General features: G+C 63.8%; 47 protein-coding genes and 1 riboswitch (1 of these 48 running past the window's edge). Of the genes, 21 read left to right on the top strand and 26 right to left on the bottom strand.

Annotation, left to right across the window (positions count from 1 at the left end; genetic code table 11):
• Positions 1-179: 179 nt before the first annotated feature.
• Both E5X88_RS11415 and E5X88_RS11410 read right to left on the bottom strand, forming a co-directional pair.
• A complete protein-coding gene (locus tag E5X88_RS11415) occupies positions 180-797 on the bottom strand; it encodes a cupin domain-containing protein (RefSeq protein WP_292161336.1) in 618 nt (205 codons plus the stop codon).
• A gap of 136 nt (positions 798-933) precedes the next feature.
• Positions 934-1,290 carry a hypothetical protein gene (locus tag E5X88_RS11410; protein WP_292161335.1) on the bottom strand — a complete coding sequence of 119 codons (357 nt, stop codon included), beginning with the start codon at positions 1,288-1,290 and terminating at the stop codon, positions 934-936.
• A gap of 173 nt (positions 1,291-1,463) precedes the next feature.
• Between E5X88_RS11410 and E5X88_RS11405 the strand changes: the two genes are divergently transcribed.
• Positions 1,464-3,155 (top strand): winged helix-turn-helix domain-containing protein, encoded by a 1,692-nt coding sequence (locus tag E5X88_RS11405; protein WP_292161334.1) that lies wholly within the window; start codon positions 1,464-1,466, stop codon positions 3,153-3,155.
• A gap of 275 nt (positions 3,156-3,430) precedes the next feature.
• On the opposite strand, the gene E5X88_RS11400 is transcribed toward E5X88_RS11405, so the two are convergent.
• The gene (locus E5X88_RS11400) at positions 3,431-4,453 is read right to left on the bottom strand and encodes a substrate-binding domain-containing protein (RefSeq protein ID WP_292161333.1); all 1,023 of its coding nucleotides are present in this window, start codon (positions 4,451-4,453) and stop codon (positions 3,431-3,433) included.
• 362 nt (positions 4,454-4,815) lie between these two features.
• Here E5X88_RS11400 and E5X88_RS11395 point away from each other — a divergent pair, with 362 nt between their 5' ends.
• The 5 genes from E5X88_RS11395 to ugpC all read left to right on the top strand — a co-directional run bounded on the left by E5X88_RS11395 (position 4,816) and on the right by ugpC (position 11,381).
• Positions 4,816-6,171 (top strand): ABC transporter substrate-binding protein, encoded by a 1,356-nt coding sequence (locus tag E5X88_RS11395; RefSeq protein WP_292161332.1) that lies wholly within the window; start codon positions 4,816-4,818, stop codon positions 6,169-6,171.
• Between the two features lie 236 nt (positions 6,172-6,407).
• Positions 6,408-7,421, top strand: a complete 1,014-nt coding sequence (locus E5X88_RS11390; RefSeq protein WP_292161331.1) for a carbohydrate ABC transporter permease — start codon at positions 6,408-6,410, stop codon at positions 7,419-7,421.
• Between the two features lies 1 nt (position 7,422).
• A complete protein-coding gene (locus tag E5X88_RS11385) occupies positions 7,423-8,577 on the top strand; it encodes a carbohydrate ABC transporter permease (protein WP_292161330.1) in 1,155 nt (384 codons plus the stop codon).
• A gap of 2 nt (positions 8,578-8,579) precedes the next feature.
• Entirely contained in the window at positions 8,580-10,244 is a 1,665-nt protein-coding gene (locus E5X88_RS11380) for an alpha-glucosidase (RefSeq protein WP_292161345.1), read from the top strand.
• Between the two features lie 24 nt (positions 10,245-10,268).
• Positions 10,269-11,381 (top strand): sn-glycerol-3-phosphate ABC transporter ATP-binding protein UgpC, encoded by a 1,113-nt coding sequence (ugpC, locus tag E5X88_RS11375; protein ID WP_292161329.1) that lies wholly within the window; start codon positions 10,269-10,271, stop codon positions 11,379-11,381.
• Between the two features lie 76 nt (positions 11,382-11,457).
• Here the strand turns inward: ugpC and E5X88_RS11370 are convergent, their stop codons facing one another.
• From E5X88_RS11370 to E5X88_RS11360, 3 genes are all read right to left on the bottom strand, one after another.
• Positions 11,458-11,694, bottom strand: coding sequence for a DUF680 domain-containing protein (locus tag E5X88_RS11370; protein ID WP_292161328.1), 237 nt, complete (start codon positions 11,692-11,694; stop codon positions 11,458-11,460).
• A gap of 148 nt (positions 11,695-11,842) precedes the next feature.
• Positions 11,843-12,064 (bottom strand): DUF680 domain-containing protein, encoded by a 222-nt coding sequence (locus tag E5X88_RS11365; protein WP_292161327.1) that lies wholly within the window; start codon positions 12,062-12,064, stop codon positions 11,843-11,845.
• Positions 12,065-12,210: 146 nt separating this feature from the next.
• Entirely contained in the window at positions 12,211-12,414 is a 204-nt protein-coding gene (locus E5X88_RS11360) for a DUF680 domain-containing protein (protein ID WP_292161326.1), read from the bottom strand.
• A gap of 521 nt (positions 12,415-12,935) precedes the next feature.
• Positions 12,936-13,139, top strand: a riboswitch (cobalamin riboswitch).
• Positions 13,140-13,355: 216 nt separating this feature from the next.
• On the opposite strand from E5X88_RS11360, the gene E5X88_RS11355 reads away from it, so the two are divergent.
• Positions 13,356-14,603 carry an aromatic ring-hydroxylating dioxygenase subunit alpha gene (locus tag E5X88_RS11355; RefSeq protein ID WP_292161324.1) on the top strand — a complete coding sequence of 416 codons (1,248 nt, stop codon included), beginning with the start codon at positions 13,356-13,358 and terminating at the stop codon, positions 14,601-14,603.
• Between the two features lie 19 nt (positions 14,604-14,622).
• Positions 14,623-15,723 carry a hybrid-cluster NAD(P)-dependent oxidoreductase gene (locus tag E5X88_RS11350; protein ID WP_292161323.1) on the top strand — a complete coding sequence of 367 codons (1,101 nt, stop codon included), beginning with the start codon at positions 14,623-14,625 and terminating at the stop codon, positions 15,721-15,723.
• A 23-nt stretch (positions 15,724-15,746) separates the two neighbouring features.
• On the opposite strand, the gene E5X88_RS11345 is transcribed toward E5X88_RS11350, so the two are convergent.
• The 6 genes from E5X88_RS11345 to E5X88_RS11320 all read right to left on the bottom strand — a co-directional run bounded on the left by E5X88_RS11345 (position 15,747) and on the right by E5X88_RS11320 (position 21,995).
• Positions 15,747-16,493, bottom strand: a complete 747-nt coding sequence (locus E5X88_RS11345; RefSeq protein ID WP_292161322.1) for an FAD-binding oxidoreductase — start codon at positions 16,491-16,493, stop codon at positions 15,747-15,749.
• The gene (locus E5X88_RS11340; RefSeq protein WP_292161321.1) at positions 16,490-17,101 is read right to left on the bottom strand and encodes a molybdopterin-dependent oxidoreductase; all 612 of its coding nucleotides are present in this window, start codon (positions 17,099-17,101) and stop codon (positions 16,490-16,492) included. Before E5X88_RS11340 ends, E5X88_RS11345 begins: the two co-directional genes overlap by 4 nt.
• A gap of 110 nt (positions 17,102-17,211) precedes the next feature.
• The gene (locus tag E5X88_RS11335; protein WP_292161320.1) at positions 17,212-18,750 is read right to left on the bottom strand and encodes a DegQ family serine endoprotease; all 1,539 of its coding nucleotides are present in this window, start codon (positions 18,748-18,750) and stop codon (positions 17,212-17,214) included.
• Between the two features lie 452 nt (positions 18,751-19,202).
• Positions 19,203-19,928 carry an MBL fold metallo-hydrolase gene (locus E5X88_RS11330; RefSeq protein WP_292161319.1) on the bottom strand — a complete coding sequence of 242 codons (726 nt, stop codon included), beginning with the start codon at positions 19,926-19,928 and terminating at the stop codon, positions 19,203-19,205.
• A 33-nt stretch (positions 19,929-19,961) separates the two neighbouring features.
• Entirely contained in the window at positions 19,962-21,128 is a 1,167-nt protein-coding gene (locus E5X88_RS11325) for a diphosphate--fructose-6-phosphate 1-phosphotransferase (RefSeq protein WP_292161318.1), read from the bottom strand.
• A 93-nt stretch (positions 21,129-21,221) separates the two neighbouring features.
• Positions 21,222-21,995: a L,D-transpeptidase gene (locus tag E5X88_RS11320; RefSeq protein ID WP_292161317.1), complete on the bottom strand. Its 774-nt coding sequence runs from the start codon at positions 21,993-21,995 to the stop codon at positions 21,222-21,224.
• Positions 21,996-22,202: 207 nt separating this feature from the next.
• On the opposite strand from E5X88_RS11320, the gene E5X88_RS11315 reads away from it, so the two are divergent.
• From E5X88_RS11315 to xylB, 3 genes are all read left to right on the top strand, one after another.
• Entirely contained in the window at positions 22,203-22,826 is a 624-nt protein-coding gene (locus tag E5X88_RS11315) for a LysE family translocator (protein ID WP_292161316.1), read from the top strand.
• 9 nt (positions 22,827-22,835) lie between these two features.
• On the top strand, positions 22,836-24,158 hold the full coding sequence (locus E5X88_RS11310; protein ID WP_292161315.1) for a tetratricopeptide repeat protein: 1,323 nt from the start codon (positions 22,836-22,838) through the stop codon (positions 24,156-24,158).
• An 82-nt stretch (positions 24,159-24,240) separates the two neighbouring features.
• Positions 24,241-25,695, top strand: coding sequence for a xylulokinase (gene xylB, locus E5X88_RS11305; protein ID WP_292161314.1), 1,455 nt, complete (start codon positions 24,241-24,243; stop codon positions 25,693-25,695).
• Positions 25,696-25,733: 38 nt separating this feature from the next.
• On the opposite strand, the gene E5X88_RS11300 is transcribed toward xylB, so the two are convergent.
• Positions 25,734-26,096, bottom strand: a complete 363-nt coding sequence (locus tag E5X88_RS11300; RefSeq protein ID WP_292161313.1) for a nuclear transport factor 2 family protein — start codon at positions 26,094-26,096, stop codon at positions 25,734-25,736.
• A gap of 113 nt (positions 26,097-26,209) precedes the next feature.
• On the opposite strand from E5X88_RS11300, the gene xylA reads away from it, so the two are divergent.
• Positions 26,210-27,535 (top strand): xylose isomerase, encoded by a 1,326-nt coding sequence (xylA, locus tag E5X88_RS11295; protein WP_292161312.1) that lies wholly within the window; start codon positions 26,210-26,212, stop codon positions 27,533-27,535.
• Between the two features lie 185 nt (positions 27,536-27,720).
• The gene (locus tag E5X88_RS11290; RefSeq protein ID WP_292161311.1) at positions 27,721-27,930 is read left to right on the top strand and encodes a hypothetical protein; all 210 of its coding nucleotides are present in this window, start codon (positions 27,721-27,723) and stop codon (positions 27,928-27,930) included.
• A gap of 6 nt (positions 27,931-27,936) precedes the next feature.
• Here E5X88_RS11290 and E5X88_RS11285 read toward each other — a convergent pair whose 3' ends face one another.
• Positions 27,937-28,917 (bottom strand): GlxA family transcriptional regulator, encoded by a 981-nt coding sequence (locus E5X88_RS11285; RefSeq protein ID WP_292161310.1) that lies wholly within the window; start codon positions 28,915-28,917, stop codon positions 27,937-27,939.
• A gap of 109 nt (positions 28,918-29,026) precedes the next feature.
• Here E5X88_RS11285 and E5X88_RS11280 point away from each other — a divergent pair, with 109 nt between their 5' ends.
• From E5X88_RS11280 to E5X88_RS11255, 6 genes are all read left to right on the top strand, one after another.
• Positions 29,027-29,938: a 3-keto-5-aminohexanoate cleavage protein gene (locus E5X88_RS11280; protein ID WP_292161308.1), complete on the top strand. Its 912-nt coding sequence runs from the start codon at positions 29,027-29,029 to the stop codon at positions 29,936-29,938.
• Positions 29,939-30,073: 135 nt separating this feature from the next.
• Complete coding sequence (locus tag E5X88_RS11275; protein ID WP_292161307.1) at positions 30,074-31,147, top strand: 3-hydroxyacyl-CoA dehydrogenase NAD-binding domain-containing protein; 1,074 nt, start codon at positions 30,074-30,076, stop codon at positions 31,145-31,147.
• Positions 31,148-31,151: 4 nt separating this feature from the next.
• Entirely contained in the window at positions 31,152-32,315 is a 1,164-nt protein-coding gene (locus tag E5X88_RS11270) for an acyl-CoA dehydrogenase (protein ID WP_292161306.1), read from the top strand.
• Positions 32,316-32,318: 3 nt separating this feature from the next.
• Positions 32,319-34,397, top strand: coding sequence for an acetate--CoA ligase family protein (locus E5X88_RS11265; RefSeq protein WP_292161305.1), 2,079 nt, complete (start codon positions 32,319-32,321; stop codon positions 34,395-34,397).
• Positions 34,390-35,172 carry a carnitinyl-CoA dehydratase gene (locus tag E5X88_RS11260; protein WP_292161304.1) on the top strand — a complete coding sequence of 261 codons (783 nt, stop codon included), beginning with the start codon at positions 34,390-34,392 and terminating at the stop codon, positions 35,170-35,172. The genes E5X88_RS11265 and E5X88_RS11260 overlap by 8 nt, the downstream gene beginning before the upstream one ends.
• Before the next feature lie 219 nt (positions 35,173-35,391).
• Positions 35,392-36,333 carry an alpha/beta hydrolase gene (locus E5X88_RS11255; RefSeq protein WP_292161303.1) on the top strand — a complete coding sequence of 314 codons (942 nt, stop codon included), beginning with the start codon at positions 35,392-35,394 and terminating at the stop codon, positions 36,331-36,333.
• Between the two features lie 4 nt (positions 36,334-36,337).
• Here the strand turns inward: E5X88_RS11255 and E5X88_RS11250 are convergent, their stop codons facing one another.
• From E5X88_RS11250 to E5X88_RS11230, 5 genes are all read right to left on the bottom strand, one after another.
• Positions 36,338-37,996 (bottom strand): FAD-binding dehydrogenase, encoded by a 1,659-nt coding sequence (locus E5X88_RS11250; RefSeq protein WP_292161301.1) that lies wholly within the window; start codon positions 37,994-37,996, stop codon positions 36,338-36,340.
• 36 nt (positions 37,997-38,032) lie between these two features.
• Positions 38,033-39,019 (bottom strand): Gfo/Idh/MocA family oxidoreductase, encoded by a 987-nt coding sequence (locus tag E5X88_RS11245; protein WP_292161300.1) that lies wholly within the window; start codon positions 39,017-39,019, stop codon positions 38,033-38,035.
• Between the two features lie 128 nt (positions 39,020-39,147).
• Positions 39,148-39,723 carry a YceI family protein gene (locus E5X88_RS11240; protein ID WP_292161299.1) on the bottom strand — a complete coding sequence of 192 codons (576 nt, stop codon included), beginning with the start codon at positions 39,721-39,723 and terminating at the stop codon, positions 39,148-39,150.
• 70 nt (positions 39,724-39,793) lie between these two features.
• Positions 39,794-40,372 (bottom strand): cytochrome b, encoded by a 579-nt coding sequence (locus E5X88_RS11235; protein ID WP_292161298.1) that lies wholly within the window; start codon positions 40,370-40,372, stop codon positions 39,794-39,796.
• Between the two features lie 28 nt (positions 40,373-40,400).
• Positions 40,401-41,291, bottom strand: a complete 891-nt coding sequence (locus E5X88_RS11230; RefSeq protein WP_292161297.1) for a LysR family transcriptional regulator — start codon at positions 41,289-41,291, stop codon at positions 40,401-40,403.
• Positions 41,292-41,387: 96 nt separating this feature from the next.
• On the opposite strand from E5X88_RS11230, the gene E5X88_RS11225 reads away from it, so the two are divergent.
• Complete coding sequence (locus tag E5X88_RS11225) at positions 41,388-42,383, top strand: aldo/keto reductase (RefSeq protein ID WP_292161296.1); 996 nt, start codon at positions 41,388-41,390, stop codon at positions 42,381-42,383.
• Positions 42,384-42,496: 113 nt separating this feature from the next.
• Here the strand turns inward: E5X88_RS11225 and pheT are convergent, their stop codons facing one another.
• The 7 genes from pheT to infC form a co-directional block, all read right to left on the bottom strand.
• Positions 42,497-44,905: a phenylalanine--tRNA ligase subunit beta gene (gene pheT, locus E5X88_RS11220; protein WP_292161295.1), complete on the bottom strand. Its 2,409-nt coding sequence runs from the start codon at positions 44,903-44,905 to the stop codon at positions 42,497-42,499.
• The gene (locus E5X88_RS11215) at positions 44,902-45,339 is read right to left on the bottom strand and encodes a GFA family protein (protein WP_292161294.1); all 438 of its coding nucleotides are present in this window, start codon (positions 45,337-45,339) and stop codon (positions 44,902-44,904) included. Before E5X88_RS11215 ends, pheT begins: the two co-directional genes overlap by 4 nt.
• Positions 45,336-46,421 carry a phenylalanine--tRNA ligase subunit alpha gene (pheS, locus tag E5X88_RS11210; RefSeq protein WP_292161293.1) on the bottom strand — a complete coding sequence of 362 codons (1,086 nt, stop codon included), beginning with the start codon at positions 46,419-46,421 and terminating at the stop codon, positions 45,336-45,338. The genes E5X88_RS11215 and pheS overlap by 4 nt, the downstream gene beginning before the upstream one ends.
• A 96-nt stretch (positions 46,422-46,517) precedes the next feature.
• The gene (gene rplT / locus E5X88_RS11205) at positions 46,518-46,919 is read right to left on the bottom strand and encodes a 50S ribosomal protein L20 (protein WP_006201247.1); all 402 of its coding nucleotides are present in this window, start codon (positions 46,917-46,919) and stop codon (positions 46,518-46,520) included.
• 36 nt (positions 46,920-46,955) lie between these two features.
• A complete protein-coding gene (rpmI, locus tag E5X88_RS11200; protein ID WP_006201248.1) occupies positions 46,956-47,159 on the bottom strand; it encodes a 50S ribosomal protein L35 in 204 nt (67 codons plus the stop codon).
• 200 nt (positions 47,160-47,359) lie between these two features.
• Complete coding sequence (locus E5X88_RS11195; RefSeq protein ID WP_292161292.1) at positions 47,360-48,016, bottom strand: isoprenylcysteine carboxylmethyltransferase family protein; 657 nt, start codon at positions 48,014-48,016, stop codon at positions 47,360-47,362.
• 180 nt (positions 48,017-48,196) lie between these two features.
• Positions 48,197-48,733: a translation initiation factor IF-3 gene (infC, locus tag E5X88_RS11190; RefSeq protein ID WP_126036976.1), complete on the bottom strand. Its 537-nt coding sequence runs from the start codon at positions 48,731-48,733 to the stop codon at positions 48,197-48,199.
• A 211-nt stretch (positions 48,734-48,944) separates the two neighbouring features.
• Between infC and E5X88_RS11185 the strand changes: the two genes are divergently transcribed.
• On the top strand, positions 48,945-49,702 hold the 5' portion of the coding sequence (locus E5X88_RS11185; protein WP_292161291.1) for an alpha/beta hydrolase. The gene runs 19 nt beyond the window's last position; the window shows 758 of its 777 coding nt (coding positions 1-758); the start codon lies at positions 48,945-48,947; the stop codon falls past the right edge of the window.

Genomic DNA, 49,702 nt, shown 5'->3' with positions numbered 1-49,702 from the left:
GAAACGCCGGCCGATAGGCTACAGAAGGTGTTGCAATGACCTATTGAACCCACCGGACCAAAACTGACATTCGATGATGCGTGTAAGCGAAAATCCAAAATTCTGGAATCTTGCGGATCTTCGCTGGGGTGCCGCCTCAGCTCGTTCCGAACATTCGCGCCACCCCGGGAAATGTCGCCTCAGTCGAGGCTGGCCGGTGACGAGAACGGCCGATCGGCGTCCGCCACGAAGATGGCCAGCTCATCGAGATCGGCTGTGCCGGCGCTGAACACTTCCATCGGCGTGTCAGCCCCGTGTCCGGTCATGGCCGTGCCGGCTTCAGCGTAGGTTACGCCGTGGGGCGTTCTCTGGCCGAGCTTGCCAGCCAGCACATAGAAGGCCTCCGGTCCCGGATGCGTATGGATCGGCGTCTTGGCGCCGGGCGCTCCACCGGCGCGGTTGACGCGCAGCAAATACTGGCTGGCGCTGATCGGCGAAAGGGGTCCGATCTCGACGACCTTGGTTCCGCCAGGCGTGGAGCCATCCTTCGGTCCAAGCGTGAACAGCCAGACCTTGCCCGCGACCTCCGCCGCAAGCGAGGTCGGACCCGCAGCGCTCTGGGCCTGCGCCAACGTTGGGAAATTTTCCAGCCGCCAAAACAATGGTCCGGGCGGCAGTTCCTTCACCTTTTTCTCAACCACAGGCTCGACGAAGAATTTGCCTTCTGCTGGCATAGAGGCTGACATCATCAGCCCGAAAGCACACAGTGAGAACATAAGCGCACCGACACGACGCGCTCTGAGGGATCGCAGGTTCATGGTGGGTCCTCCTATCGATTTCAACAAGTCCCGGAATACGGTTGGGTCGCGACTGCGAGGCATTGGCAATTCGGCTGCACCGTAAATGCCGGCCACAGCCGACCTGACACCGACGTGGTCATGATCCCCGCAGCAGTCACGCTGATCCGGGCGGCGCAAAGAAGCAGAAGACGGTGGCCTGCGTCGGGTAAAGGCAGATGTGATAGTTGCCGTCGCCCGACCTGATCTCACTGCCGTACGGGATACGGAAGTTCTGTTTTCGCGTCACCAGATGATGGTCGCCGGGGAACAGCACTACGGCAAAACCATCTGGCGCTTCCCTCACTGAGTTGGCTGGGATCATTTGGCAGTCGCCGATGGCGCCATCGCCGTTGCAGCAGCTGGGCGGGTAGTACCATCCCGTTCCGGCATCGTGCGCGTAGACGCCCGGCGAACAAAGAGCCCCGCCCACGAAAATGACGGCAACGGTCGGCAAGGGACGGCGTCTCAGCATTGAACCGATTCCAAATCTTCGGAACGACTGAAACACTGGATCGCCGCCGCACCAATGTAACGAACAACTGGTGATAGTTCGGTGAAAATTTGCCGAAAACAAAGATGTTCCATCAGCATTCAAGCTTTTGCAGGCATCTGCTATAATGACTCCCCCGCGGTGGGAGGCGGAGGATGGATTCCCGGGCTGCCCGGACATTCGCCATCAACGGCGTCATCGTCGATGTTGCCGGAGGGTTTGTGCGTGACCCGGAAGGGCGCGAGATCGCCCTCAGACCGCAGGCCTTCGACCTCCTGAAATATCTCCTGGAAAACGCCGGCCGCCTGGTCACCAAAGATGAGCTGATGCAGGCGGTGTGGCCAGGCGTATTCGTCACCGATGACAGCCTGGTTCAATGCGTGCGCGACATCCGCCGCGCGCTTCACGACGAGAGCCAGTCAGTACTTAAGGCGGTGCCGAAACGCGGATACAGGCTGGTGATCGCGGCCGCGGACCCGCCTTCGGCGCCGGCAAGGTGGAAATGGACCGCGGCGGCTGTGGCGCTGGGCCTCTTGTTGGCGGGAGGCGCAGTCTGGCTCTTCATGGGTTCCGCCATCGAGAAGCGTTCTGACACGGTCCTGCCATCCGTCGCGGTGCTGCCGTTTCAAGCGATCGGCGGCGAAGCAAGTGTGCAGCGTCTGGCCGGCGGCCTCACCGAGGATATCATTACCGATCTCGCACGGTTTCCTGAATTCCGGGTGATTGCCCATAACTCGACGGAAGTCTACGAAGGCAAGCCGGCCAACCCGACTGAGGTCGCTGCAGCGCTCGGCGCGGACTTTGTGGTCGAAGGCTCGATTCAACGCCAAGCCGATCGGGTGCGGGTTACGGCTCAGTTCATTGACGCGAAGACCGGTAAGCATCTATGGTCGAACCGGTGGGACCGGCCGGACCGGGACTTGTTTGCGATTCAGACGGAGATTGCTGAGCAGGTCTCCAACCGGCTTGGTGGCGGCGCTGGCCTGATCCAAGAGGCAGGTCGGATAACGGCGCACCGCAAACCTCCCGGCAACCTCAACGCCTACGAACTCTACCTCCTCGGTACCGAGAAGCTGGAACAAATCAATCGCGCCGACGTCGAGGAAGCCATCAGACTTCTCAGCCGCGCTATCGAACTGGACCCTACGCTGGCCCGCGCCTGGGTGGAACTGCACCATTCGCATTCTGTGCTGGCCAGTTTCGATGTCGAACCCGAAAAGAATCGACGTATCGCCGCCGAAGCCGCTAAACGTTCAGTCGCGCTCGATCCGGCCGATGCCGAAGCGCATGCCGTTCTCGCCCGGAGCCTGATCGTAAAGGGTGATCTCGCGCGCGCCAAGGCGGAATTCGACGCGGCCCTGCAAATGGCTCCAAATCAGTTCGAGATCGTGACCTTTTATGTGCCTTGGGCTTCGACTTTTGGCGAGGCCGAGCGGGGCGCCGAAATGGCTGATCGGGCGATCCATCTCAACCCGAACTACCCGTTGTGGAGCACCAGGCTTTTTGCCCACGCCTATTTCATGGTCGGCCGCTACGACGACGCGCTGCTAATGATGGACCGGTTGGCGCCGGAGAATTATGGGATCTGGGGATGGACATATCGCCCCGCCGCGCTGGCGGCAGTTGGGCGTACCGAGGAAGCGAAAACCCTGATCAGCGAGGCCCTCAAACGGTTCCCCGACCTGACCATCGAGGGAAGGGTGAACGAACCTCTTGTCCACACGGATGCGGACCGCAAGCGTCTCATAGAAACCATGCGCATTGTCGGTTTCCCGCCCTGCGCCAGGCCCGAGCTACTGGCGAAGATCGACAAACCGGTGCGTCTTCCCGAGTGCCTTGCAAAATGATGGTCGTGGTTCGGGCGTTGGCGTGTTGGCAACGGCGCTCGTTATGCGCCACGCGGCAACGGCGAATGAACATGACCCCAGCCGCCATGCCAATTCGGCTTCGGTTCGATCCGATAAAACATGCGGGATCCGCGCAAGTGGATAATTTCACTTCATGCGGCCCTTCCCTGTCTCCAGCCTGCCTTCGCTCGTTAAGCCCATCGCAGCTCGGGCGTTATCGCTTGAGCCAGGTTGCCATTTCCGCGCCGTTCTAGGTGCCTTGAATGGGTTTGACCCTACGCCGGCGCGCCGGCGACCGATCCCCTGATCACCAGATCGACCGGCCAGACCTCGCCGCGGGCGCCCTCTTCCAGGCCGGAGATCCGCGCCGCCAGCCGCTCGGCGACGCGCGCGCCGGCCAAACGAATCGACGAACGCGTCGTCGACAACGGCACCGAAAAATTCTCCGGCTTCAGCCAGGGGAAGACATCGTCATGGGCGATCAGCGACAGGTCGCCCGGAATGGTCAGGCCGAGGTCGCGTACCGCGCGCACGACGCCGAGCGCCATGATCAGGCTGGAGCAGGCGATCGCGGTCGGCGCATCGCTGCGCTCGAGCAACCGTCTGGCGGCGCGGTAGCCGTTCTCCTCGGTCATGGCCATGGAACAGACATGGCCTTCGCCAAGCACCAGACCGCTCACCGCCAGTGCCCGGCGCACGCCACGCTCGCGGTGGATAGCGAAGGTCTCGCGGTCGTCGCCGTTGATCAGCGCCAGCCGCCGGTGACCGAGCTGGACGAGCAGCCGTGCCGCCTCGTGGAAGGCGCCCTCATTGTCGATGTCGGTGAAGGGGTAATCGAAATCGAGGCCTTCGCTGCGGCCATGGACGATGAAGGGGATGCCGAGCGTGCTGACCAGCGCCACCCGCCGGTCGGCTGGCCTCGGCGAGGAGATGTAGACGGCGTCGACCTGCCGGTTGGCGACGATACGCCGGTAGGTCGTCTCCTGGTCGTCGGCATCGGCCGGGGACAGCACCAGGTCGAGCTCGTGCGAACGGGCGTAGTCGCCGAGGCCGGACAGGAATTCGACGAAATGCGGGTCGATGTCGACGGCCGTCCCGGTCGGCAAGACATAGCCGATCATCCCGGTCTTACCGGTCGCCAGCCGGCGCGCGCTCGGGTTGGGGCGGTAGCCGTGGCGCTTGGCGGCGTCGATCACCCGCCGACGCGTTTCCTCGTTGACTTCCGGGTAGCCGTTCAGCGCGCGGCTTACCGTTGTCTGCGAAAGCGCCAGCATGTGGGAGAGCTGTTTGAGGTTCACAGGAGGCCTCCAAGCCTCAAAGCGCTTTTAATCATGGAATGCCGGCGGCCTGGGAAAGCGCTGCCGAACATGGAGACCATAAACACCGTTTCTGGCCGGTTTGAAGTAAAATTTACTGCTGCATCGCCAAAAAAGCATGCTGCAGCGCACTTGCATGCTCAACCATCAGAGGACTTAAATCGATTAGTTTCTTCTCCCTCTTGACTCCTGATCGATTCAGTGGCGTGATCGGAAAAGCCAAAGCGCTTTGGAAGACTCTTCGAAAGGTTGTGGTTCCTTTCCGATTGAGTCACAGTCCTGCAGCGTCGGCGGACGGAATGGAGGTTTCGTCCGGGTGTTTGTGACCACTGGGAGGAATTCCGATGAAGAAAATGCTTCTGCTGGGCGCCGCGTTTGTCACGCTCGCCCTGGGCGCGCCGGCGCAAGCCGAACTGAAGTTCAAGCCGGGTGAGGACCCCCGCTTCAACTGGGCGAACTACGAAGAGCTCAAGAAGGTCGATCTCAAAGGTGAGACCCTATCGATCTTCGGGCCATGGCGCGGCGAGGACGAGGGCCTTGTGCGCACCGTTCTCGACTATTTCTCGGAAGCCACCGGCGCCCAGATCAAATACTCCTCGTCGGAAAATTACGAACAGCAGATCGTCATCGACACGCAGGCCGGCAGCCCGCCCAACATCGCCGTGCTGCCGCAGCCGGGCCTGATCCAGGACCTGGCGTCCAAGGGCCTGCTGACGCCGCTCGGCGACGACACCGCCAACTGGGTCAAGGACAATTACGGCGCCGGCCAGTCATGGGTCGATCTCGGCACCTTCAACGACAAGGACGGCAAGCCGGGCTTCTTCGCCTTCCCCTACAAAGCCGACGTGAAATCGCTGGTCTGGTATTCGCCCGACAATTTCGAGGAAGCCGACTACGAGGTGCCGAAGACGCAGGAAGAGCTCGCCGAGCTCGAAAAGAAGATCATCGCCGACGGCGGCACGCCATGGTGCATCGGGCTCGGTTCGGGCGGCGCCACCGGCTGGCCGGCGACCGATTGGGTCGAGGACATCATGCTGCGCACCCAGACGCCCGAGACCTACGACAAGTGGGTGAAGAACGAGATTCCGTTCAACGATCCCGCGGTGGTCAACGCCATCGACATTTTCGGCAAGATCGCAACCGACGACAAGATGGTCGATGGCGGCGCCCAGGCGGTTGCGGCGACCGACTTCCGCGATAGCCCCAAGGGCCTCTTCTCGGTGCCGCCGAAATGCTATCTGCATCACCAGGCGTCGTTCATCCCGACCTTCTTCCCGGAAGGCACTGAGATCGGCCAGGACGCCGACTTCTTCTACTACCCGCCCTACGCCTCCAAGGCCGACCTCGGCACCCCGGTGCTCGGCGCCGGCACACTGGCCATGATCACCAAGGACTCCAAGGCCGCACGCGCCTTCATCGAATTCCTGAAGATGCCGCTGGCCCATGAGATCTGGATGGCCCAGGGCGGCTTCGTGACGCCGCTGAAGTCGGTCAACAACGACGCCTATGCCAGCGAGGCGCTGAAGAAGCAGGGCGCAATCCTCGCCGAGGCCTCGACCTTCCGCTTCGACGGGTCCGACCTGATGCCGGGCAAGATCGGCGCCGGCGCCTTCTGGACCGGCATGATCGATCTGGTCGGCGGCAAGTCCGCCCAGGACGTCGCCACCGACATCCAGAAGAGCTGGGACGCGATCAAGTAGGCGGCCCCGGCTGAACATTCGGACTACCGATCCCAAATGGATTCGGGCTATTGGCCCGGATTCGACCGGCGGCCCGCGCCGCAACGATTTTTATGAGCATATTCCGGCATGACGCGCGACCAGCAAGAGTGGAGCCCTGCCTTGCCTCCGGTCGCGCTCCAAACAACTGAATCGGCGCATGATCCCGTCGCCAAAGCCATTCTCGACTGGCGGATCATGCGCAGAGGGAGGGACCCGTGGCGGCTCAGATTTTCTCGGCCATATTCGTCATCATCGCCGGCGTCGGCGGCTGCGTCGCCTATTTCTGGGGCGCCAACAGACTGGTGGACATCATCTTCCCATCGCGCGGTGTCGCCGGTGCCGCGGCCATCGACAATCTGCGCCGGCAGGGGCTGATCCGGCCGTGGCTGTTCGTCGGCCCGGCGATGATCATCCTCACCATCTACCTGATCTACCCGGTCGTGGAGACGCTCAGGCTGTCGTTCCTCGATCGCGGCGGCGCCAATTTCGTCGGCTTCGCCAATTATGAATGGGCGTTCGGCGACCGCGAGTTCCGCAGTTCCATCCTCAACAACATCATCTGGCTGGCGGTCGTGCCCGCCGCCTGCACCTTCCTCGGTCTGATCATCGCTGTCCTCACCGACAAGATCTGGTGGGGCACCATCGCCAAGAGCCTCATCTTCCTGCCGCTGGCGATCTCGTTCGTCGGCGCCAGCGTCATCTGGAAATTCATCTACGAGTATCGCGGCGCGGGCCAGACGCAGATCGGCCTGCTCAATGCCATCATCCAGTATTTCGGCGGCCAGCCGCAGGTCTGGATATCGCTGCCGTTCTGGAACAATTTCTTCCTGATGATCATTCTGATCTGGATCCAGACCGGCTTTGCCATGGTCATCCTGTCCTCCGCCTTGCGGGGTATTCCCGAAGAGACACTGGAAGCGGCCGTCATCGACGGCGCCAATCCGTTCCAGATATTCTGGAAGATCATGGTGCCGCAGATCTGGGGCACGATCGCCGTCGTGTGGACCACCATCACCATCCTGGTGCTGAAGGTTTTCGACATCGTGCTGACCATGACCAACGGCCAATGGAACAGCCAGGTCCTGGCCAATCTGATGTTCGACTGGATGTTCCGCGGCGGCGGCGATTTTGGCCGCGGCGCCACCATCGCCATCATCATCATGCTCGCGGTCATTCCGATCATGGTCTGGAACATCCGCCAGGCCAACAAAGAGACGGGAGGACATTGAGATGGCCGTGTCGACCGGAAAGTCCTTTGCCAGCCGTTTCGGCGTCCATATCGCGGTCTTCATCTTCGTCGCGATCTGGACCGTGCCGACGCTCGGCATTCTCGTCTCGTCGCTGCGCGACAAGGACCAGATCATCGCCTCGGGCTGGTGGAACTCGTTCGCCAGTTCCACCCAGACGGAAGCGGGCCGGCTGCCACCCGCCTCGGCGCAAGTCGAGAAGGACGGCAAGTTCGTCCTCGAGGGCAACATCTTCGGCGACGATCCGGCCCGCGACATCAGCGCCTTCGGTGTCAAATCGGCGGCGCCGACGCAATATCCCGCCGGCACGACGGCCGATCTCGGCGACGGCGAGACCTTGCAGATCAATGCCGACGGCAGTTTCGTCATGACCTCAACAAAGCCCTTTGAGGGCGAGCGCGGCCAGCGCGTCTACTACGCCTCGTCGGCACCGCCGAAATTCACCACCGACAATTACGATACGGTGCTGTTTTCGGAAGGCATCGGCCGCTCCTTCATGAATTCGCTGACCGTCACCATTCCGGCGACCGTCATCCCGATCCTGATCGCGGCGTTCGCGGCCTATGCACTGGCCTGGATGCGCTTTCCCGGCCGGGCGCTGCTCATCGCGGTCATCATCGGCCTGTTGGTCGTGCCGCTGCAGATGTCGCTGATCCCGCTGCTGAAACTCTACAACGGCGTCGGCAGCTTCTTCGGCGTGCCGTCGAAAACCTATCTCGGCATCTGGCTGGCGCATACCGGCTTCGGCCTGCCTTTCGCCATCTATCTCTTGAGAAGCTACATTGCCGGCCTGCCGCGCGAAATCATGGAATCGGCGCGCATCGACGGCGCCAGCGATTTCGAGATCTTCGTCAAGATCGTGCTGCCGCTGTCGTTCCCGGTGCTGGCCTCCTTCGCCATCTTCCAGTTCCTCTGGGTGTGGAACGATCTGCTGGTCGCGATGGTTTTCCTTGGTACCGAGGGGGACCAGATCGTGCTGACCGCCAAGCTCAACGCGTTGCTCGGCTCGCGCGGCGGCGATTGGGAGATCCTGACGACGTCGGCCTTCATCACCATTGTCGTGCCGCTGATCGTGTTCTTCTCGCTGCAACGCTATTTCGTCCGCGGGCTGCTCGCCGGTTCGGTGAAGGGAGGTTGATGATGCAATCCGCCGTGAAAGCGACCGTGAAACCCGACCTCGCCGTCGACAGCGACTGGTGGCGAGGCGCCGTGATCTACCAGATCTATCCGCGCAGCTATCAGGACTCGAACGGCGACGGCGTCGGCGATCTCAAGGGCATCATCGGCAGGCTGCCCTATGTCGCGGCGCTCGGCGTCGACGCCATCTGGATCTCGCCATTCTTCAAGTCGCCGATGAAGGATTTCGGCTATGACGTATCCGACTTTTGCGACGTCGATCCGATGTTCGGCACACTGGCCGATTTCGATGCCCTGACCGCCGAGGCGCACAGGCTCGGGCTCAAGGTGATGATCGACGAGGTGCTGTCGCATACCGCCGACAGCCATCCGTGGTTCAAGGAAAGCCGCTCGAACCGCAGCAATCCCAAGGCGGACTGGTATGTCTGGGCGGATGCCAAGCCCGACGGCACGCCGCCCAACAACTGGCTGTCGATCTTCGGCGGCTCGGCCTGGCAGTGGGACACCAGCCGCCAGCAATATTACCTGCATAATTTCCTGGCCGAGCAGCCCGATCTCAACTTCCACAGCCGCGCGGTCCAGGACGCGCTGCTCGACGTCACCCGCTTCTGGCTGGAGCGCGGCGTCGACGGCTTTCGCCTCGACACCATCAACTTCTACTTCCACAGCCAGGGCCTGGAGGACAATCCGCCGCTGCCCCCCGAAGAGCGCAACGACCAGACGGCGCCTTCCGTCAATCCTTACAACTACCAGGACCACCTCTACGACAAGAGCCGCCCCGAAAACCTCGGTTTCCTCGAACGCTTCCGCGCCCTGCTCGACGAGTATCCGGCGACGGCCGCGGTCGGCGAAGTCGGCGATTCACAGCGTGGGCTGGAGGTGGTGGCGGCCTATACCGCCGGCAGCAAGCGCGTGCATATGTGCTACTCGTTCGACTTCCTGGCGCCTGAGAAGATCAGCGCGGCAAAGGTGCGTTCGGTGCTGGAGGCCTTCGGCAAGGTCGCCAGCGACGGCTGGTCGTGCTGGGCCTTCTCCAACCATGACGTGATGCGCCCTGCCTCGCGCTGGGCGGCCGGCGAGGCCGACCCGACCGCTTATCTCAAGGTGATCTCGGCGCTGCTGATGTCCCTGCGCGGCTCGGTCTGCATCTATCAGGGCGAGGAACTCGGGCTCGGCGAGGCCTCGCTGCAGTTCGAGGACCTGCAGGACCCCTACGGCATCCGCTTCTGGCCGGAATTCAAGGGCCGCGACGGCTGCCGCACGCCGATGGTCTGGGATGGCGCCGCCATGAATGGCGGCTTCTCCAAGGCAAAGCCATGGCTGCCCGTGCCCGCCAAGCACCTTTCGCAAGCGGTCAATGTGCAGCAGGGCGACGACGGTTCGCTGCTCGAGCACTACCGGCGCTTTCTCGCCTTCCGGCGTTTGCATCCGGCGCTGGCCAAGGGCGATATCGACTTCATCGAAAGCGAGGGCGATACGGTTGCCTTCACGCGCCGCGAGGGCAACGAGCAGATCGTCTGCGTCTTCAACCTCGGCAGCCGACCGGCCGAAATCGATCTCGGCGGACGCTCGCTGCAGCCCTTGCCGGGGCACGGGTTTTCGGGACAGACTGGCGCCGGCTCCATCCGCCTCGGCGGCTACGGCGCCTGGTTCGGGCGTATCGACTGAATCTGCAATTCACTGGAGGGAATCATGGCCGATGTCACGCTAAGGCAAGTGAAGAAATCATACGGCAATCTCAATATTCTCCACGGCATCGACCTCGACATAAAGTCGGGCGAGTTCATCGTCTTCGTCGGCCCTTCGGGCTGCGGCAAGTCGACCTTGCTTCGCTCCATCGCCGGGCTTGAGGAAATCACGTCCGGGGAGCTCAAGATCGCCGGCGAGGTGGTGAACGACGTGCCGCCGTCGAAGCGAGGCATCGCCATGGTGTTTCAGTCCTATGCGCTCTATCCGCATATGACCGTCTACGACAACATGGCGTTCTCGATGAAGATCGGCAAGGAGAGTAAGGCCGAGATCGACAAGCGGGTGCGCCAAGCGGCGGAAATCCTGCAGCTGACCAACTATCTCGACCGCCTGCCCAAGGCGATGTCGGGCGGCCAGCGTCAGCGCGTCGCCATCGGCCGCGCCATCGTGCGCAACCCGAAGGTCTTCCTGTTCGACGAGCCACTGTCGAACCTCGACGCGGCACTGCGCGTCGCCACCCGCATCGAGATCGCCAAGCTCAAGGAGTCGATGCCTGCCACGACGATGATCTACGTCACCCACGACCAGGTCGAGGCGATGACGCTGGCCGACCGTATCGTGGTGCTCAAGGAGGGCCATATCGAGCAGGTTGGCACGCCGATGGAGCTCTACAAGAAACCCGGCAATCTGTTCGTCGCCCAGTTCATCGGCTCGCCAGCCATGAACATCCTGCCGGCGACGATCGACAAATCAGGCAATCCGACCATCGTCAGCCATGTCGGCGGCCGCAAGGCGACGGTGCCGATCGCCACGCCGGCGTCAGCGAAGGGCGCTTCGGTGAGTTTCGGCGTGCGGCCGGAGGATCTGGTGATTGCCACCGGAGCGGATTATCTGTTCGAGGGGACGGTGGACTATGTCGAGCAGCTCGGCGAGGTTCAGCTCGTTTATGTCGACATCGGCCGCGCCGACCTGCCGCTGGTGACCAAGCTGCCCGGCAATGTCGAGGTCAAGCGGGGTGCTGCGCTGCGGTTGAGTGCCGATGCCGGCGACCTGCACATCTTCGATGCCGACGGACATTCCTTCACACTCCACAAGGCGGAAGCAAAGGCGGCCTGAGGGCGGGGTAGTTTGGCGAAGGCAAAAAACAAGAGCGGCGGGCCAAGCCCGCCGCTCTTGTGCGTTCAGGTCGCTGTTAGCGGCCGAACAGGTTCCGGTCGCTGCCCTGCGGGGCGGACTTCTGTACGTCGCCCGACGAATTGAGCAGCTTGTAGACCGGCGAGCCGGTGTTGCGTACCGAAGACGTCTGCGTGTTGTCGACGTTGACGGTCGCCTGCTTGTTGATATCGGTTCCGCCAACGTTGTCGTTGCGGGCATAGGCGCTGCCGGCAGCAATCAAAAGCGCGGCGGCGGTAAGAGCGATCGTCTTCATTTTCAATACTCCTGGATTTTCGCATTCCACCAGCGCGGTGGGCAAATGCCACCGCCGCTGTTTGTTTGACCATGATCTCCAGCGAAAACCGGTTTCCACTTCTTGCTTCGCTGACCTTCGGTTCGGGATCGTGGTCTGGAACCGGCTGTTAGTTGTTGCCGAAGAGGTTACGGTCGCTGCCGTGGACGGGCTTCTCGTCAGCCGGAACCGGATTCTGGGCCGGAGCCGAATTCCGAACCGAAGCCGTGTACGAGCTGTCGACTGCGGCGGCCGGCTGGTTGGCGCCGTTCGATCCATAATTGTCGCTACCGGCAAAAGCGCTGCCGGAGATGGCCAGAATGGCGGCGGTGGCAAGAACGATCTTTTTCATTTTTAGTACTCCTGAATTCCTAGGATCCCGAGCGGCGGACCTTGCCGCCGCTTTGTCTTTCGTTTGACCATGATCTCCAGCGAAAACCGGTTTCCACTTTTTGCTTCGCTGACCTTCGGTTCGGGATCATGATCTGGGATCAGCTGTTAATTGTTGCCGAAAAGGTTGCGGTCAGCGCCCTGGACAACGGGCTTTTCAGCGTGAGCCGGCGTCTGAATGGAAGCCGTGTACGAGCTGTCGACTGCGGCGGCTGGCTGGTTGGCGCCGTTGGACCCATAATGGTCGCTGCCGGCAAAGGCGCTGCCGGTGATGGCCAGAACGGCGACGGCAGTAAGAGCGATCTTTTTCATTTTTAATACTCCAGTATCTTTAGTTTTCCGTCCGTCTAGCGGCGTGTCTTGGGAGGAATTCGCGTCGTTCGGACAGCCCCGATGTGGGAAGGCCATCCTGCGGATTCCAATCACGAAGTTGTTCCGCGTGGACCAAGAATCTGCATCTTGAAATTGCGCCAGAGGTTCCTACAACCACAATTTTCCGCTTTATTATCAGTCTGTTAGCTCAAACGTGCCATCCGGCCATTTGACAGATTGGCGAGCCAGCGTTCACACCGTCCTGCACGCAGTGTCAACAGAAACGAACCGTTCGGTTCGATTTTAGAAATCCCTTAAAAAGCATTTCGAAGCCTGCTAACGAATCGTTAACCAGTTCGGCCCCCGATAATGGGCCAAATCCGGCCATGCTTTCGGGCCGGCAATGCTCGGCGATGGGCGATTTCACCCCGCGTTCTTTCCGGTCCAACAGGATTCGTGGCCGTGTCGCGCCACATGGATACGATGTCGCTTTCATGCCGACAGTCGGCCGGCGGTCATGGTTAGATCACGCCAACTCAGGTGCCGCCTGGTGACGACCAAGCGGAGAATTGGGAAGCCGGTCAGAACCCGGCGCTGCCCCCGCAACGGTGGTGGAGTTCAAGTCGCAACGGGAGACCACTGGGCCACAAGCCTGGGAAGGTGTCGCGATGAGTCCGCAAGGACACTCCAGAGCCCGGAAACCAGCCCGAGATTCTAGACTCGACTGATCGCGGTGGGCGGTCAAGAGGCGGATAGTGCATGCCCGGCCGTATCGCCGGCGTGCAGCCGATCCTTCCTCCATCACCACCAGTTCAGTCCTTGGAGCGACGTGCGTCCACTTGGACGCACAGAGTACGCTCCAAGACTTTGAATCTGCGCATCGTGCTTTCCGAAAATCGATTCCGATTTTCGGGCCGATGCGACGAGTATGAGGACAGGACATGGATGCGCGCAACGACATGCTGAGGCTCCTGCACGGCCGCAGGCAAGGCTATTCGCTGGAACAGCCCTTCTACACCGATGCCGATTTCTTCAAGCTCGACATGGAGCTGATCTGGTATCGCGACTGGCTGTTCATCGGCCACGATTGCGAGTTGCCGAAGCCGGGCAGCTACATCACCGTCCAGATCGGCGACTATCCGGTCGTGCTGGTCCGCGACCACCACGGCAAGATCAACGCTTTCCACAATTCCTGCCGCCATCGCGGCAGCCGGGTCTGCAACGCCGACAAGGGCACGGCGGCGAAGCTCGTGTGCCCTTATCACCAGTGGACCTACGAGTTGGACGGCCGGCTTTTGTTCGCAAGGCAGATGGCGGATGGTTTCGACAAGAGCCAGTTCAACCTGAAGCCGGTCGCCTGCGAAAGCGTCGGCGGTTACATCTTCATCTGCCTGGCCAAGGAGCCCGCGGATTTCGCGCCGATGCGCGCGATGGTCGAGCCTTACCTCCTGCCGCACCGGCTGCGCGAGGCAAAGGTCGCCTTCGAATCGACCATCGTCGAGAAGGGCAACTGGAAGCTCGTCTGGGAGAACAACCGCGAGTGCTACCATTGCGCCGGCAACCATCCGGAACTGTGCAAGACATTCCCGGAAGCACCGACCGTGACCGGCGTGCAAGGCGCCGACAGCGACCCGGAGATGCTCGCGCACTGGGCGAAATGTGAGGCGGCGGGCTTGCCGAGCAAGTTCCGCATCGATCCGGCCGGGCAGTATCGCGCCACCCGCGCGCCGCTGCTGCGCGACGCCGTCAGCTATACGATGACGGGACGGCGCGCGGTGAAGAAGAACCTTTCCGACAGCGTTTCGACAGACCGCATCGGCTCGTTGCTGCTCTACCACTATCCGACGACCTGGAACCATATCCTCGGCGATCATGCCGTCACCTTTCGCGTGCTGCCGATCAGCGCCACCGAAACTGCCGTCACCACCAAATGGCTCGTTCACAAGGATGCGGTGGAAGGCGTCGACTACGACCTCGCCGAACTCACCCATGTCTGGACCGAGACCAACGACCAGGACCGCCGCATCGTCGAGGAAAACGCCTTCGGCATCCTGTCGCCGGCCTATGAGCCCGGCCCCTATTCGGAGCTGCACGAGGGCGGCGTCATCCAGTTCGTCGAATGGTACGCGTCCTTCATCGGGCCGCGCCTGGCCGAGGACGGCCGGCCGGCGTTGCGCAGCGTCGCCTGAGATCCGAGGGATGAATGCGATGACGGACCTCGGGCTCTACCGCCATCTCGACGAGATGGCGCCCTGGAACGACAGGCTCCAGGTGCTGGAAGTGATCGGCGTCAGCGACGAGGCGCCGGAGGTGAAGACCTTCACCTTCCGCTCCGACAACCAGACCTGGTTCCGCTACAAGCCAGGGCAGTTCGTGACGCTGGAACTGCCGACCACCGAGGGCCTGCTGATGCGGACCTATACGCTGTCGTCCTCGCCGTCGCGGCCGTTCTCGATCGCGGTGACGGTGAAGGCGCAGGCCGGCAGCGTCGGCACGCGCTGGATGTTCGACAATCTGAAGCCCGGCGTTCACGTGAAGGCCTATGGGCCGGCAGGCGACTTTTCGCTGCACAGCCACCCCGCGGCCAAGTATCTGTTCATTTCGGCCGGCTCCGGCGTGACGCCGATGATGTCGATGCTGCGCTGGCTGAACGACTGCGCGCCATGGACCGATGTCGGTTTCGTCAATTGCGCACGAAAGCCCGAGGAGATCATCTTCCGCAAGGAGCTCGAACTGCTCGGCAGCCGCATGCCGGGTCTGACGCTCGGCTTCATGATCGAGGAGCGCTCCAGCCGCGAGGGCTGGTTCGGCCATATGGGCCGGATCGACGCGATCCGGCTGCCGCTGCTGGCGCCCGATTTTCGCGAGCGCGAAATCTTCTGCTGCGGTCCCGACCCGTTCATGCGCGCGGTGCGGCAGATGCTGGAGGCCGCCGGCTTCGACATGGCCAACTACCATCAGGAAAGCTTTGCGGCACCGGCGGTGGAGGAAATACCGGCCCCGTTCGCGTCGCCGGCGGAAGGCGGGGTCGAGGTCCCTGCCGAAGCCGCCACGCCGATCCGATTCTCGCTTTCGGATGTCGATGCCGACTGCGTTGCCGGCCAGACCGTGCTGCAGACGGCACGCGCTTCTGGCGTGCGCATCCCAGCGGCATGCGAGTTCGGCCTGTGTGGAACCTGCAAGGTGAAAAAGGTCTCGGGCAAGGTCGAGATGAGCCACAATGGCGGTATCCTCGATCACGAGATCGACGACGGCTTCATCCTCGCCTGCTGTTCGAAGCCGCTGACGGCGATCGAGGTCGAAGCCTGAGGCGACAAGCTGGGCAGCAGCGCTCAGACCCCGTAGCGTTCGGTGCGGATGAAGCCAGCCGGAACGCCGGCATCGATCAGCGCCTGGGCGGCGACCGACACGAAGGCATTCGAGCCACAGACAAAGGCGTGCCTTGGCGGCGCGGGCAGCCGCGCCATCGATTGCACCATCATCGCGGCATCGACCCGCCGCGAGTAGTCCGCCGGGCGCCGGGCGGCCTCGCGCGTCAGCGTCAGCACCAGATCGAAGCCGTCCCGGCGATCGTGGAGGCCGATCAGCTCGTCGCGAAAGATCACCTCGTCCCAGATCCGTGCGGAAAACACCAACGCCGCGGGCACCGCCGATTTGCGCGCGGCACGATGGCGGATCATCGCCATCAGCGGCACCACGCCCGACCCGCCGCCGACCAGCAGAAGCGGGCCGCCGTCGCTGTCGGACCAGACGAAATGGCCGCCGAGCGGGCCGCGCAGTTCGACCTCGTCGCCGACCGCTGCCACCTCGTGAAAGAACGGCGAAACCTCGCCGTCGTCGAGCCTTTCGATCGCCAGTTCGATCGTCTCGCCCGATTCCGGCGCCGAGGCGATGGAGTAGGAGCGGCGCGCCTGATAACCGTCCGGCGCCGTCAGCCTGACATCGACATGCTGCCCGGCACGATAGGCGAAGGGCCGCGACGGCTGGAGGAAAAAGCTGGTGACGCGCGGCGTGCGCTTTTCGATGCCGGTGATGGTGACTGTCTGCCAGGGCGACTGCGCCGCCGGCCCGTCGCTCATGGATCGCCCGTATAGCGCTGCTCGCGCCACGGGTCGCCATAGATATGATAGCCGCGCAGTTCCCAGAAGCCCGGCTCGTCGCGCTCGGTGAACTGCAGCCCGTTCAGCCATTTGGCCGACTTCCAGAAATAGAGATGCGGAACCAGCAGCCGTGCCGGGCCGCCATGGTCGGATGTGATCGGCTTGCCCTCGTAAAGCAGCGCCACCATCGCCTTCCCGGCGGTGATATCCTTCGTCGGCACATTGGTGGTGTAGCCGTCGAAAGACAGCGCCAGCGTGAAGGCGGTCGGCGGCTCGATGCCGGCATCGGCAAGAATGTCGTCGACCAGCACGCCCTGCCACGCCGTGTCGAACTTGGTCCATGCGGTCACGCAATGGATGTCGCGGGTCATCTTGGTCAGAGGCAGCGCGTTGAACTCTGTCCAGTTCCACTTCTTGATCGGCCGCGGTCCGTGCTTGAGCGTGAACGACCAGTCCTCGGTGCGCACCCGCGGCGTCGGCCCAGCCGACAGCACCGGGAACCCTTGCTCGAGATACTGCCCCGGCGGGATGCGCGCATCCGCATCCGTCGGGGGCCTTCGTCCTGAAAAAAAGCCGCGGGTGACCATCGAGACAATCCATTTTGCGCAAGGTCCAATCGACCGTTGCCAGTCTTCTCGAAGACGCCTTCACGGGCAACCAGAATCTTGGCAGAGACCGGCACGGCAAAGCGCCCGCCTCAGCCCTTGGCGAAGGGCACGGCGACGAACATCTGCGCGTCGCCGCGTTCGACGAGCAGGAGCACGGACCTCTTGCCGGACTTCCCGGCCTGCGCGATCGCCTGGTCCGCCTGCCTGGCGTTCCTGACCGGCGCCTGATTGACGGCGACGATGATGTCGCCGGGCTGGATCCCGGAAGCCGAAGCCGCCTTGTCAGGATCGACGCTCTCGACCAGCGCGCCGCGCTGGTTGACCGCCAGGTTCATCGCCTGTCGGGCATCCGGGGTGACGTCCATCAGCCCGAGGCCGATCGCGGGAGCACGAAGGCCCTGCTGTGCGGACGGTGCCTCTCGGTCGCCGCTCCCCGATGCCGTCTGCACATCGTCGCCATTGCGGCCGACAGCGACGGAGACTTCGACATTTTTCCCTTTGCGCCAGACATCGAGCGTTTTCGTGGCGCCGGGCGACACGTCGGCGACGGCACGCGACAGGTCCTTGGGGTCCTTTATCTGCTGACCGGCGAAGCTGGTGACGACGTCGCCGGTCTCGATCCCGGCTTCTGCCGCGGGCGAGCCGTCGGTGACTTCGGAAACCAGCGCACCGCTGGGTTGGTCGAGGCCGACGGCGCTTGCCACATCCGGCGTCACCGGCTGGATCTGGACACCGAGATAGCCGTATTGGATCGAGCCGCCCTTCATCAGCTTGGCGACCACCTTTTGCGCCTGGTCCGACGGGATGGCGAAGCCAACGCCGACACTGCCGCCATTCGGCGAAAAGATCGCCGTGTTGATGCCGACGACATTGCCGCTCACATCCATCAGCGGGCCGCCGGAATTACCGTGGTTGATCGGCGCGTCGATCTGAATGAAATCGTCGAACGGCCCGCTGTGCAGATCGCGGCCGCGCGCCGAGACGATGCCCGATGTAACCGTGGTGCCGAGGCCGAACGGGTTGCCGAAAGCGAGCACCTGGTCGCCCGGCATGAGCTTGTCGGAATCGCCCCATTTGACGGTCGGCAAAGTCTTGTCGGATTTGACCTTGAGGACGGCAAGGTCGTTCTTGGCGTCGCGGCTGACCAGCTTGGCGGGAAGTTCGGCGCCGTCGTCGAGCGTCACCTTGATCGACGTTGCGCCGTCGATGACGTGATTGTTGGTGACGATGGTGCCGTCGGTGGCGACGATGAAGCCGGAACCGAGCGCCTCGGCGCGAGGTGCCTGCTGCTGCGGCGGCGTCCTGGAGCCGGGCAGTCCCTGGTCGCCGAAGAACTGGCGGAAGTAGTCGTCGAAGGGCGAGTTGCCGCTGAACGGAGCAGCGTCGCTCATGGTCTCCGACTGTGCGTTCATGACGGTGGTGATCGTCACCACTGCCGGTTTGTCGGCCGCCACGATCGGGGCGAGCGATCCATTGGGCACCGTCATGCCGGTGACGGGAGGAGTCACCGTTGCCGCCAAAGCGTCATTCAGCCTGGGAGCGAGGGGCACGACGAAAGGGCTGACGATCAGTGCGGCGCCCAGCAAGGCGGCGACGCGATGTCTGCGAAGGATGTGGATGGGTGACATGGTCGTTGTCCCGGCGAGAAATTGGTCCGTCGCCGGGGCGTTCCGTCACCGGAATCACCCATTCGGCGTGTCGAGGGTCGTCTTGCCTGTCTCGCCTGGCACGGCAGCCGACCGGATCGACAGCCCCCGCATCTAGGGCGCCGATTGGGGTTTCCAGTTAATGTTACGAAGATTTAATTTCCGGCCCGGCAACCGCCTGCCGGGATGGCGCCGAAACCCGGAAACAAAAAAACCGCCTCGGCGGCGGGTCGCTGGCGCAGATCAGCACTGTGAATAAATTCCTATCATAACTGCCGTCACAAAGCAAGAACATTATGCTATGCCTTAGGCAATCGCTTCAGGTTGGCGCCGCTCGGCTTCGCCGAGCCACCTCTCCCCCACGTTTCGTGGGTGAGAGAAACCCAAGCTGGAATGAGGCCGCGATCCTTCCCCCTCAGTCCTGCCGAAGCCTCCTATGCGCCGATCCCGTCAGTCCGCCTGAGATAGCCGGTGGCGATTTCGCGCATCCGCCTGGCGTCGAAGCTCGGTCCGTGGCCGCCATGACCGATGCGGATCGGCAGGTCGAGCAGCCGCTGCATCGTCCGCCGATAGGCGGCGCGGTCGGAATCCGGCAGGTCGTCGATCAGCATGGCGTCGTAGATGGCGTCGCCGGCGAAGAACAGGCCGTCGGCCTCATCGAACAGCGCAATCGAATCGGGCGAATGGCCAGGCAGATGCAGCACGCGGAATTGCCGGTCGCCGAGATCGACCAGATCGCCCTCGTCAAGCGTCCGCGTCAGCGGCGCCGGCGGAATTCTGTAATCGGCCGCTTTCCAGCCCGGCGCCGGCAGCTTCGAGACGGCGCCGTCGAGATCGTGGAACATGTAGGCGTAGGTGACCGCTTCATCCATGCTGTCGAATTGCGCGGCGCTGTGCCTCGGCCCCGCCCGCAGCGGGAATTCGTGCAGCGAGCCGACATGGTCGAGATGGATGTGGGTGGCGACGACGAGCAGAGGCTTGCCGGCCGGCGTGTCGATCTCGGACGCCAGCGGGCGGATGCCCATGCCGGTGTCGACAAGCAGATCGACGTCGCGGCCGCGCAGATGCCAGATGTTGGCCCGCACGAAATCATGCACGAACGGCTCGGTCAGCATCGTCGTATCAGCGTCGATGACGGTCTTGCTGAACCAGTCAAGCATCAGAAGAGCGCCGGCATCAGGAGAGAGCCGGCATCAGACGAACGGCTTCCCGACCTTGTATTTTTCGGGGACCAGCCGCTTCAGATAGGCCATTCCCGCATCCGAGAGCTGGTTGACGTCCGGCAGCATGAAATCGTCGGGCATGTGACGGGTCTTGCCGGCGACGTTTTGCAGCGGCACCTTCTTCAGCACGGTTTTCTTGCCGTCATATTGCAGCGCCACCGAGCCGCCGCCTTGTTCGGCGACAGCGACCGCAAAGACGCCGGCATCGAAGGCTTCCTGCGCATCGACGGCGTTGATGGCGCCGACATAGCCGCGCGGCATGTAGCCGAGGGCGTCGACGCGTGCCCGCTTGCCCGGCAACCCTTCGGCCAGCGCGCGCTCGAGGGCGGCCGGCAGGTCGCTGCCCGACAGCTTGACGTTGCCATGTGCATCGCGCTCCAGTTTCTCCGGCGGGACAAGACTTTCGACCAGCGCCTTGCCGTCGGCGGTGCTGACGCCTTCGGACACGGCGACGATGCAGCGCTTGTGACGGTCGAGCGTGTCGCGCACGTCGTCGATGAAGGCCGCGGCCGAGAACGGACGTTCCGGCACATAGACGAGATGCGGCCCGCTGTCGGGGTCAAGCTGCCATGCAGCGGCGGCGGCGGTGAGGAACCCGGCATGCCGCCCCATGACGATGCCGACATAGATGCCGGGCAGAGCGCGGAAATCGAGGTCGACCGAGAGAAAGGCGCCGGCGACGAACTCGGCCGCCGAAATGAAGCCGGGCGTGTGGTCGTTCTCCTCGAGGTCGTTGTCGATGGTTTTCGGCGCATGGACGAAAGCCATCTTGCCGCCTGCGGCGTCGGTCAGGATCTGCTGCGTGCCCGAGGTGTCGTTGCCGCCAATGTAGATGAAGGCGTCGGCGCCGGCCTTCTTCAGCCCGTTGAGGATGACCTCGCAATAGGCGGCATCCGGCTTGTCGCGCGTCGAGCCAAGGGCAGCACTCGGCGTTGCCCCGATCAGCCGCAGCCGATCCTCGGCTATGGCGGAAAGATCGACATAGTTGCCGTCACGAATGCCGCGCACGCCGTGGATGGAGCCCAGGACCTTGGCGCCGGGATACCGCTTGCGGATCTCGAGTGCGGCGCCCACCATCGTCTGGTTGATGACGGCGGTCGGGCCGCCGCCTTGCGCGATCACAAAAGTTCCGGACATGCTTCACGTCTCCCGAGCTGTGGAATTGCAGGCACATTCGCCTGTCTTGCGCCATCGCGCAACGGGAGAGTCGATCGTTGAACGCCCGTAGCGTCAGACGACGACGATCGGGTTTCTCTTCGAGACGCGGCTGTAGAGGTCGATGATGTCCTGGTTGATCAGGCGCACGCAGCCCGACGACATCGCCTGGCCGATGCTCCACCATTCGGGCGAGCCGTGGATGCGGTAGCCGGTGTCCTGACCGTTCTGGTAGATGTAAAGCGCGCGCGCGCCGAGCGGATTTTCGAGGCCGCCGGGTTGCCCGCCTTGCCACTTCACCAGTTCCGGCTTGCGGGCGATCATCTCGGCCGGCGGCGTCCAGGTCGGCCATTCCTTGCCGTACTGGATGTTGGCGCGGCCGGACCAGCGGAAGCCTTCCTTGCCGATGCCGACGCCGTAGCGGATCGCGTCACCGCCGGGTTGTACCAGATAGAGCAGACGCTCCTGCGAATGGACGACGATGGTGCCGGGCTGCTCGCCTGTCGGATCGACGACGATCTGGCGGCGGAACTCCGGCTTGATCTTGAGATAGGGCACTTCCGGCAGGGTGAAGCCGCCGTCGGTGACGGAGGCGTACATGACGCCTGGGCTGGTTATGTTCCTGTCGACGCTGATGCTCGGGCGGACGGGCCTTATCGAGCCGGTGGTGTCGCCGTCGAGCTGCAGCGCCGAAAGGTCGAGCGTCTGGCTGCAGCCGGCGACGCCAAGCAGCGCCAGCGCACCGGCGCCGGACAACACCGCGCGGCGGGAAAGCTGGTTTTCGGAAATTTCGACGTCGATGGCGTCGCCATTGGATGGCGACGTAAGACTTTTCGGCAACTCACGCATCTACCCAAACCCTACGCTGTCGGCGGGAAACACGGTCCGGCCGGATGGATGGCATTTTCACCAATCATGGTTGAAAAAGCGTGAAGAGCTGTCGCGGCGCATGACTCGCGGCGCCGTAGTGTTAACCGCGCGCATTTTCGATATTGCCTCTTTACATCTCCGCGAAGCGAAGGATTTATCCTCTTCTTTGAGCTCAAGGAGACGACCATGTCCTTCGAAAACTGGGCCGCCTTTGCCGCCGCCTCGACGATCCTTCTTGTCATTCCCGGCCCGACCATCCTTCTGGTCGTGTCCTATGCGCTCGGCCAGGGCTGGCGCACCGCGCTGCCGATGGCGGTCGGCGTGGCGCTTGGCGACTTCACGGCGATGACGCTGTCGATGCTGGGCGTCGGCGCGCTGCTGGCGGCGTCGGCCACCGTGTTCACGGTGCTGAAGGTGATCGGCGCCTTCTATCTGATCTATCTCGGCATCAAGCTGTTTCGCGCCGGCGGCGCGCTCAAGGCCGAGCCGCGCCTGGACGCGGTGTCGTCGGCCAAGATGATGGCGCACGCCTGGCTGGTCACCGCGCTCAACCCGAAAAGCATCACCTTCTTCGTCGCCTTCCTGCCGCAGTTCCTCGACCGGCACGCGGATTTCTGGACGCAGATGCTGATCTTCGAAACGACCTTCCTGGCGCTCGCTTTCGCCAATGCCTTCGGCTATGCGCTGATCGCCGCAAGGGCGCGCAACGTCGTGCGCAACCCGAAGGCGATCCGGATCTTCAACCGCACCGGCGGCACGCTGCTGGTCGGCGCCGGCATCGCCACGGTGGCGATGCGTTCGGGCAATTGATGGTATGACATGGCAGTCAGGGACACATTCGGCCTGACGTTTTCGGGTGCGACGGAAGCCGGGTTTTCGCTCTACAGCCAGGCTGTCCGCGAATTGCAGTGCTTCATCGGCGATCCGGTCGGCTCCATCGACCGCGCCATCGCCGAGGATCCAGGCTTCGTCATGGCGCATGTGTTCAAGGGCTATCTGTTCGGCCTCGCCACCGAGCGTGAAGCAACAGTGGTGGCCAGGACATGCCACGAGGCGGCGCTGCCGCTTGCCGCCACGACGCGCGAGCAGGCCCATGTCGCAGCGCTCGGCCATCTCGCCGGAGGGCGCTGGCACGAAGCCGCCCGCCTGCTCGAGGATATCGCCATCGAGTTTCCGCTCGACGCGCTGGCACTGCAGACCGGGCACCAGATCGATTTCTTCACCGGCAATGCCCGCATGCTGCGCGACCGCATCGGCCGCGCGCTGCCGTCCTGGCAAAGCGGCATGCCGGGCTATCACGCCATACTCGGCATGCAGGCGTTCGGGCTGGAGGAAATGGGCGATTATGCGCGCGCCGAGAAGCTTGGCCGCACGGCGGTCGACATCGAGCCGCGCGACGGCTGGGCGCAGCACGCCGTCGCTCACGTCATGGAGATGCAGAGCCGGCAAAAGGACGGCATCGCCTGGATGCGCGCCAATCCCGAAGCGTGGACGCAGGAGAGCTTCCTCAAGGTGCACAATTGGTGGCATCTGGCGCTGTTCCACTACGATCTCGGCGAGATCGACGAGGTGCTGGCGCTCTATGACGGGCCTGTCTACGGCGAACAGTCGACATTGGCGCTGAACATGGTCGATGCCTCGGCGATCCTGTGGCGGCTCTATCTCAGCGGGATCGATGTCCGCGATCGCTGGATGGCACTCGCCGCCAACTGGGCCAAGGCCAGCGCCGGCAACTATGCCTTCAACGATGCCCACGCCATGATGGCCTTCGTCGGCGCCGGCTTCGAGGCGCCGGTCAGCGCCTTGCTCGAAGCACAGCGCGAGGCCATGCGCGGCAAGGAAGACAACGCCGCTTTCACACGGGATGTCGGCCACCCCCTGACGCTCGCCATCAAGGCGTTCGGCGACGGCAACTACGCTGAGGCCGTACGCCTGATCCGGCCCATCCGAACGATCGCCCATCGCTTCGGCGGCAGCCACGCGCAGCGCGACGCTATCGACCTGACGCTGATCGAGGCCGCACTGCGTTCCGGCGACCACGCGCTGGCAAAGGCGCTTGCAGCGGAACGCGCGCTGGCGCGGCCGGATAGCCCATTGTCGGCGCTGTTTTCGCGACGCGCTGCCGATTTGTCGGAGAATTGACCGGAGGCGGATCTTGTTTTAAAAACTGGCCCGGCCAGATTTTTTCGAGATCCGAAAAAATTAATGGCATTGGGAGGAACATATGTATCTCGGCCTCGATCTGGGCACGTCGGGCGTCAAGGCGCTTTTGATCGATGCCGGGCAGACTGTCATCGGTTCCGGCCATGCTTCGCTCGACGTGTCGCGGCCGCATCCCGGCTGGTCCGAGCAGAACCCGGCCGACTGGACCCGCGCCTGCGAAACGGCGATCGCCGAACTGAAGGCCACCCATTCGAAAGAACTTGCCGTGGTCAAAGGCATCGGCTTGTCCGGCCAGATGCATGGCGCCACTTTGCTTGACGCCGCCGACAAGGTGCTGCGCCCCTGTATTCTGTGGAACGACACGCGCAGCCATGCCGAGGCGGCTGCGCTCGACGCCGATCCGCGTTTCCGCAAGCTGACAGGCAACATCGTCTTTCCCGGCTTCACCGCGCCAAAGCTCGTCTGGGTGAAAAACAACGAACCGGATATTTTCGCCAAGGTGGCAAAGGTCTTGCTGCCGAAGGATTTCCTGCGGCTCTGGCTCTCCGGCGAGCATATTTCGGAAATGTCGGACTCGGCCGGTACGTCCTGGCTCGATGTCGGCAAGCGGGGCTGGTCATCCGATCTGCTCACTGCCACGTCGCTCGACGAAAGGCAGATGCCGTCGCTGGTCGAAGGCACCGCAAAGGCCGGCGCCTTGCGCAGCGAACTGGCCTCGAAATGGGGCATTCCCGCCGGCATCCCGATCGCCGGTGGAGCCGGCGACAATGCGGCGTCGGCCTGCGGCATGGGCACGGTGGCAGCGGGCCAGGCCTTCGTCTCGCTCGGCACGTCCGGCGTGCTGTTTGCCGCCAATGCATCCTATCTGCCAAACCCCGAAAGCGCGGTGCATACGTTCTGCCACGCGCTGCCCGACACCTGGCACCAGATGGGCGTCATCCTGTCGGCAACCGATTCGCTCAACTGGCTGTCGGAGATATCAGGGAAAGGCGCCGGCGAGCTGACCGCCGAACTCGGCGAGACACTGAAGGCGCCGACCGGCGTGTCCTTCCTGCCCTATCTCTCCGGCGAGCGCACGCCCTACAATGATTCCGTCATTCGCGGCTCATTCACCGGGCTCGCGCATGAATCCAGCCGCGCTGCGTTGACCCAGGCTGTGCTGGAGGGTGTGGCTTTCGCCTTCCGCGACAGTCTCGAAGCGCTGGCCAAGGCCGGCACGACGCTGACGCGGGTGACGGCGATCGGCGGCGGCTCGCGCTCGCGCTACTGGCTGAAGGCCGTCGCCACCGCGCTCGGCCTGCCCGTCGACATTCCCGCCGACGGCGATTTCGGCGCTGCCTTCGGCGCGGCGAGGCTCGGCCTGATCGCCGCGACGGGTGCCGATCCGCTCAGCGTGTGCACGGCGCCGGCCACCGACGCCACGATCGAACCGGTAGCCGCACTAAGCGATGCCTATGCGGAGGCCTACCAGCGCTACCGGGCGCTCTACCCGGCCATAAGAGGCGCCACGGCGTGAGTGGTTTCCCACCCCCGCCGCGGCCTGCCGAGATGGCCTCACTGTGCCGGAACCTTGTCGAGGAAGCCGGTGACGCTTTTCAGGCGGCCGTTCTCGATGACGCCGATGTCGGTGCCTTCGATGACGGACTCGGTGCCTTCAGGCCCGAGATTCCACGAGAAGCGGATCGTGTCGGCAAACCCGTCCGGCTTGCCCTTCAGCGAAAACCGGAAGCCGGCAAAACGCTGCTGCACGCCATCGATGAGTGCGGCGATGCCGTCATGGCCGTCGCCCTGCATGATCGGATCGCGATAGCTGACGTTCTCGGTGAAGGCCGCCTTGAGCGAGGCCTGCCGGCGCGCGGCATCGCTCTCGTTCCAGGCGGTGATGTAGTTTTCGGCGATCGTGTTGAGGTCGGTCATGATCTGTCTCCTTCGTTGGGTGGCTTTGACACGACCCTTTTCATGCAATGCCAGCGCGAAACCAATTACGCCTGAGGTAATCAGGAAAGAACCATGCGAGAGGACAGACAATCATGACCCGCGGCTTTTTCGGCGACATCCAAAAGATCAAATATGAGGGGCCGGATTCGACCAATCCGCTGGCCTACCGGTTCTACAATCCCGATGAAATTGTCGCCGGCAAGCGGCTGGAGGACCATCTGCGCTTTGCCGTCGCCTACTGGCATTCCTTTGCCTGGCCGGGCGGCGATCCGTTCGGCGGCCAGACCTTTGACCGGCCCTGGTTCGCCAAGGCCGGCGGCGTTGACACGATGGAACTGGCCAAGCTGAAGGCCGATGTCGCCTTCGATATGTTCTCCTTGCTGGGTGCGCCTTACTTCTGCTTCCACGACGCCGATGTGCGGCCGGAAGGAAAAGACTTCTCCGAAAGTGCGGCCCGGCTCGACGAGATCGCTGATTACTTTGCAACGAAGATGAAGCAGACCGGCGTCAAGCTTCTGTGGGGCACGGCCAACCTGTTCTCGCACCGCCGCTTCATGGCGGGTGCTGCCACCAATCCCGATCCGGATGTGTTTGCCTATGCGGCAGCGACGGTCAAACACTGCATCGACGTGACCAAGAGGCTGAAGGGCGAGAACTATGTGCTGTGGGGCGGCCGCGAAGGCTATGAGACGCTGCTCAACACCGACCTTGCCCGCGAGCAGGAACAGGCCGGCCGCTTCCTCAACCTGGTCATCGACTACAAGCACCGCATCGGCTTCAAGGGCACCATCCTGATCGAGCCGAAGCCGCAGGAGCCGACCAAGCATCAGTACGACTATGACGTCGCCACGGTCTACGGTTTCCTGAAACGCTTCGGGCTGGAGAAGGAGGTCAAGGTCAACATCGAGCAGGGCCATGCGATCCTGGCCGGCCATTCTTTCGAGCATGAGTTGGCGCTGGCCAATGCGCTCGGCATCTTCGGTTCGATCGACATGAACCGCAACGACTACCAGTCGGGCTGGGACACCGACCAGTTCCCCAACAATGTGCCGGAGATGGCGCTGGCCTACTACCAGGTCCTGCAGGCCGGCGGCTTCAAGACGGGCGGCACCAATTTCGACGCCAAGCTCAGGCGTCAATCGCTGGATCCGCAGGATCTCTTGATTGCCCATATCGGCGGCATGGATTGCTGCGCACGCGGCCTCAAGGCCGCCGCCCGGATGATCGAGGACAAGGCGCTGTCGGGACCGCTGGCAGAACGCTATGCCGGCTGGACGACGACCGAGGCCAAGGCGATGCTTGCCGGCAAGCGCACGCTGGAGGAGATCGCAGAGCGCGTCGTCAAGAAGAAGATCGAGCCGCAGCCCAGATCCGGCCGTCAGGAACTGCTCGAAAACATCGTCAATCGGTATGTCTGAGGTGTCGCACCGGCGGGCCTCTTGACCAACCCGCCGGCCCGGAACAGCTTTGCGCGAGGGCGGAACCGACGACAAGGTTTTGCCTCGTGCCGCCCCTCAATCGCCTCGCTCTTGCCTTCAAACAGCCGTCACGAATCTCGTATATGTGGTTCGTGGCGGAAACAGAAAGAAGGAGGCGAAACGATATGCAGCATGAACGCGAAATCGACGCCCTGCTCTCATCTGGCGAGGCCGGATCGATCATCGACCGGTTGATGGCGCTGCCGCATCCGAAGCATGGTGCGCGGAGTGCAAACGAATGGGATCGCGCGGTCGCCAGCCGCTTCGAGACCCATCTTGCGAGACAGATGCGCTCGCAGATCGACGGCGCCGGCGATCGCCAGAACGCCGCGTAACTGGAACTACCCTCGTCGCAACCTGACCGGCGCTTCGCCGAAAGCTCTTGAAAACGCTCTGGAAAATGCCGCGGCGGACGAGAACCCCGTTCGCCCGGCAATATCGGCCATGGCCACGCGCGTGTCGACCACCAGCCGGCGCGCGGCACCCAGCCGCAGCCTGAGATAGTAGGCGCCCGGCGTCTCGCCGATCGACTTGCGAAAGATGCTTTCCAGCGTCCGCGCCGTCACCCCGGCCCGCTTGGCCACCGCGGCGATGGTCAAGGGTTGGTCGACATGCGATTCCATCAGCCGGATGGCTTGCGCCAGCCGCGGATCGTAGCCGTCGAGGCGGCCGAGCGAGACCAGCGGCTGCGCGTCGGTCGCCGCTCGCGCCTGGTCGTAGATGAAGACACTTGCCACATCGAGCGCCACCGCCATGCCGAGCCGCGTGCGGATCAGATGCAGCATCAGGTCGAAGGTCGGCGAGGCGCCGCCGGAGGTGAAGACCGGCCCGTCGATGACGTAGCGGTCGGGGCGCACATCGACGCCGGGAAAGGCCGACGAGAAATCCTCCATATCCTCCCAGTGGGTGGTCGCGCTGCGCCCTTCCAGCACGCCGGCGCGGGCGACCAGCCAGGTACCGGCTTCGACGCCGCCGCAGGCGCGCGCCGCGCGCGCCGCGCGGCGCAGGCCGGAAAGCAGGGCCGATGTGGCATAATTCTGCGTGCCGAAACCGGCGACGACGACAAGCATATCGGTGGTTTCAGCCGCATCGAAGCGGCCGCTGACCGCAACCGGCAAACCGCATGTGGTGATTGGCGCTTCGCCGGTCACCGAAACCAGCCTGAAATCGAACAGCGTCTCGCCGGCAATGCGGTTGGCGGCGCGCAGCGGATCGAGCGCCGAGGCCACGCACATGATCGACGATCCGGAAAACACCAGCAGCGTCACCTTGAGCGGCGAGCGCTCGGTGCGAAAGATCGAAGGTTTTTCGCTTTTTATCATGCGATCTTCGTAAAACGCAAAACAGTTTCCGGCAAGTCAGGCATTCTTGCCGTCTGTTCGATTGGGCCCAATGTTTGGTTGGGCGTCTGTTTGATTGGGAGAAAAGTCCATGCCGCTTGCGATGAACCGTGAGGTTTTCATTACCTGTGCCGTGACCGGGTCCGGCAGTTCGCAGGACCGCAGCCCGCATGTGCCGCGTTCGCCCAAGCAGATCGCCGATTCGGCCATCGATGCGGCCAAGGCGGGTGCTGCGATCGTCCACTGCCATGTTCGCGACCCCGAAACCGGCAAGCCTCGCCGTGACGTGGACCTCTACCGCGAAGTAACCGAGCGCATCCGCGCGGCGGATGTCGACGTGGTGCTGAACCTGACCGCCGGCATGGGTGGCGACATGGTGTTCGGTTCGCCCGAGGCGCCGCTCCCCTTAAATGAAAAAGGCACCGACATGGGCGGCGCCACCAACCGTATGGAACATGTGCGCCAGTGCCTGCCGGAGATCTGCACGCTCGACTGCGGCACCATGAACTTCGCCGAGGCCGACTATGTCATGACCAACACGCCCGGCATGCTGCGCGCGATGGGCGGCATGATGACGGCGCTCGGCGTCAAGCCGGAGATCGAGGCCTTCGATACCGGGCATCTTTGGTTCGCCAAGCAATTGGTCGAGGAACAGGTGCTGAAGCCCGATGCGCTCGTGCAATTGTGCATGGGCGTGCCATGGGGTGCCCCGGACGATCTCAACACCTTCATGGCCATGGTCAACAACGTGCCGTCGAGCTGGACCTGGTCGGCCTTCTCCATCGGCCGCAACCAGATGGCCTATGCCGCCGCCGCGGTGCTGGCCGGCGGCAATGTCCGCGTCGGGCTCGAGGACAATCTCTGGCTCGACAGGGGCGTGCTGGCGACCAATGCCCAGCTGGTCGAGCGGGCGGTCAGCATCGTGTCGAACATGGGCGCAAGGGTCATCGGCCCGGACGAGGTGCGCAAGAAGCTCAACCTTACGAAGCGCGCGCCGCTTTGAACAAGGAATCGGCAGGGAGGAGCCGCCGATGATGACCGTAAAATTCATCGCCACGAAGGGCAGCGACCGCGCGGATTGCGCCTTCGTGCTTCTCATCGACCCAGCAACAGCCAGGACAAGAACCGGAGCCTCCGCATGAGCATCATCAACAAGGCAGCCGCCATCGGCGGCGGCGTCATCGGCGCGGGCTGGGTGGCGCGCCTGCTCTTGAACGGCATCGACGTGTCGATCTTCGATCCCGACCCGGAAGCCGCGCGCAAGGTCGGCGAGGTGATGAAGGGCGCGCGCCGCGCCTACAAGCAGATGCTGCCCGGCGGCCTGCCCAAAGAAGGCAAATTGACCTTTGCCAAGACCATCGCCGATGCCGTCGCCGATGCCGATTTCATCCAGGAAAGCGTGCCGGAACGGCTCGACCTCAAACATCGCGTGCTGGCCGAGATTGACCTTTATGCGCCGGCCAATGCCATTGTCGGTTCCTCGACCTCGGGCATCAAGCCGACCGACATGCAGGTGGCGATGAAGAAGCATCCGGAGCGGCTGGTCGTTGGCCATCCGTTCAACCCGGTCTACCTCTTGCCGCTGGTCGAGATCGTCGGCGGCGAACAGACCTTTCCCGAGGCGATCGAGGTCGCCAAGGAGATGTACGCCTCGATCGGCATGAAGCCGGTGGTGATCCGCAAGGAGATCGAGGCCTTTGTCGGCGACCGTCTACTGGAGGCGGCATGGCGCGAGGCGCTGTGGCTGATCAAGGACGGCATCTGCACGGTCGAGGAACTCGACGACATCATGCGCTATGGCTTCGGCCTGCGCTGGGCGCAGATGGGCATGTTCCAGGTCTATCGCGTCGCCGGCGGCGAGGCCGGCATGCGCCATTTCATGGCGCAGTTCGGCCCGTGCCTGAAATGGCCATGGACCAAGCTGATGGACGTGCCGGAGTTCAACGACGATCTGGTCGACCTGATCGCCACCCAGTCGGACGACCAGGCGCATGGCCTGTCGATCCGCGAACTCGAAAAGATACGCGACGACAATCTGGTCGCCATCATGGAGGCGCTGTCGAAGCAGAACAAGGGCAAGGGTTGGGGCGCCGGCGCCTTGCATAAGGACTATACCAGGCAGCTCGCCAAGCTTGCGGCGAAAAAGCCCGCCACTTCCAAGGCGGCCGAGAAGGCCAAGGCTGAAAAGCCGAAGAAAAAGAAGAAAGGCTGAGACCATGGATTTTGGCCTCTCCGAGGAACAGAAACTCATCGTCGAGACGACGCGCGCCTTCGTCGAGAACGAGCTTTACCCGCATGAGCGCGAGGTCGAGCGCACCGGCGTGCTGCGCCGCGAACTGATCGACGAGATCCAGGCCAAGGCGATCGAAGCCGGGCTTTATGCCGCCAACATGCCAACGGAAGTCGGTGGCGCCGGCCTCGATACGGTGACCTGGCTGCTTTACGAAAAGGAACTCGGCCGCGCCAATTACGCGCTGCACTGGACCTGCGTGGCGCGGCCTTCCAACATCCTTTTGGCTGGCACGCCCGAGCAGCGCGAAAAATATCTTTATCCCTGCATTCGTGGCGAGAAATGGGATTGCCTGGCGATGACCGAGCCGGGCGCCGGCTCCGATCTGCGCGGCATGCGGGCGACCGCCGTGCAGGACGGCGACGACTGGGTGCTGAACGGCACCAAGCATTTCATCAGCCATGCCGATCTTGCCGATTTCGCTATTTGTTTCATGGCCTCGGGCGAAGAGGATACGCCGCGCGGCAAGCGCAAGAAGATCACCGCCTTTTTCGTCGACAAGGGCACCAAGGGTTTTACGGTGCGTGACGGCTACCGCAACGTCTCGCACCGCGGCTATACCAACGCCATCCTCGAATTCGACGATTGCCGCCTGCCGGCGAGCCAGATTCTGGGCGAGGTCCACAAGGGCTTCGACGTCGCCAATTCATGGCTTGGCGCGACCCGCCTGCAGGTCGGCGCGACCTGCCTCGGCCGGGCCGAGCGGGCGCTTGGCCACGCCATCGAGTACGCCGCGCAGCGCCAGCAATTCGGCCAGCAGATCGGCAAGTTCCAGGGCGTGTCTTTCAAGCTCGCCGACATGGCGACGGAACTGAAAGCCGCCGACCTGATGGTGTTCGAAGCCGGCTGGAAGTACGATCAGGGTACCGTCACCGACCAGGACATGGCCATGGCCAAGCTGAAGGCCACCGAAATGCTTGCCTTCGTCGCCGACGAGGCGATCCAGATCCATGGCGGCATGGGGCTGATGGACGATTTGCCGCTGGAGCGCATCTGGCGCGACGCCCGCGTCGAGCGCATCTGGGAAGGCACGTCCGAGATTCAGCGTCACATCATCTCGCGGGCATTGCTGCGGGCGGTTGGGGGCTGATCGATGCATAGACTTGAACGTCTTTTGCGGCCCAAATCAATCGCCGTGTTCGGCGGCGCGCAGGCCGCCGCCGTCGTTGCGCAATCGATCAAGATGGGCTTTGCCGGCGATATCTGGCCGGTGCACCCGACCAAGGAGGACGTCGCCGGCCGCAAGGCCTACCGCTCCGTGGCGGAATTGCCGGGCGCGCCGGACGCCGCCTTTGTCGGCGTCAACCGGCATTTGACCATCGAGGTGGTCAAGGCGCTGGCCGAGCGCGGCGCCGGCGGCGCCGTCTGTTTTGCCGCTGGCTTCCTCGAAACCGAGGCCTATGACGAGCATGGCGAGCGGCTGCAGGCCGAGCTGGTCGCAGCGGCAGGCCGGATGCCGATCATCGGGCCGAACTGCTACGGCCTGATAAACTATGCCGACGGCGCGCTTTTATGGCCCGACCAGCATGGCGGCATCAGGCTGGCCGAGAGCGGACGCGGCGTCGCCATCATCACCCAGTCGTCCAACATCGCCATCAACATGACGATGCAGAAGCGCGGCCTGCCGATCGCCTTTCTGATGACCGCCGGCAACCAGGCGCAGACCGGCCTTTCCGAAATAGCGCTCGGCCTGATCGAGGACGACCGCGTCACGTCGCTCGGCCTGCATATCGAGGCTTTCGATTCGGTAGCCGGCTTCGAAAGACTGGCCGCGCGGGCGCGGGAACTGAAGAAACCGATCATCGCCATGAAAGTCGGCCGTTCCGAACAGGCGCGGCAGGCGACCGTGTCGCACACGGCATCGCTGGCCGGCTCCGACGCCGCCTCCGGCGCCTTCCTGAAGCGGCTCGGCATCGCCCGCGTCGATTCGATTCCCGCCTTCATCGAAGCGCTCAAGCTGCTGCACGTCACCGGGCCGTTGCCCGGCTACCGGCTGTCATCGATGAGCTGTTCGGGCGGCGAAGCGTCTGTCATGGCCGACAGCGCCGAAGGCCGCTGGGTGAACTTCCCTGATCTGACCGACACGCACCGTGCCCACGTCAAATCGACTCTCGGGCCGCTGGTTGCGGTGGCCAACCCGCTCGACTACCACACCTTCATCTGGAACAACGAGCCGGCGATGACCGCCACCTTCACCGCCATGGTGTCGGGCGGCTTCGACCTCAACATGCTGGTGCTCGACTTCCCGCGCCCGGACCGCTGCTCCGACACCGACTGGTGGACGACGCTGCGCGCCTTCGAATCGGCGCTGAAGACCAACAGGGCGCAGGGCGCGATCGTGTCGTCGCTGCCGGAGAACCTGCCCGAGGAATACACCGCCGGGCTGATGGCGCGCGGCATGGTGCCGTTGTTCGGCATTTCCGAGGCCATGGACGCCGCCCAGGCAGCGGCCTTCATCGGCTGGGCCTGGCGCGAGCCGCAGGCGCAGCCTATCGACACCTCCGCTTCCGGCGCACCGGCCGGCGACCATGTCACGCCTGATGAGGCCGAGGCGAAAGCGCGGCTGATCGAGGCCGGGCTTCCCGTGCCCAAGGGCGAACGCGCCGGCAATGCGGTCGAGGCGGTGATCTCCTCGATGGCGCTCGGTTTTCCGGTGGCACTGAAGGCTTTGGGCGTGACCCACAAATCCGAGCTCGGCGCGGTGCGGCTCAACCTCAGGGATGCCGAATCCGTCAGCACCGCCGCCCATGATCTCGATCCGCTCGGCACCGGCCTCTATGTCGAGCGCATGGTGGGCGACGGCGTCGCCGAGCTCATCGTCGGCTTCACCCGCGACCCGATGTTCGGCGCGGTGATGACGCTCGGCACCGGTGGCGTGCTGGTCGAGCTGCTGCGCGACAGCGTCACGCTGATGCTGCCGGCAACCCGCGACGACATCGAGGCGGCGCTGCACGGGCTCAAACTGTTTCCGCTGCTCGAAGGCTATCGCGGCCGGCCGAAGGCCGATGTCGCGGCGGCCATCGATGCCATCGCCAGGATTGCCGCCTTCGTGCAGGACAATGCCGGCGAGATCGAGGAGCTCGACATCAATCCGCTGATCGTCTGCACCGAGGGCAAGGGCGCCTGGATCGCCGACGCGCTGCTGGTGCTGGGAGAGAACAAGAATGTCTGACGTCATTTCGACCCGCCGCGAGGGCACGATCCTCGAGGTCACGCTCGATCGGCCCAAGGCCAATGCCATCGACCTGAAAACGTCGCGGCTGATGGGCGAGACGTTCAAGGCGTTCCGCGACGATCCGGGCTTGCGCGTCGCCATCGTCAAGACCGCCGGCGACAAGTTCTTCTGCGCCGGCTGGGATCTGAAGGCCGCGGCCGGCGGCGACGCGGTCGACGGCGACTATGGCGTCGGCGGCTTCGGCGGACTGCAGGAACTGCGTGATCTCAACAAACCGGTCATCGCCTGCGTCAACGGCATGGCGGTCGGCGGCGGCTTCGAGCTGGCGCTGTCCTGCGACCTCATCTACGCATCGGACCACTCCTCCTTCGCGTTGCCCGAAATCCGCGCCGGCACGCTGGCCGACGCGGCGACGATCAAGCTGCCGAAGCGCATCCCCTATCACGTCGCCATGGACCTTTTGCTCACCGGCCGCTGGATGGATGTCGCCGAGGCGCATCGCTGGGGCCTGGTCAACGAGGTGCTGCCCAAGGACAAGCTCGAGGACCGCGTCTGGGAGATCGCCCGGCTGCTGGCCGGCGGCCCGCCGCTGGTCTTCGCCGCGATCAAGGAAACGGCGCGGGTCGCCGAAGCGCTCACCTTCCAGGACGCCATGAACCGGGTGACGCGCCGCCAGCTGCCGACGGTTGACGCACTGTACGGCTCGGAGGACAATCTCGAAGGCTTTCGCGCCTTTGCCGAAAAGCGCGACCCTGTGTGGAAGGGGAAGTGATACTGCGGAGATGACGGCGTTCCGTCCCACCCCCCTCTGTCCTGCCGGCCATCTCCCCCGCAAGGGGGGAGATCGACCGTCGCCATTGCTTTCGCAAATTGTCAACGCTGGAGGAAGGGCGGCTTCGCCGAAGCTGCCAAGCTCCCCCCTTGCGGGGGAGATGGCCGGCAGGCCAGAGGGGGGTGTCCAGGCTCGACCTTGGAAGCCAGCCCAGCTCCCATGACCGACTACAAAACCCTCCTCGACGCCGAAACATGGGCCTTCATCGAGCGGACCAATTCCTACTATCCGCCGGACACGATCGACTACACGATCGATCAGCAGCGCGACATCTACGACCGGCTGTGCCGCGAGTTCTTTGCCGGCTATCCGGACAACGTCACGGCGGAAACCACCGCCATTGCCACGCCGTCTCATCCCATTCCGATCCGCATCTATCGCACGCCGGCGCCGGAAGCAGCGGCGATGGTGCTTTATTTCCATGGCGGCGGTTTTATCCTCGGTGGGCTCGATAGCCATGACGACGTCTGTGCCGAGTTTTGCAGCCGCACCGGCTATGAGGTGGTTTCGGTCGACTACCGGCTGGCGCCGGAACATCTTCATCCGGCTGCATTCGACGATGCCATCAGCGCCTTCGAATGGGCGGCGACGACTTACAAGCGCCCGATCCTGCTCTGCGGCGACAGTGCCGGCGGCAATCTTGCCGCTGCCGTCAGCCATGCGACACGCGGCCATGCGCGAAGGCCGTTCGGCCAGGTTCTGATCTATCCCGGCCTTGGCGGCGACCGCTCGCAAGGGTCTTACGTGACCCATGCCGAGGCGCCGATGCTGACGGTGCGCGACCTCGATTTCTACGGCAGTATCAGGACAGGCGGCGAGGACCGCACCGGCGATCTTACCCTATCGCCGCTGGCCGACGCCGATTTTGCCAATCTGCCACCGACCGTGCTGATCACCGCCCAATGCGACCCGCTGTCGTCTGACGGCGAGGCCTATCGCGACCGCGTCGTCGCGGCGGGTGGCCACGCCTTCTGGTTCGAAGAGCCGGGGCTGGTGCATGGCTATCTCAGGGCCAGGCACACAGTCGGCCGCGCTCGATCGAGCTTCACCCGGATCGTCGACGCGGTGTCGGTTCTGGGACGAGGCGAATGGATCTGGTGAAGCCCTACCCCACCCCACGTGCGGCCGCGCGGCCGGCGCTGCGGCCGGAGAAGATGCAGCCGCCGAGGAACGTGCCTTCCAGTGCCGCGTAACCGTGCATGCCGCCGCCGCCGAAACCGGCGGCTTCGCCGACGGCGTACAGCCCTTCGATCGGCTGGCCCTCGGCGTCCAGCACACGGCTTTCGAGATCAGTCTGCAAGCCGCCCAGCGTCTTGCGGGTCAGGATGTTTAGCCTGACCGCGATCAGCGGGCCATTGGCGGGGTCGAGCATCTTGTGCGGCTTAGCCGTGCGGATCAGCCGGTCGCCGAGATAAGCCCGCGCCCCGCGCAAGGCAGTGATCTGCATGTCCTTGGAGAACGGATTGTCGAGCTGCCGGTCGCGGGCACGGATTTCGCGCTCGACCTGCGCCAGCTCAAGCAGCGGCTCGCCGCCGACCAGCGCGTTCATGCGGGCGACCAGCGCCGGCAGCTCAGCCTCGACGATGAAATCCTCGCCCTTCTCCATGAACGCCTTCACCGGACCGGGAACGCCTGATGTGGCGCGGCCGAGCACCTGGCGCCAGCTTTTTCCGGTGAGGTCGGGGTTCTGTTCGGAGCCCGACAGCGCGAACTCCTTCTGGATGATTTTTTGGGTCAGGATGAACCAGGAATAGTCGAAGCCGGTGCGCATGATGTGGCTGAGCGTGCCCAGCGTGTCGAAGCCGGGATAGAGCGGCACCGGCAGGCGCTTGCCGCGCGCGTCGAGCCACAGCGACGACGGGCCGGGCAGGATGCGGATGGCATGGTCGGTCCAGATCGGCGCCCAGTTCCTGATGCCCTCGACATAGTGCCACATGCGGTCGCGATTGATGATGCTGCCGCCGGCCTGTTCGGTGATCGCCAGCATGCGGCCGTCGACATGATCGGGAACGCCGGTGATCATGCGCCTGGGCGGCGCTCCCAGCCGCTGCGGCCAGTTCTTGCGGACAAGCTCGGGATTGGCGCCGATGCCGCCGGAGGCGACGACGACCGCCTGCGCTTTGAGCTCGAAATCGCCGGCCACGTCGCGCGAACTCTTGCGGCCGCGCTCGACATCGCTCGGCTGGAGCATGTCGCCGCGCACGCCGTTTACGACAGTGCCCGTCCGGGTCAGTTCGTTGACGCGGTGGCGGAACTTGAAGCGGATCAATCCGCGCTTCTCGGCCTCGCGCACGCGCTGGACGAACGGGTCGAGGACGCCGGGGCCGGTGCCCCAGGTGACGTGGAAGCGCGGCACCGAATTGCCGTGACCGATGGCGTTGCCGCCGCCGCGCTCGGCCCAGCCGACCACCGGAAAGAACTTCATGCCACGCTGCATGAGCCAAGAGCGCTTCTCGCCGGCGGCGAAGCCGACATAGGCTTCGGCCCAGCGGCGCGGCCAGAGATCCTCCGGTCGGTCGAAGGCGGCGGTGCCCAGCCAGTCCTCGAGCGCCAGATCATGCGAATCGCGGATGCGCATGCGCCGCTGTTCGGGCGAATCGACGAGGAAGATGCCGCCGAGCGACCAGAACGCCTGGCCGCCGAGCGACTGTTCCGGCTCCTGATCGACGATGATGGTCTTCTTGCCGGCCTCTGCCAGTTCCGCCGCGGCGACGAGGCCGGCAAGGCCGGCGCCGACAATGATCACATCCGCATCGTCAGCCATTTCTCCCCCGGCTCTCCTCCCCGGCTTGACGAACTGTCAGACTATCTCCCAGCCTTCCTTCTCGCCGGCGCGGAAGATGGCGTCGATGACCTTCTGGTTGAGCACCGATTCCTCCAGCGTGAAGACGCGGTCCTTGCCGCCCTGTGCCGCCCGCGCGAAGGCCTCGACCTCCAGCCGGTATTGCTGCAGGCCGGGGAAGCGGAACACTTGCGCCTCGCTGTGGTTCTGGTTGTGCAGCTCGATGCGATGATGATCGTAGATCCCGGCATTGAACGGCGAAAGCACCTCGATGAAGCCCTTCTCGCCGTGGAACACCATCACCTGCCGCGCCGCCATCTGCGTCGACAGGTAGAACGACAGTTCGAAGTCGCCGAAATCGGCGCGGATCGAGGAGTAGATGTCGGTGCCGAATGTCTTGTCGCGCTCGATCGTCGCCTGGACGCGCAGCGGCTCCTTGCCCGTCGAAAAGCGCGTCGACACGGTCGGGTAGACGCCGATGTCGGGCAGCGCGCCGCCACCGAGGTCGAGCTGGTTGCGCATGTTGGTGGGATCGACATTGTAGTAGGAAAACGCGCCCTGCACATGGCGCAGCCGGCCGATGGCGCCATTGGCGATCAGCTCGCGCACCTTGATCCATTGCGGGTGGTAGACGACCATGAAGGCTTCGCAGACCAGCACTTTCTTGGCGTCGCGCAGCTCGATCAGCGGCGGAATGTCCTTGGCATCGAGCGCCAAGGGCTTTTCGACCAGAACATGCTTGCCGGCTTGAATCGCCTTCGCGGTCCATTCGACATGCTGCGCGGTCGGCAGCGGGATGTAGACGCCGTCGACGTCCTTGGAGGCGAGCAGCTCGTCATAGGAGCCGAAGGCATGGGGGGCGCCGAAACGGTCGGCCAAAGCACGGGCTTTCGACATGTCGCGGCTGGCGATCGCCGACAGAACGCCGTTCTCCGCCTCGACCATTGCGGGCAAAAGATGCTCGCGGCCGATCTTGGCCGTCGACAAAACACCCCATCGGAACATCAGGCTTCTCCCTTTCGGTTTGCAGGCGATGAGGTTTGCCTGAAATCGGCGGAAAAGCCAATGCGGAAGCATGGCGGTGAATAGTACGGCTCTCCCCTCCGCAGCTTGGTTTCCCCGCCTGCAACCACTCAGCGGCGCTTGCCTGTCAGCGTCATGTCGAAGTTGACGACGTTCGAATAGATCGGCGTGCCGACGTCCATGCCGTAGCGCGACCGCAGCACCTTGCCGGTGACATGGAATCTTATCGTGCCAGACTTGAGGCCGCCGAGCTCGGCCGTGAATTTCTCCGGGAAGGTCTTGCCACGCGCCGTCAGCCGGCCGGTGACGAGGGCTGTGGTGTCGCCGGTGCGTTTGACGCTGGTCGAGCGGAACTGGATTTCCGGGCTATTGGCGGCGTCGAATACCGCGTCGGAGCGAAGGAAGGCGTCGACGCGGCCCTGGCCGGTGCCAACGCTTTCGGGAAAGATGGTGAAATTGACCTGTGAGCGCCCGACATCGCTGTTGTCGATGCGGATGCTGCCCTTGAAGCGGGCGAAGGCGCCATTGAGCCCGCCGCCGCCGGCCTTGCCGATGGAGAAGCGGATGCTCGAACTGGCCGGGCTGATCGTGTAGCTGCCGGCGGCATCACCGAGGGCGACTGCCGCGAAAACAGGCACGGCAAGGCAAGCGGCCACCGCCGCAATTCCGAAGATGCGCGCGTACATGGGAGTATTCCTTTTTTGGAGGCAACGCATTTTTTGCGTCCTCGCCCCATCAACGAATGAACCGTCCGCTCTATTCCGCGTCTTGATCTGACAAAGGCGTGATCATGCGCGTCAGCACCGCGTCCTTCAGCCAGAAATGATGGCGCAGCGCCGCGGCGAAATGCAAGGCGACAAGCCCGATGCCGGCATAGGCAAGATACCAGTGCGCTGCTGCCCAGAAGCTCTCCGCCGCGTCCGATTCAGCCAGCGGCAGGTCCGGCATGACGAACAGGTTGAAGGGCACGCTCGGGATCTCCAGCATCGAAACCGAGACCAGCGCCCAGCCGGACAGCGGCAAAGCGAGCTGAAGCGCATAAAGCGCAAAATGCACAAGCGGCGCCGCGCGGCGCTCTAGAGGCCCGACCGAACGCGGCAGGGACGGCGCCGCGCTGCCGAGACGCCAGGCAATGCGCAGGATCACCAGACCAAGCAGCAGAAAGCCGAAGGATTTGTGCAGCTGGATCAGCTCAAAGGCGGTGCGCTGGCTGGACACCCGCATCATGACGAAGCCGAGCACGAACTGGCCGACGAAGATCGCGGCGATCAGCCAGTGAAGAACGATCGCCGCCCAGCCGTAGCGGGTCGTGCTGTTTGTGATCGATGCCGGCATTGTCGGTGAACGCTGGTGAGCCCGGCTTTCATCCGCGTACCTTGAAAAAATCGACAAAGGCCCTGAGCGCCGGCCGCATCTGGCGGCGGCTCGGATAATAGACGAAGAAACCGTCGAAGGGCGGGCACCAGTCCTCCAGCACGCGAATGAGCTTGCCGGCGGCCAGCGCCTCGCGAACATAGTCCTCGAACAGGAAGGCAAGACCGGCGCCGTCGACCGCCGCATTGGCTATCAGATGGTCCTCGTCGAGGATCAGCGGCCCTTGCACCGGCAGTTCGATCTCCTCGCCGTCCTTCTCGAATTCCCAGCTGTAGAGAATGCCGCTGGAGAAACGGAAGCGCAGGCAACGGTGATCGACGAGATCGTGCGGATGGCGCGGTCTGGGCATGGTCGCGAAATAGGATGGCGCGCCGACGACGGCGCCGCGAAGGTCCGGCCCGATGCGCACGGCGATCATGTCGCGCTGCAGGCTCTCGCCGAGCCGCACGCCAGCGTCGAAGCCGCCTTCGACCACATCGGTGAAGCGGTCTTCGATGACGATCTCCAGCACGATGTCCGGATAGGCCGATGCAAAGGCACCGAGCCGCGGCGTCAGCGCCAGGTGGGCTGCGGTGCGCGGCACGGTCAGCCTGAGATTGCCGGCCGGCCGGTCGCGTGCCTCGACCGCCGATTCCAGGGCGAGGTCGATCTCCGACAGCGCCGGCCTCAGCCGCTCGAGCAACTGTGCGCCCTCCTCGGTCGGAGCGACGCTGCGGGTGCTGCGCGCCAGGAGACGAACGCCGAGATGCGCCTCCAGGCTGGAAACCGCGTGGCTGACCGCCGAGGGCGCGATGGCGAGTTCCCTGGCCGCGCCGCGAAAGCTGCCGCATTGGGCGACGGTTGCCAGCACCGCGAGCTGGGAAAGATGGGTTCGCTTCATTGATCTATCTTTTAGAACAGCCCGTGCGAATGAGAGCCGATTATCGAACTCGGGACAAGACGCTATTTCCGTCGCATCACAACAAGGAGACGCGTGATGCAAACCCGCAAGCTTGGAAATGAACTTGACGTCTATCCGGTCGGCCTCGGCTGCATGGGGATGAGCTTCGTCTATGGCGGTCAGGCGGAGGCCGACGCGATCGCCACGCTGCGCCGCGCCGTCGAGATCGGCGTCAATTTCTTCGACACCGCCGAGGTCTATGGCCCCTACGAGAACGAGATCCTGCTCGGCAAGGCGTTGAAGCCGGTGCGCGATCATGTGACGATCGCGACAAAATTCGGCTTCAAGATTCTAGAGGAAGGCAACGGCGTCGAGCGGATGGCCGGCGTCGACAGCCGCCCCGAACACGTCAAGGCGGTCGCCGAAGCGTCATTGAAGCGGCTGGGCGTCGAGGTGATCGATCTCTACTACCAGCACCGCGTTGATCCCAACGTGCCGATCGAAGACACGGTCGGCGCCATGGCCGAGCTGGTGCGCGAGGGCAAGGTGCGCACGCTCGGCCTGTCGGAGGCGAGCGCGGCGACCATCCGCCGGGCGCATGCCGTGCATCCGATATCAGCCGTGCAGAGCGAATATTCGCTGTGGAGCCGCGACCCGGAAGAAGAGGTGTTCGCCGTCTGCCGCGAACTCGGCATCGGCTTCGTCCCCTACAGCCCGCTCGGCCGCGGCCTGCTCACCGGCACGATCAACAAGCCGGAAGCTCTCGGCGCGGGCGACTGGCGCCACACCCTGCCGCGCTTCCAGGCCGACGCCATGGCCGCCAATGCGGCTGTTGTCGCCACGCTGGAAACAATGGCGGCGCAGAAGGGCGTGACGCCGGCGCAACTGGCGCTCGCCTGGGTGCTGCATCAGGGCGATTTCATCGTACCGATCCCCGGCGCCCGCAAGATCCGCCATCTGGAGCAGAACGCAGCCGCGGCACAGATCGTGCTGAGCGAGGCGGAGGTAGCGGCCATAGGCGACGCCCTGTCGCCGGAAAAGGTCACCGGCAAGCGCTACACCGAAGCGGCGCTGGCGCTGGTCAACGGGTGAAGATTGCCGAACGGATGGATCGAAAAGGGGCGCTCCGGCGCCCCTTTTCGAACGTCGCGCGGTGCAGAATTGCGAGACGTCGCGGGACAGCGCCCCCTCTGTCCCTGCACCGCTCACGCTCTGAGCACGCCGCCCGTCTGCTTGTGCACATTCTCGACGATGCGCTTGGCCAGCGCCTCGAAATCCTCGTCGGTCAGCGTCTTTTCGACCGGCTGGATCGACACTTCGATGGCGACCGATTTCTTGGCCGCGCCGAGCGATGCCCCTTCGAAAACGTCGAAGACCGAAACGCCGGTGATCAGCTTCTTGTCTGCGGCAAGGGCGGCGCGGGTCAGCGTGCCGGCCTCGACCGCCTTGTCGACGACGAAGGCGAAATCGCGCTTGACCGCCTGGAAGGCGGACAGTTCCAGTCTCGGCTTTGTCCGCGTCGGCTTGGCCTTCGGCTCGGGTACGGCATCGACGAAGACCTCGAAGCCGCAGAGCGGTCCGGAAACATCCAGCTCCTCCAGCGTCTTCGGATGGAATTCACCGAACGTGGCCAACACGACCTTCGGCCCGAGCTTGATCGTGCCGGAGCGGCCTGGATGATACCAGGCCGGGCCGCCGGCCTCGATCTGCAGCCGCTCGACCGGCGCGCCGCAGGCTTCAAGTGCTGCGATCGCGTCGGCCTTGGCGTCGAACACGCCGACAGCACCGGCATTGCCGGCCCAATGACGGCCGGAGCCTTCGAGCTTGGCGGTGCCGCGCCGCACGCCGGCGGCGACGCGCCGCTGCTGGTCGGCCGCATCGCCTTCATAGGTGCCCGACACTTCGAACAGCGCGACATCGCCGATGCCCCTGTCGGCATTGCGCTGGGCGGCGGCGATCAGCCCCGGCAGCAGCGACGGCCGCATGTCGGACATGTCGGCGGCGATCGGATTGGCGAGCTTCAGCGCGGTCTGGCCGCCGCCGAACAGTTCGGCATGTTTTGCCGGAATGAACGACCAGGTGACGGCCTCCATCATGCCACGCACCGCCAGCGCCCGCTTGGTCGCGCGGGTGCGGATCTGCAGCACGGTCAGGATCTTGGCGTTGACCGCGTCATGGGCGCCGAGCGGCTGCGGGGCGATGTTGTCGACGCCATGGATCCGCATGACCTCCTCGACCAGATCGGCCTTGCCGTCGATATCCGGGCGCCAGGACGGGACCGCCACATTGACGACCTCGCCTGAGCCTTCCGACTTGAACCCAAGGCGGGCGAGAATGTCGAGGCTTGTCGAGCTCGGTACCTCGATGCCGGTCAGCCGCTTCACTTCCGACAGCGGGAAGGACACGATCTCAGGCGTGTGGCCGGCATAGCCGACGACCTCGGTTTCCGCCGGCGTCCCACCGCAGAAATCCAGCACCAGTCTGGTCGCCAGCTCCACGCCGGGAACCATGAATTCGGGATCGACGCCGCGCTCGAAGCGGTAGCGCGCATCGCTGATGATGCCGAGGGTGCGGCCGGTACGGGCCGTGGTGATCGGATCCCAAAGTGCCGATTCGATCAGCACGTCGGTGGTGTTCTCGTCGCAGCCAGAATGCTCGCCGCCCATGATGCCGGCGATGGATTCGACGCCGTCCTGGTCTGCTATCACGCACATCTCGGGCGTCAGCGTGTATTCGCGGCCGTCGAGCGCCAGCACCTTTTCACTGTCGCGCGCGCGGCGCACGGTAAGGTTGCCGGCGACCTTCCTGGCGTCGAACACATGCAAAGGCCGGCCGCGGTCGAAAGTGACGTAGTTGGTGATGTCGACCAGCGCGCTGATCGGCCTCAGACCAATGGCGATCAGCCTTTGCTGCAGCCATTTCGGCGACGGGCCGTTCTTGACGCCGCGCACCAGGCGCAGCGCAAAGCCCGGGCAGAGCTCCGGCGCCTCGATCGTCACCTTGACCGGCGTCTCTCCCTTGCCAGGGATTGCCTCGACCGGCGCAGCCTTCAGCGTGCCGAGCCCGCTCGCCGCCAGATCGCGGGCGATGCCGTACACGCTGGTCGCATCCGGCCGGTTCGGCGTCAAATTGATCTCGATCAGCGGGTCGTCGAGATGGGCATAGGCGGCGAAGCTGGTGCCGACCGGCGCATCGGCGGGCAGATCGATGATGCCGCTATGCTCGTCCGAAAGCTCCAGTTCGCGCTCGGAGCACATCATGCCGTGACTTTCGACGCCGCGGATCTTGCCGACCGTCAGCGTCACGTCGATGCCGGGAATATAGGTGCCGGGCGCGGCGAAGGCGCCGACCAGGCCGGCGCGCGCATTGGGCGCACCGCACACGACCTGCACAGGGGCCTTGCCGTCGCCGGTGTCGACGGTCAGCACACGCAGCCGGTCGGCGTCGGGATGCTGGACCGCCGTCAACACCTTGGCGATGACGAAGGGTTTCAGGCTCGATCTGTCGTCGACATGCTCGACTTCGAGGCCGATGGAGGTCAGCCGCTCGACGATCTCCGCCAGCGAGGCATCAGTCTCGAGGTGGTCCTTGAGCCAGGAGAGGGTGAGTTTCATGACTGTGTTCCGTCTGGTCTTTGCTCGTCAGGTCTGGGCACGCTGGTCTTCAAATGGCGCGGCAGGTCGTCCGGCATGTGCAGGAAGGGAAGCTGCTCGCGCACATGGGCGTGGTGGGTCGGCTTGAAATAGGCCGGCATGTCCATGGCGCCGAGCATGAAATAGATGCGATCGTCCAGCCGCTCGTCGACATAGGCGATCGGCGAGCCGCAGATGCCGCAAAACGAACGCGTCACCGGCCCGTTCTCGAACATCTTCAGCGCCTTGCCGGTGAAGGCGACCTGTTCGGTCAGGAAGCCGACAAAGGCCGACACCGGCGCGCCGCTGGCCCGCCGGCAATCGCCGCAATGGCAATAGCTGACATGGTGCGGCTCGGCCGAAGCCTCGAACCGCACGGCGCCGCAGCGGCAGCCGCCGGTGTGGACCGCCGTCACGTGCTCAGCCCCCCGAACAGCGTCGGCATGTCGAGCGGCCTAAAACCGTAATGCGACAGCCAGCGCACATCGGCGTCGAAAAAGGCGCGCAGATCCGGCATGCCGTATTTCAGCATGGCGATGCGATCGATGCCCATGCCCCAGGCAAAGCCCTGATACTCGTCGGGATCGAGCCCGCCATATCTCAGCACATTGGGGTGCACCATGCCGCAGCCGAGGATCTCCATCCAGTCGGAGCCTTCGCCGAAGCGCACCTCGCCCGGCCGCGAACGGTCGCACTGGATGTCGACCTCCATGCTGGGTTCGGTGAACGGGAAGAAGGACGGCCGGAAGCGCATCTTGACCTGTGGCACCTCGAAGAAGGCCTTGCAGAACTCCTCCAGCACCCATTTCATGTTGGCGACATTGGCTGTCCTGTCGATCACCAGCCCCTCGACCTGATGGAACATCGGCGAGTGGGTGGCATCGGAATCCTGCCGGTAGGTCTTGCCGGGAATGACGATCCGGATCGGCGGCTTCTGCGCCTCCATGGTGCGGATCTGCACCGGCGACGTGTGGGTGCGCAAAAGCCTGCGTTCGCCCTTCTCGTCCGGCTGGAAGAAGAAGGTGTCGTGCATCTCGCGCGCCGGATGGCCTTCCGGGAAATTCAGCGCGGTGAAATTGTAGTGGTCGGTCTCGATATCCGGACCTTCGGCGATGGCAAAGCCGAGATCGCCGAAGATCGCGGCGATCTCGTCGCTGACCTGGCTGATCGGATGGATGCGGCCGCGCTCGGCCGGTGATTGCCGCACCGGCAGCGTGACGTCGACCTTTTCCGCCGCGAGGCGCGCGGTGATCGCCACGTCCCTCAGCTCGGCGCGGCGCGCGGAAAGCGCGTCGGTGATGCGGTTCTTGAGGCCGTTGATCGCCGGGCCTTTTACCTGACGCTCCTCGGCCGACATCGAGCCGAGCGTCTTCAGCATTTCGGAGACCGAGCCCTTCTTGCCGAGCGCCGAAACACGCACGGCTTCGATCGCCTGCTCGTCGGCGGCCGACGCAATGTCGGTCATCAGGGAGTTTTCGAGGGTTTCCATGTCACTCATGTTCCAGACTCGATTGGAAGCAAAGAAAAACCCGCGCCAGCCCTGCCAGCGCGGGTTTCCCAAATCAAGTGTCGAAGTTGCTTGGGAAGGCGCTGGTTAGGCTACAGCGCTTTCAAAAGCGTTCGGCGTGGTGTTCTTCAGGTATTCGAGCGCGACCTTGGCCTTGGCCACAAGTGCGGCGAACGCCTGCGGCTCATGGATGGCCATGTCCGACAGGATCTTGCGGTCGATCTCGATGCCGGCCTTGTTGAGACCGTCGATGAAGCGGCCATAGGTCAGGCCATGCTCGTGGGTCGCTGCATTGATGCGCTGAATCCACAGCGCGCGGAACGAGCGCTTGCGGTTCTTGCGGTCGCGATAGGCATACTGCAGCGACTTTTCCACCGCCTGCTTGGCGATGCGGATGGTGTTCTTGCGGCGGCCGTAGAAGCCCTTGGCGGCTTTCAGGACCTTCTTGTGCTTGGCGTGCGAGGTGACGCCTCTCTTTACGCGTGCCATGTCATGATCTCCTTAAACGTGTCCGGACCGAATGCCTTAGAGGCCGTTCGGCAGAAAATTCTTGATGACCTTCTTGCCATCCGGTTCAGCCAGAACCATCGTGCCGCGGGCATTTCGAATGAACTTGTTGGAACGCTTGATCATGCCGTGACGCTTGCCGGCCGCAGCCGACAGGACTTTACCGGTACCTGTGATCTTGAACCGCTTCTTGGCGGCCGACTTGGTCTTCATCTTGGGCATTTTGCTACTCCGTTTCTTTGAGGTCTCCGTCGTGCCTTCGGCACTCCACGCCTCTTGATTTTGTTCGCTTCAGGCCGACCAAAGCCCGAAAAGCAAATGAAACCGCCACGGCATGCCCTGCCGGGCGGTTTTTGGGAACGGCGGTCCTATACGTCAAAGCGAGCCGGCGCGCAACACCCAGTGCACGCAACACCCAGCGCTTATGGGAAACGGAACAGCACCGGCAATATGCCCGATTCCTGCGCGCCGTCGATCAACTCGAAAGCCGGCAAGGCAATGAGGAACACCAGCCCGTCCAGCAGGGTGGTCCGCAGCAGGCGTGGCTTGAAGCTGCCGGTGTCGCCTTCCTGATACAGCGAAAGCTTCGGGAAGAAGCGCGGCACCCGCGCCATATAGGCTTTGTATGGAGCGCCGAGCGCTTCCTTCAGGAATTTCTCTTCGCGCAGGATGACGATATGGAACGCCGCGGCACAAAGCACGGCGAAGCCGACCATCGCGGTGATCGAGCCGATCTGCGCGCCGACGCCGGCGGCGGCCATCGAGGAGAAGACATAGAGCGGATTGCGGGTGATCGAATAGGGTCCGCCGGTCACCACCTCGGAGGATTTGCGCCCGCCGATATAGAGCGTCGACCACAAGCGCCCGACAATGCCGAGAAAGATCAGCAGGACGCCGACCATCTCGATCGTTTCATGCAGCACGGTGTCGGGAGGAAAAGAAGACTGGCCAAACAGCAGCGCCGCGAACAGGACAACCACGAGCGCGGCAAGAACCATCCTGCGCGCGTGCTGGTAGCTGCCCAGCGCATGCCTGGCCCGCCCTTGTTCGGCCTGCGCCGATTTAACTTCATTGAGCATGTCGGGAATCCGATTGTCGAGGAACCTTTGCCGGCGATCGCGGCGTCTGACCCAAGAAAACAGGCGCCCCGCCGATCACCGGGACGCCCTTGCAACAGGATTCAGGCGGATTTAATGCATGTCGCCCAAAAGCTTGGCCTCGGGCTCGACCCGAAAGTGCACAGCAGCAAGCGCAACGCTTTAGCGGGGCGCCAGCACCATCATCATCTGACGGCCTTCGAGCTTCGGTTCGGCTTCGACCTTGGCGATGGGCGCCACTTCCTCGCGAACCTTGTTCAGAAGCTGCATGCCGAGTTCCATATGCGCCATCTCGCGGCCGCGAAAGCGCAATGTCAGCTTGACCTTGTCGCCTTCCTCGAAAAACCGCCGGACCGCTTTCATCTTGGTCTCGTAGTCATGGCTGTCGATGTTCGGGCGCATCTTGATCTCCTTGATCTCGATGACCTTCTGGTTCTTGCGCGCCTCGGCCGCCTTCTTCTGGTTGGCGTATTTCAGCTTGCCGAGATCGAGGATTTTTACGACGGGCGGCACCGCGTTGGGCGATATCTCGACCAGATCGAGCCCAGCCTCTTCGGCGAGCAGCAATGCGTCGTTGATGGAGACATCGCCGTGGTTCTGGCCTTCGGCGTCGATGAGTTGGACCCGGGCAACCCGGATATCACGATTGGAGCGCGGGCCCTCCTTGGTGGGCGCCGTTGCTTTGAAAGGTCTGCGAATGGTCGTGGTCTCCTTGAGCCGTTTCGTTCAGGGATTTCAATTCAGATTGCGAACGCGCCAATGTGGTGAGCGCGCGGCCGGAGTCAATAGCACAGCGTTCACAGGAAATCACCCTGTTCCCTGACTACAGCCTTGTGCCAAACGAAGAAAGTTGCCGACCACTTTTCGTCGAACCGCCAGTTGTGTCACAAGACCTGCGTGAGGAGTAGCCATGACCGAACCGGTTTTTCTCGACGTTGACGGAACCAGCATCGCTGTCAGGCGCGCCGTGGGTGCAGCACCCGGCATTGTCTGGCTCGGCGGCTACAAGTCGGACATGCTTGGCACCAAGGCGGAAACGCTGTCGGACTGGGCGAGCGGGCAAGGCCGCGCCTTCCTGCGCCACGACTATTCCGGCCATGGCGAATCGGGTGGCGCCTTTGCCGATGGCACCATCTCGAAATGGCTTTCGCAAAGCCTCGCGGTCTTCCGCCATTTCACGCAAGGCAGGCAAATCCTGGTCGGTTCGTCGATGGGCGCATGGATCGCGCTGCGCATGGTCCAGGAACTGCGCCAAGAATTGCACAAGGCAGGCGAGAACCGCATCGCCGGCCTGGTGCTTCTGGCGCCGGCGCCGGATTTCACCGCCGAGCTGGTCGAGCCGGCGCTGACCAAAGCGCAGAAGCGCGACCTTGCCGAAAAGGGTTTTTTCGAGGAGCCGTCGGACTATTCGGCCGAGCCTTACCTCTACACCCGCGCGCTGATCGAGGACGGCCGCAACAACCTGACAATGACCGGGCCGATCGACACCCATTGCCCCGTCCACATATTGCAGGGGCTGGCCGATGCCGACGTGCCGCCGAGCCACGCGCTGAAACTGGTCAGCCTGCTGCCGGCCGACGACGTCACGCTGTCGCTGATCCCCGACGGCGACCACCGCCTGTCGCGGCCGCAGGATCTCGACATGCTGGTGCGGGCGGTCGACGCCAT

Source organism: Mesorhizobium sp. (assembly GCF_004962245.1).
Lineage (GTDB): Bacteria > Pseudomonadota > Alphaproteobacteria > Rhizobiales > Rhizobiaceae > Mesorhizobium.
This window is presented reverse-complemented; position numbering and strand designations above follow the sequence as displayed.

Excerpts from the sequence above, each read along its gene's own strand:
- E5X88_RS11255 (WP_292161303.1), top strand. The coding sequence starts at position 35,392 with ATGACCGACTACAAAACCCTCCTCGACGCCGAAACATGGGCCTTCATC.
- xylA (WP_292161312.1), top strand. The coding sequence starts at position 26,210 with ATGACCCGCGGCTTTTTCGGCGACATCCAAAAGATCAAATATGAGGGG.
- E5X88_RS11270 (WP_292161306.1), top strand. The coding sequence starts at position 31,152 with ATGGATTTTGGCCTCTCCGAGGAACAGAAACTCATCGTCGAGACGACG.
- E5X88_RS11350 (WP_292161323.1), top strand. The coding sequence starts at position 14,623 with ATGACGGACCTCGGGCTCTACCGCCATCTCGACGAGATGGCGCCCTGG.
- pheS (WP_292161293.1), bottom strand. The coding sequence starts at position 46,421 with ATGAGTGACATGGAAACCCTCGAAAACTCCCTGATGACCGACATTGCG.
- E5X88_RS11325 (WP_292161318.1), bottom strand. The coding sequence starts at position 21,128 with ATGTCCGGAACTTTTGTGATCGCGCAAGGCGGCGGCCCGACCGCCGTC.
- ugpC (WP_292161329.1), top strand. The coding sequence starts at position 10,269 with ATGGCCGATGTCACGCTAAGGCAAGTGAAGAAATCATACGGCAATCTC.
- E5X88_RS11290 (WP_292161311.1), top strand. The coding sequence starts at position 27,721 with ATGCAGCATGAACGCGAAATCGACGCCCTGCTCTCATCTGGCGAGGCC.
- E5X88_RS11195 (WP_292161292.1), bottom strand. The coding sequence starts at position 48,016 with ATGCTCAATGAAGTTAAATCGGCGCAGGCCGAACAAGGGCGGGCCAGG.
- rplT (WP_006201247.1), bottom strand. The coding sequence starts at position 46,919 with ATGGCACGCGTAAAGAGAGGCGTCACCTCGCACGCCAAGCACAAGAAG.
- E5X88_RS11300 (WP_292161313.1), bottom strand. The coding sequence starts at position 26,096 with ATGACCGACCTCAACACGATCGCCGAAAACTACATCACCGCCTGGAAC.
- E5X88_RS11370 (WP_292161328.1), bottom strand. The coding sequence starts at position 11,694 with ATGAAGACGATCGCTCTTACCGCCGCCGCGCTTTTGATTGCTGCCGGC.
- E5X88_RS11405 (WP_292161334.1), top strand. The coding sequence starts at position 1,464 with ATGGATTCCCGGGCTGCCCGGACATTCGCCATCAACGGCGTCATCGTC.
- E5X88_RS11265 (WP_292161305.1), top strand. The coding sequence starts at position 32,319 with ATGCATAGACTTGAACGTCTTTTGCGGCCCAAATCAATCGCCGTGTTC.
- E5X88_RS11335 (WP_292161320.1), bottom strand. The coding sequence starts at position 18,750 with ATGTCACCCATCCACATCCTTCGCAGACATCGCGTCGCCGCCTTGCTG.
- E5X88_RS11235 (WP_292161298.1), bottom strand. The coding sequence starts at position 40,372 with ATGCCGGCATCGATCACAAACAGCACGACCCGCTACGGCTGGGCGGCG.
- E5X88_RS11365 (WP_292161327.1), bottom strand. The coding sequence starts at position 12,064 with ATGAAAAAGATCGTTCTTGCCACCGCCGCCATTCTGGCCATCTCCGGC.
- E5X88_RS11385 (WP_292161330.1), top strand. The coding sequence starts at position 7,423 with ATGGCCGTGTCGACCGGAAAGTCCTTTGCCAGCCGTTTCGGCGTCCAT.
- E5X88_RS11340 (WP_292161321.1), bottom strand. The coding sequence starts at position 17,101 with ATGGTCACCCGCGGCTTTTTTTCAGGACGAAGGCCCCCGACGGATGCG.
- E5X88_RS11230 (WP_292161297.1), bottom strand. The coding sequence starts at position 41,291 with ATGAAGCGAACCCATCTTTCCCAGCTCGCGGTGCTGGCAACCGTCGCC.
- E5X88_RS11280 (WP_292161308.1), top strand. The coding sequence starts at position 29,027 with ATGCCGCTTGCGATGAACCGTGAGGTTTTCATTACCTGTGCCGTGACC.
- E5X88_RS11330 (WP_292161319.1), bottom strand. The coding sequence starts at position 19,928 with ATGCTTGACTGGTTCAGCAAGACCGTCATCGACGCTGATACGACGATG.
- rpmI (WP_006201248.1), bottom strand. The coding sequence starts at position 47,159 with ATGCCCAAGATGAAGACCAAGTCGGCCGCCAAGAAGCGGTTCAAGATC.
- E5X88_RS11285 (WP_292161310.1), bottom strand. The coding sequence starts at position 28,917 with ATGATAAAAAGCGAAAAACCTTCGATCTTTCGCACCGAGCGCTCGCCG.
- E5X88_RS11395 (WP_292161332.1), top strand. The coding sequence starts at position 4,816 with ATGAAGAAAATGCTTCTGCTGGGCGCCGCGTTTGTCACGCTCGCCCTG.
- xylB (WP_292161314.1), top strand. The coding sequence starts at position 24,241 with ATGTATCTCGGCCTCGATCTGGGCACGTCGGGCGTCAAGGCGCTTTTG.
- E5X88_RS11360 (WP_292161326.1), bottom strand. The coding sequence starts at position 12,414 with ATGAAAAAGATCGCTCTTACTGCCGTCGCCGTTCTGGCCATCACCGGC.
- E5X88_RS11310 (WP_292161315.1), top strand. The coding sequence starts at position 22,836 with ATGGCAGTCAGGGACACATTCGGCCTGACGTTTTCGGGTGCGACGGAA.
- E5X88_RS11315 (WP_292161316.1), top strand. The coding sequence starts at position 22,203 with ATGTCCTTCGAAAACTGGGCCGCCTTTGCCGCCGCCTCGACGATCCTT.
- E5X88_RS11380 (WP_292161345.1), top strand. The coding sequence starts at position 8,580 with ATGCAATCCGCCGTGAAAGCGACCGTGAAACCCGACCTCGCCGTCGAC.
- E5X88_RS11275 (WP_292161307.1), top strand. The coding sequence starts at position 30,074 with ATGAGCATCATCAACAAGGCAGCCGCCATCGGCGGCGGCGTCATCGGC.
- E5X88_RS11240 (WP_292161299.1), bottom strand. The coding sequence starts at position 39,723 with ATGTACGCGCGCATCTTCGGAATTGCGGCGGTGGCCGCTTGCCTTGCC.
- pheT (WP_292161295.1), bottom strand. The coding sequence starts at position 44,905 with ATGAAACTCACCCTCTCCTGGCTCAAGGACCACCTCGAGACTGATGCC.
- E5X88_RS11345 (WP_292161322.1), bottom strand. The coding sequence starts at position 16,493 with ATGAGCGACGGGCCGGCGGCGCAGTCGCCCTGGCAGACAGTCACCATC.
- E5X88_RS11260 (WP_292161304.1), top strand. The coding sequence starts at position 34,390 with ATGTCTGACGTCATTTCGACCCGCCGCGAGGGCACGATCCTCGAGGTC.
- E5X88_RS11355 (WP_292161324.1), top strand. The coding sequence starts at position 13,356 with ATGGATGCGCGCAACGACATGCTGAGGCTCCTGCACGGCCGCAGGCAA.
- E5X88_RS11410 (WP_292161335.1), bottom strand. The coding sequence starts at position 1,290 with ATGCTGAGACGCCGTCCCTTGCCGACCGTTGCCGTCATTTTCGTGGGC.
- E5X88_RS11320 (WP_292161317.1), bottom strand. The coding sequence starts at position 21,995 with ATGCGTGAGTTGCCGAAAAGTCTTACGTCGCCATCCAATGGCGACGCC.
- E5X88_RS11225 (WP_292161296.1), top strand. The coding sequence starts at position 41,388 with ATGCAAACCCGCAAGCTTGGAAATGAACTTGACGTCTATCCGGTCGGC.
- E5X88_RS11250 (WP_292161301.1), bottom strand. The coding sequence starts at position 37,996 with ATGGCTGACGATGCGGATGTGATCATTGTCGGCGCCGGCCTTGCCGGC.
- E5X88_RS11245 (WP_292161300.1), bottom strand. The coding sequence starts at position 39,019 with ATGTTCCGATGGGGTGTTTTGTCGACGGCCAAGATCGGCCGCGAGCAT.
- E5X88_RS11415 (WP_292161336.1), bottom strand. The coding sequence starts at position 797 with ATGAACCTGCGATCCCTCAGAGCGCGTCGTGTCGGTGCGCTTATGTTC.